Here is a 57,671-nt window from a genome sequence, read left to right on the forward strand (position 1 = left end):
GAACCTCCGGGGGCGGGGAGGTTCGACTCGAGCGAAGCGAGAGAACGTTGCGCCAGCAACGGCCCGCAGGGCGAGCCACGAAGTGGCGAGTAATCCTCTATCACCGACCAAATTTGAAAAGCCTGCTCAGCGAGCAGGCTTTTTTGCATTTGTAGCTCATGAGGATGAGAACCTCCGGGGGCGGGGAGGTTCGACTCGAGCGAAGCGAGAGAACGTTGCGCCAGCAACGGCCCGCAGGGCGAGCCACGAAGTGGCGAGTAATCCTCTATCACCGACCAATTTAGAAAAACCAGCCTACGGGCTGGTTTTTTGCTTTCTGCGGCCTGAAGAGGATGAGAACTTCCGGGGGCAGGGAGGTTCGACTCGACCTAGGCCTGATAAGACGCGCTAGCGTCGCATCAGACAATGGCACCGCACTTATTGTCGGATGCGGCGTTAACGCCTTATTCGACCTACACACCACACATTTCCCTGCCAAATTTGCGCCCCATATCTCACTATCCATTAACGGATTTGTGACAGAAACCATTGTCTTTTTTTATATTTGCTTAAATCTTTTTTTGCGTTACTTATGACTGGCGCTGGCATTTTCCGCTGTGCGTTTTAGCGTTCATGGTATTAATCGCTCAGATATCCACCTTTTCCTCAGATTTTTTTCACAAAATGCATAAAACTTAATCACCAATTGTTGCTAAATATTAAGCTGATTGTTCTGGTCATGTTGGAGTAGCACAAATTTCTCTGCTGCAAATAGCTGTTTGAAGTTTTTTTAATCTTTGTTTGTGGATTCTCACCGTTGGTGTAAATCCCGGTTGGCTGTATTGACGTTTTCACATTCTGTTGACAGATTGTAGGTCACGAGGGGCATTTTATGGAGGATCCGCACTGTTACACTGATGTTAATTAGTACGGCATCCCCACCTCATAACGTTGACCCGACCGGGCAAAAAACAAAAAAGGTCAGGCAGCGACAACCCACTGCAAAGGGTTAAAACAACAAACATCACAATTGGAGCAGAATAATGCGTATTTCCTTGAAAAAGTCAGGGATGCTGAAGCTTGGTCTCAGCCTGGTGGCTATGACCGTCGCAGCAAGTGTTCAGGCTAAAACTCTGGTTTATTGCTCAGAAGGATCTCCGGAAGGGTTTAACCCGCAGTTGTTTACCTCCGGTACTACCTATGACGCCTCTTCCGTGCCGCTTTATAACCGCCTGGTTGAATTTAAAATCGGCACCACCGAAGTAATCCCGGGCCTCGCTGAAAAGTGGGAAGTCAGCGAAGACGGTAAAACCTATACCTTCCATCTGCGTAAAGGTGTGAAGTGGCACGACAACAAAGAATTCAAACCGACGCGCGAACTGAACGCCGACGACGTGGTGTTCTCGTTCGATCGTCAGAAAAACGCGCAAAACCCGTACCATAAAGTTTCTGGCGGCAGCTACGAATACTTTGAAGGCATGGGCTTGCCGGAGCTGATCAGCGAAGTGAAAAAGGTGGACGACAACACTGTTCAGTTTGTGCTGACTCGACCGGAAGCGCCGTTCCTCGCTGACCTGGCAATGGACTTCGCCTCTATTCTGTCAAAAGAATATGCTGACGCGATGATGAAAGCCGGTACACCGGAAAAACTGGACCTCAACCCAATCGGCACCGGTCCGTTCCAGTTACAGCAGTACCAAAAAGATTCCCGTATCCGCTACAAAGCGTTTGATGGCTACTGGGGCACCAAACCGCAGATCGATACGCTGGTTTTCTCTATTACCCCTGATGCTTCCGTGCGTTACGCGAAATTGCAGAAGAATGAATGCCAGGTGATGCCGTACCCGAACCCGGCAGATATCGCTCGCATGAAGCAGGATAAATCCATCAATCTGATGGAAATGCCGGGGCTTAACGTCGGCTATCTTTCATATAACGTGCAGAAAAAACCACTCGATGATGTGAAAGTTCGCCAGGCTCTGACCTACGCGGTGAACAAAGACGCGATCATCAAAGCGGTTTATCAGGGCGCGGGCGTGGCAGCGAAAAACCTGATCCCGCCAACCATGTGGGGCTATAACGACGACGTTCAGGACTACACCTACGATCCCGAAAAAGCGAAAGCCTTGCTGAAAGAAGCGGGTCTGGAAAAAGGTTTCTCCATCGACCTGTGGGCGATGCCGGTACAACGTCCGTATAACCCGAACGCTCGCCGCATGGCGGAGATGATTCAGGCAGACTGGGCGAAAGTGGGCGTACAGGCCAAAATCGTCACCTACGAATGGGGTGAGTACCTCAAGCGCGCGAAAGATGGCGAGCATCAGACGGTAATGATGGGCTGGACTGGCGACAACGGGGATCCGGATAACTTCTTCGCCACCCTGTTCAGCTGCGCTGCTTCTGAACAAGGTTCCAACTACTCAAAATGGTGCTACAAGCCGTTTGAAGATCTGATTCAACCGGCACGTGCTACTGACGACCACAACAAGCGTATTGAGCTGTATAAGCAAGCACAGGTGGTGATGCACGATCAGGCTCCGGCACTGATCATCGCTCACTCCACCGTGTTTGAACCGGTACGCAAAGAAGTTAAAGGCTATGTGGTTGATCCATTAGGCAAACATCACTTCGAAAACGTCTCTATCGAATAATTAAAGCCATACAAGACTGATGGCAAAGGCAAAACTGCCTGATGCGCTCCGCTTATCAGGCCTACGAAAATTCTGCAATGTATTGAGTTTGCACGATTTTGTAGGTCGGATAAGGCGTTCACGCCGCATCCGGCATGAACAAAGCGCACTTTGTCAACAATCTGCATACCCGGTGGCGCTGCATCTCTGCGTGCAGCGCCATCCGGCAGCAATACTTCATTCCCTGCCCGACCTGGGCGGGAATTGATTTGTGAGCAATACAGACACGCAGTTCCAGGCTGCGGGTCACTACAGAGAATCCGGGTTATGTTGCAGTTTATTCTCCGACGTTTGGGACTCGTCATCCCCACGTTTATCGGTATTACCCTTCTCACATTTGCCTTTGTCCACATGATCCCGGGCGATCCGGTGATGATCATGGCGGGCGAGCGTGGGATCTCCCCAGAGCGTCACGCGCAGCTGCTGGCTGAACTCGGCTTAGATAAACCGATGTGGCAGCAGTATCTCCATTACATTTGGGGCGTTATGCATGGCGATCTAGGCATTTCAATGAAAAGCCGCATCCCGGTTTGGGAAGAGTTCGTGCCGCGCTTTCAGGCCACGCTGGAGCTTGGTGTCTGCGCGATGATTTTTGCGACGGCGGTCGGCATTCCGGTTGGTGTGCTGGCTGCGGTTAAACGCGGTTCCATTTTCGATCACACGGCGGTTGGCCTGGCGCTGACAGGTTATTCAATGCCTATCTTCTGGTGGGGCATGATGCTGATCATGCTGGTTTCGGTGCACTGGAACCTGACGCCCGTCTCCGGTCGCGTGAGCGACATGGTGTTCCTCGATGATTCCAATCCGTTAACCGGTTTTATGCTGATCGACACCGCCATCTGGGGTGAAGACGGTAACTTTATCGATGCCGTCGCCCATATGATCTTGCCCGCCATTGTGCTGGGTACTATCCCGCTGGCGGTCATTGTGCGTATGACACGCTCCTCGATGCTGGAAGTGCTGGGTGAAGATTATATCCGCACCGCGCGCGCCAAAGGGTTGACCCGCCTTAGGGTGATTATCGTCCATGCGCTGCGTAACGCGATGCTGCCGGTAGTGACCGTTATCGGCCTCCAGGTGGGAACATTGCTGGCGGGGGCGATTCTGACCGAAACCATCTTCTCGTGGCCCGGTCTGGGGCGCTGGTTGATTGACGCACTGCAACGCCGCGACTATCCGGTAGTGCAGGGCGGCGTATTGCTGGTGGCGACGATGATTATCCTCGTCAACTTGCTAGTCGATCTGCTGTACGGCGTGGTGAACCCGCGTATTCGTCATAAGAAGTAAGGGGACATCATGTCACAGGTTACTGAAAATAAAGTGATTAGCGCACCGGTGCCGATGACCCCGTTACAGGAGTTCTGGCACTATTTTAAACGCAACAAAGGCGCGGTCGTCGGGCTGGTTTACGTCGCCATCGTGCTGTTTATCGCGATCTTTGCCAACTGGATTGCACCCTATAACCCGGCGGAACAGTTCCGCGATGCACTGCTCGCCCCGCCAGCCTGGCAGGAAGGCGGCAGCATGGCGCACTTGCTGGGCACCGATGACGTAGGCCGTGATGTGCTGTCGCGGCTGATGTACGGCGCGCGCTTGTCGCTGCTGGTTGGCTGTCTGGTAGTTGTGTTATCGCTGATTATGGGCGTTATTCTCGGCCTGATCGCCGGTTACTTCGGCGGCCTGGTCGATAACATCATCATGCGCGTGGTCGATATCATGCTGGCGCTGCCAAGTCTGCTGTTGGCACTGGTGCTGGTGGCGATTTTCGGCCCGTCGATTGGTAACGCCGCGCTGGCGCTGACCTTCGTTGCCTTGCCGCACTATGTGCGCTTAACACGCGCCGCCGTGCTGGTGGAGGTGAATCGCGATTACGTTACCGCGTCTCGCGTGGCAGGTGCCGGGGCGATGCGTCAGATGTTTATTAACATCTTCCCGAACTGCCTTGCGCCTCTGATTGTTCAGGCGTCGCTCGGTTTCTCTAACGCCATTCTCGATATGGCTGCACTTGGTTTCCTCGGCATGGGGGCGCAGCCGCCAACGCCGGAGTGGGGCACCATGCTCTCCGACGTGTTGCAGTTCGCGCAAAGCGCCTGGTGGGTCGTGACCTTCCCGGGTCTGGCGATCCTGCTGACGGTGCTGGCATTTAACCTGATGGGTGACGGTCTGCGTGACGCGCTCGATCCCAAACTGAAGCAGTAAGAGGTTCGAGATGGCGTTATTAAATGTAGATAAATTATCGGTGCATTTCGGCGACGAAAGCGCACCGTTCCGCGCCGTAGACCGCATCAGCTACAGCGTAAAACAGGGCGAAGTGGTCGGGATTGTGGGTGAGTCCGGCTCTGGTAAATCGGTCAGTTCGCTGGCGATTATGGGGCTGATTGATTATCCGGGCCGCGTAATGGCGGAAAAGCTGGAGTTTAACGGTCAGGATTTACAGCGTATCTCAGAAAAAGAGCGCCGCAACCTGGTGGGTGCCGAAGTGGCGATGATCTTCCAGGACCCGATGACCAGCCTTAACCCGTGCTACACCGTGGGTTTCCAGATTATGGAAGCGATTAAGGTGCATCAGGGCGGCAACAAAAGTACCCGCCGTCAGCGGGCGATTGACCTGCTGAATCAGGTCGGTATTCCCGATCCGGCATCGCGTCTGGATGTTTACCCGCATCAGCTTTCCGGCGGCATGAGCCAGCGCGTGATGATCGCCATGGCGATTGCCTGTCGGCCAAAGCTGCTGATTGCCGATGAACCAACCACTGCGCTGGACGTGACCATTCAGGCGCAAATTATCGAACTGCTGCTGGAGCTACAGCAGAAAGAGAACATGGCGCTGGTGTTGATCACTCATGACCTGGCACTGGTGGCGGAAGCGGCACATAAAATCATCGTGATGTATGCAGGCCAGGTGGTGGAAACGGGCGATGCCCACGCCATCTTCCATGCGCCGCGTCATCCATATACTCAGGCATTGCTGCGTGCGCTGCCGGAATTTGCTCAGGACAAAGAACGTCTGGCGTCGTTGCCAGGTGTTGTTCCCGGCAAGTATGACCGCCCGAACGGCTGCCTGCTTAACCCGCGCTGCCCCTATGCCACTGACAGATGTCGCGCTGAAGAACCGGCGCTGAATATGCTCTCTGACGGGCGTCAGTCCAAATGCCACTACCCACTTGATGATGCCGGGAGGCCGACACTATGAGTACGCAAGAGGCCACCTCGCAACAACCGCTGTTGCAGGCTATCGACCTGAAAAAACATTATCCGGTGAAGAAAGGTATGTTCGCGCCGGAACGTCTGGTGAAGGCGCTGGACGGCGTTTCGTTTAACCTTGAACGTGGCAAAACGCTGGCAGTAGTAGGTGAATCTGGCTGCGGTAAATCGACCCTCGGTCGGTTGCTGACGATGATCGAAATGCCCACCGGTGGTGAGCTGTATTACCAGGGGCAGGATCTGCTCAAGCACGATCCGCAGGCGCAGAAGTTGCGTCGGCAGAAAATCCAGATCGTCTTTCAGAATCCCTATGGTTCGCTAAATCCGCGTAAAAAAGTTGGGCAAATTCTTGAAGAGCCGCTGCTTATTAATACCAGCTTAAGCAAAGAACAGCGTCGGGAAAAAGCCCTGTCGATGATGGCGAAAGTCGGCCTGAAAACCGAGCATTACGACCGCTATCCGCATATGTTCTCCGGCGGTCAGCGTCAGCGTATCGCCATTGCCCGTGGTCTGATGCTCGACCCGGATGTGGTGATTGCCGATGAACCGGTTTCCGCGCTGGACGTTTCAGTGCGTGCGCAGGTGCTGAATCTGATGATGGATTTGCAGCAGGAGTTGGGGCTGTCTTATGTCTTTATCTCGCACGACCTGTCAGTGGTTGAGCACATTGCCGATGAAGTGATGGTGATGTACCTGGGCCGCTGCGTGGAGAAGGGAACGAAGGACCAAATCTTCAATAACCCGCGTCATCCGTACACTCAGGCGCTACTCTCCGCGACGCCGCGCCTGAACCCGGACGATCGCCGCGAGCGCATCAAGCTCACCGGTGAACTGCCAAGCCCGCTCAATCCACCGCCGGGCTGCGCGTTTAACGCCCGCTGTCGTCGGCGCTTCGGCCCCTGCACCCAGTTGCAGCCGCAGCTAAAAGACTACGGCGGGCAACTGGTAGCTTGTTTTGCTGTTGATCAGGATGAAAATCCGCAGCGTTAACTCACAAAACCGGGGCCGTGCGCTCCGGTTTACTCAATCAGCTTCAACAGTGGCGACAAGCATAGCAAAATGCCGTAAAGCAGAATCAGCCAGGCTTTAAATCCGCGAAGTTTTTCCAGTTGTGCGACTTTATAGATCAGGAAAAACGGAATGAGGCACGACACAATGCCATATAACGGGCTTCCCAACTGAAAGAACACCAGCACCGATACACGAAACGAAACCCAAATCGTCAACGTAATGACGATAAAAGCGCAGATCGCCAGAGTCAGCACGCGTGAATTAATTTTCTTGGTATCAATAATTCGGCTTAACAGATTGAGAATAATGCCTTTAATAGCCTCGTGGAAACCGAGATAAATGCCAAAGAATGCGGTCAGTACGGCAAAGATATTCAGCACCGTAGAGGTGATATGAATGATATGCCCAGGGATCACCTGCGCGGCCAGTGCCAGTGCCGAGATATTTTGTTCAAAGGCAGAAACGGCTTCTTCGTGGCTAATTGAGAAGGTAAACGAAAAGGCAAAAAACAGGATCACCGCAATGAGCGTGATATAACTAATTCGGTGGGTACGCAGCGCGAGCCGGGTTGCCAGTACTTTATCCGCTTCCCGTTTACGATAGGCGATATTCATTGGGTTAAGTACCTGAATAAATACTGCAGAAAAGAAGCAAAATGGAATGGTAAGCAGGACATCGCGGAAAAAGACGGAGGCTTGCGGGAAGGCGGTTATATTGGCGAAATTCCAGTGCGGGATCATCGCAAAACCGAACACGACAATAATCCCTACTTTGACCACCACCATTGGCCCAGAAATCTTAAACAGTAATCGTTCACCACCAGACGCAATCGCCACCAGTACGGCGAAAATAGCGACTTTATAAAGTAGAGATTGTGAAAGATCGGCATCGGTTAAACCGAAGGTTTTCAGGTACGAGGCGCTGTCGAAAACCACGGAGAGAGAGTAGATAAAAATCCCGTGGATAATCATCAAAAAGTAGATAACCCCGAGGAAAATTCCCCAGTTCTTCCCCAGGTAATGACTGATAATATCGGTGTAGTCATTACAGGAATCGCTTTCAGAAAGGGTTTTTAAATAAATGTCCTGCACTACCCAGGTGGCAGGATAAGCAATGATCGCTGCGGTAATAAATACCCAAATTCCCTTCAAGCCAATTTGTACTGGCATCAGCACGGTTCCGGCACCAATCGCCATGCCTATGCATAATAAAACCCAGCCGAAGTCGTAGCGTGTAAACGGCAATTTCTGATCGTGTTTCGGTAGTGTGTTGTGCTGCATAAAGTCCTGTCCAGAAAGAAGTCGGCCTCGCAAAAATGAATAAACCCAGTTTCTCTTGCGCAACAGGTGGAGAAGTCGAATACGCAGTATGTAAAAAATGAGGCAACAGATTCACTGGGGAGGTCGCGAGGAGGCGCAATTCTACAAAATTGCGCATTTCACTACCAGTCTGGAGTCAGCCCGGATATGAACTGCAACTATTGCAAATAAAGAAATTAAGCTGGAAGGCATCGCGCAATGAGGAAGATTGCCGGGTGCTGACGGTAAAAAGCAATCGTAGAATCAGCGGCAAGCCGGAAAGGTTCCGGTGAGGCGCAATGTTGCGGGGGCTTTATCCCTGGTGGCATTGGTTGCTGGAGAGAGAAAACCCCCGCACGTTGCAGGTATGCACCTGACAACATCACGGGGGCCATTCTTGAACCTACACAACTCAAGAATAGCCGCGAAACGTTGTCATTACAACAGAGGCGGCTATATGACGCTCGCAGAGCTGGGCATGGCCTTCTGGCACGATTTAGCGGCTCCGGTCATTGCTGGCATTCTTGCCAGCATGATCGTGAACTGGCTGAACAAGCAGAAGTAACGTGTCAGACGGGCGTCAGGCTGCCGTAATGGCAATTTGCGCCCGGATCAGGCCGCAGGGATAAAACTCTGCGGCCTTTTTCGTAAGAAAAATGCAACGGCTGCAAGCGGATAATATTCTGCGGAATGCGCAGCACAGAGTGAAGAAGTGATGGATTTCGACGAACAAAAATGGCCGTAGAATCAGCGGCAAGCCGGAAGGGTTCCGGTGAGGCGCAATGTTGCGGGGGCTTAATCCCTGGTGGCATTGGTTGCTGGAGAGAGAAAACCCCCGCACGTTGCAGGTATGCACCTGACAACACCACGGGGGCCATTCTTGCATCTAGACCATTCAAGAATAGCCGCGAAACGTTGTCATTACAACTCAGGCGGCTATATGACGCTCGCAGAACTGGGCATGGCCTTCTGGCATGATTTAGCGGCTCCGGTCATTGCTGGCATTCTTGCCAGCATGATCGTGAACTGGCTGAATAAGCGGAAGTAACGTGTCAGACGGGCGTCAGGCTGCCGTAATGGCAATTTGCGCCCGGACCAGGCCGCAGAGGTGAAACTCTGCGGCCTTTTTCGTAAGAAAAATGCAACGGCTGCAAGCGGATAATATTCTGCGGAATGCGCAGCACAGAGTGAAGAAGTGATGGATTTCGACGAACAAAAATGGCCGTAGAATCAGCGGCAAGCCGGAAGGGTTCCGGTGAGGCGCAATGTTGCGGGGGCTTAATCCCTGGTGGCATTGGTTGCTGGAGAGAGAAAACCCCCGCACGTTGCAGGTATGCACCTGACAACATCACGGGGGCTAATCTTGAACCCAAACAACTCAAGAATAGCCGCGAAACGTTGTCATTACAACAGAGGCGGCTATATGACGCTCGCAGAACTGGGCATGGCCTTCTGGCATGATTTAGCGGCTCCGGTCATTGCTGGCATTCTTGCCAGTCTGATCGTGAACTCGCTGAATAAGCGGAAGTAACGTGTCATGCGGGCGTCAGGCTGCCGTAATGGCAATTTGCGCCCGGATCAGGCCGCAGGGGTGAAACTCTGCGGCCTTTTTCGTTCTTATTGCGGGTAAGGCACCCAGTCGCCGCCGTTCAGGTGAACGTACGGTTTATCCTGGTATTGAATAACTACTGCATTTGAGTTCTCGGAGACCGGTGCTGTTTGTGGCAACCCACTGGTGAGTTTTTTCCAGTCAACATTGTCTTCGGAGAAAATCTTGCCATCAAGAACGCGAACCACCAGATCGGAGATAGCCAGGAAGCTGCTCGGTTGGTCGATGACAATCGGTGCCCCCTGATGTGGTGCCTTCATGCCGAAGAATTTCACCCCAACGGGGACGTCTGTGATAGACGGGCTAGGGATATCACGTAGGCCAGATACCTGCATTCTGTCGCCCTTCAGCGCGCCGCCGTGTTCCGGCACCACGACCACCATCACTTTACGACCCGATTTCTCCAGTTCAGTAAAGAAGGCGTCCAGTTCATCAAAGAATTTCTGCGCCCGCGCTTTGTAATCCGCTGTTTTGCTGACGCCCGGATAATGGTTGCCGTCATGCAGTGGAAGCGTGTTGTAGAACGTGGCACTACGGCTGTTTTTATCTTTTTCGGTAACGTCCAGCCAGCGGTTAAGCACGGCGGTATCGTCATAAACCGGCGAACCATCAAAGCCCAGCAAAATAATCGGCAGATTTGTTTGATCCATCAATTCGGTCTGCATGCCGCCATTTTCGCGAACTTCTTTCAAAAAACCGCCGAACTGGCCGTTATGTCCCATCATCAGGTGCTGGGTAAAGCCCAGTTTCGACAGGTTATCAAACAGATAGCAGTCATTATTTGCCGGTTGATACAGATTAGTGTGCGAAGTCTGCCCGCAGCTGGCGCGCAGTAAACGGATCGCCGCCGGGCCACTGTAGGAGGTGGCGGAGTTAAAGTTCTTGAACTCAATATCGAAATGCGACCACAGCGGATGCGACATCAACCCGGCGGCTTCAATATCCGACCAGGAAAGCGAACAGATATTAATCACCAGTAGTTCAAATGGTTGAGCATCAGCGGGCAGCGAAGACGGGAAGGTCGATTTACGTTTCGCCTCCGCGTTATAGAAATTATTCAGCCAGGCGTTAAGGTTCGCCGTTGTTGGCGGTGCAGTTTGTGCGGGCATATCACCCACTACCGGTGCGCCACCCGTCGCCGCAACGGTTGCCGCTGCGTTGCCACCCGTCGTTGTTACAGTGGTCGTCGGTTGACCGGCTGGCCACAAGGAGAAACTTGGTCCCGCCAGGGTAAGTACGTTCAGCCATAGCAGAATGGCAACCACAAAAACGGTAATGCGAATCCATTGTGACAGGAATAACCAGGCCACTAATAAAACAAAAATGGCCCCAATCATCTGCCAGTTAATAAAGCGTGTGACAAGGTCGATTAAATAATCGGTACTGAACCCCGCCACCTGCGAACCCTGGCTCATTATGCTTTCCGGGCCAGGCAACCAGGTGTCATGCCAGAACAAAGCAAAGCCGATCGGCAGGGCAATCCAGTGGCGTAAGCGATGCAGGCTGTAGCGCGGAATGGGCATCAGCAGAAACGCGGCAAACACCAGATTGAGGAGCGGATGGAAGTTAAGATATCCCGCCCACAACAGGCCGAACTTAACCAGAAAATAGAAGTTCCAGCCGGAAAGGCCGCGCCAGTATTGCCAGAGGGAAGAAGGCATGGCGGTATTTTGCGTAAATTGAGTCATTTTTTGGTTGCCCTGGCTTTTTCCGTGCGGCGTAACGTCCCGGCCGGTTTAACATAACGAGGTTTAGCAAAGAACAAACGTAAGGTGTCGCGAATGCGTCGCAAAGAGTGCCGCGCCAGATAGCCCAGCGGGAAAAATATCAGTGCGCAAACGACAATAATTTCAATGATATCGCTGATGGTCATCATGATGAGCGCTCCACAGCATCATCTAACAGTCGCATTGGTTCTGGTATTCGTCGCCAGTGGCGACCATCGTGCTCGGCATTAATGACCGGTTTAGAATTTTGCGTTAAAGGCAGCGGCATGCCCCATTGTTCTGGGGCAAGCAGGCGCATCTGCACCAGCTCGGCACTGATTTGATCATCTTCAAACCAGACCATTCGGTTTGAGAAAATGTCGCCAGTCGGCAATGGGAAAATATGATTCAACGCGGTATCCAGATCGTTAATCCGACAGAATGAGAGAAACAGCACCAGCCGATTACCGCCAATAGTCATGATATCGCCGGTGCGGTTAGGGCGACACAGCGTCAGGGCTTGTTCAACGCGGATACCCGGTACCGGACGTAGGGCAACCAGAACGCCTTTACCGTGGGCAGGTAATAGAGGGTTATTCATCATGTTGTTGACGGCATTACAGAACACATCCCACTTCTGGAAACCACGCAGTTTGAGCGGCTGGGTCATTGACAGCAAGGTAGTGATATCTTCCGGCACATAGCGACTAAACTTCTGCCCTTGCACGCTTTCGATCATCGTCAGACAGCGGGAGAGTGGGGCATTCCATGGGATAACCATATTTGCACCGCAGGCCAATAACAAACGTTCATCGGTGGCGCGCAGGCTTGCGGTATTTTCCCGTACGAGGATTTTCATCGCACTACCGCGCTGGCGACGCAGGGTATGAATGCTGCGGGCCAGTGGCTCGATTTGCGCATTTTGCTGTAAAGAAAAGACCACCGTCGCCGCCTGAGCGGTACGGGCTTCATTGAACAGGACTTCGTTATTGTTGAACAGTTGCCAGTGTTCCGATAGCGGTGGCGCACCTTCCAGTACAGCAACATTACTCAGAATGCGTTTTTCGTCGCTGCGTGGTTGGATCTCCGCCTCTTCGCTTTGAACTAATGTCCAGATCCCCTTTTGTTGCTGAACGCTAAGCTGCTGACGGGCGCTGACCCCTTTTTCGTTGCACCAGAAGGCAATATCCAGCAAATGTTGGTCGCCCTGAAAACGCAAACTGGCAAGACCAAAAAGTGAACGGTATTCCTCAAGCAACAATGAAAATTGTTTATCGTTATTATTTCCGGGATTAATTACCAAAAGCGAACAATGGTTTAACCTGCTCCATTTATTCATTTTATCCAACCATAAGCGAAGCCGCTCGGCAGGAATGTTTTGCCATGCGTTATTTGCGCAAACAAGAATAAAAAGGTAATTATGGGGATCAATAGAACACTGCAAATCACGGGCCAAATAGTATAGACCTTTTTCATGATTTAGCATTGAAAATAATTTTATTTTTTCCGGTCCTTGAGAATCATCTAATTGAAAGATTTTCGCCGGATCGCTGTCCATGCTAATGACCGCGACGTGTGCGGTTTCAGCCTGGGATGCAATTGTTTGATTCGCCAGACTGATAGCATCTTCATGGCGATCGACGTTAAACCACCAGACGCCGCCTGCTGGCATATGTCGCAGCTCATCCCATAATGATGAGATACCGATAGAGAATACAGGGTCCACAATGTCCCTCATGTCATCATTTTGTCTGATTATCAGTTTACTAGCGAAAGCTAAGAAATAAACCTACCATTGAAATTAAAACTTATCAGATTTAGCATGTGAATCAATTTAGCAGGTCACAAGACGTGTGATTTTAGTCTTTTCGTTTTTAACTTTTTTTGTTGCGTAACGGAAAGTCAAAAAGTGAGCAAATTCCCGTCTCGCCGTAAACAATAAACCGGCGAAATGCTCACGGTTAGAATTGTCTCATGAACGGTACGGTTATTTCATAGGGATCAAGCAAATGAATAACAATGAACCAGATACTCTGCCTGATCCCGCGATAGGCTATATCTTCCAGAATGATATTTTGGCGTTAAAGCAGGCATTTTCACTGCCTGATATTGATTATGCCGATATTTCCCAACGCGAACAGTTGGCCGCGGCATTAAAACGCTGGCCGTTGCTGGCAGAGTTTGCGCAACAAAAGTAGGGGATTGGTGAATGGCCGTACTGGGATTGCAGGGGGTGCGGGGAGGCGTGGGGACAACAACCATCACCGCCGCATTAGCCTGGTCATTACAAATGTTGGGAGAAAATGTCCTGGTGGTCGATGCCTGCCCGGACAACTTGTTGCGCCTGTCATTTAACGTTGATTTTACCCACCGTCAGGGCTGGGCCAGAGCTATGCTGGATGACCAGGACTGGCGTGACGCCGGGTTGCGCTATACCTCGCAGCTCGATTTGCTGCCTTTTGGTCAGTTATCCATTGAAGAACAAGAAAATCCACAGCACTGGCAAACCCGGCTGAGCGATATTTGCTCCGGCTTACAGCAACTAAAAGCCAGCGGGCGTTACCAGTGGATTTTAATCGACTTACCGCGTGATTCCTCGCAGATAACCCACCAGCTGCTGAGTTTGTGCGATCACTCGCTGGCAATCGTCAATGTGGATGCCAACTGCCATATCCGGCTGCATCAGCAGGCGCTGCCGGATGGCGCGCATATTTTGATTAATGACTTCCGTATCGGCAGTCAAGTTCAGGACGATATTTACCAGCTTTGGTTGCAAAGCCAGCGCCGATTACTGCCAATGCTCATTCATCGTGATGAAGCGATGGCTGAATGCCTGGCGGCTAAGCAACCAGTCGGTGAATATCGCAGTGATGCGCTGGCCGCTGAAGAGATACTGACGCTGGCTAACTGGTGCCTGTTGAACTATTCCGGGCTGAAAACGCCAGTCGGGAGTAAATCATGAGTATCCTGACCCGGTGGTTGCTTATCCCGCCGGTCAACGCGCGGCTTATCGGGCGTTATCGCGATTATCGTCGTCATGGCGCGTCGGCTTTCAGCGCGACGCTCGGCTGTTTTTGGTTGATCCTGGCCTGGATTTTTATTCCGCTGGAGCACCCGCGCTGGCAGCGTATTCGCGCAGAACATAAAAACCTGTATCCGCATATCAACGCCTCGCGTCCGCGTCCGCTGGATCCGGTCCGTTATCTCATTCAAACATGCTGGTTACTGATCGGTGCATCGCGCAAAGAAACGCCGAAACCGCGCAGGCGGGCATTTTCAGGTCTGCAAAATATTCGTGGACGTTACCATCAATGGATGAACGAGCTGCCTGAGCGCGTTAGCCATAAAACACAGCATCTTGATGAGAAAAAAGAGCTCGGCCATTTGAGTGCCGGGGCGCGGCGGTTGATCCTCGGTATCATCGTCACCTTCTCGCTGATTCTGGCGTTAATCTGCGTTACTCAGCCGTTTAACCCGCTGGCGCAGTTTATCTTCCTGATGCTGCTGTGGGGGGTAGCGCTGATCGTACGGCGGATGCCGGGGCGCTTCTCGGCGCTAATGTTGATTGTGCTGTCGCTGACCGTTTCTTGCCGTTATATCTGGTGGCGCTACACCTCTACGCTGAACTGGGACGATCCGGTCAGCCTGGTGTGCGGGCTTATTCTGCTGTTCGCCGAAACGTACGCGTGGATTGTGCTGGTGCTCGGCTACTTCCAGGTAGTATGGCCGCTGAATCGTCAGCCGGTGCCATTGCCGAAAGATATGTCGTTGTGGCCGTCGGTGGATATCTTTGTCCCGACTTACAACGAAGATCTCAACGTGGTGAAAAATACCATTTACGCCTCGCTGGGTATCGACTGGCCGAAAGACAAGCTGAACATCTGGATCCTTGATGACGGCGGCAGGGAAGAGTTTCGCCAGTTTGCGCAAAACGTGGGGGTGAAATATATCGCCCGTACCACTCATGAACATGCGAAAGCGGGCAACATCAACAATGCGCTGAAATATGCCAAAGGCGAGTTCGTGTCGATTTTCGACTGCGACCACGTACCAACGCGATCGTTCCTGCAAATGACCATGGGCTGGTTCCTGAAAGAAAAACAACTGGCGATGATGCAGACGCCGCACCACTTCTTCTCACCGGACCCGTTTGAACGCAACCTGGGACGTTTCCGTAAAACACCGAACGAAGGCACGCTGTTCTATGGTCTGGTGCAGGATGGCAACGATATGTGGGACGCCACTTTCTTCTGCGGTTCCTGTGCGGTGATTCGCCGTAAGCCGCTGGATGAAATTGGCGGCATTGCTGTCGAAACCGTGACTGAAGATGCGCATACTTCTCTGCGTTTGCACCGTCGTGGCTATACCTCCGCGTATATGCGTATTCCGCAGGCGGCGGGGCTGGCGACCGAAAGTCTGTCGGCGCATATCGGTCAGCGTATTCGCTGGGCGCGCGGGATGGTGCAAATCTTCCGTCTCGATAACCCGCTCACCGGTAAAGGGCTGAAGTTTGCTCAGCGGCTATGTTACGTCAACGCCATGTTCCACTTCTTGTCGGGCATTCCACGGCTGATCTTCCTGACTGCGCCGCTGGCGTTCCTGCTGCTTCATGCCTACATCATCTATGCGCCAGCGTTGATGATCGCCCTGTTCGTGCTGCCGCATATGATTCATGCCAGCCTGACCAACTCGAAGATCCAGGGCAAATATCGCCACTCTTTCTGGAGTGAAATCTACGAAACGGTGCTGGCGTGGTATATCGCACCACCGACGCTGGTGGCGCTGATTAACCCGCACAAAGGCAAATTTAACGTTACCGCCAAAGGTGGACTGGTGGAAGAAGAGTACGTCGACTGGGTGATCTCGCGGCCCTACATCTTCCTTGTTCTGCTCAACCTGGTGGGCGTTGCGGTAGGCATCTGGCGCTACTTCTATGGCCCGCCAACCGAGATGCTCACCGTGGTCGTCAGTATGGTGTGGGTATTCTACAACCTGATTGTTCTTGGCGGCGCAGTTGCGGTATCGGTAGAAAGCAAACAGGTACGCCGATCGCACCGCGTGGAGATGACGATGCCCGCGGCAATTGCCCGCGAAGATGGTCACCTCTTCTCGTGTACCGTTCAGGATTTCTCCGACGGTGGTTTGGGGATCAAGATCAACGGTCAGGCGCAGATTCTGGAAGGGCAGAAAGTGAATCTGTTGCTTAAACGCGGTCAGCAGGAATACGTCTTCCCCACCCAGGTGGCGCGCGTGATGGGTAATGAAGTTGGGCTGAAATTAATGCCGCTCACCACCCAGCAACATATCGATTTTGTGCAGTGTACGTTTGCCCGTGCGGATACATGGGCGCTCTGGCAGGACAGCTACCCGGAAGATAAGCCGCTGGAAAGTCTGCTGGATATTCTGAAGCTCGGCTTCCGTGGCTACCGCCATCTGGCGGAGTTTGCGCCTTCTTCGGTGAAGGGCATATTCCGTGTGCTGACTTCTCTGGTTTCCTGGGTTGTATCGTTTATTCCGCGCCGCCCGGAGCGGAGCGAAACGGCACAACCATCGGATCAGGCTTTGGCTCAACAATGATGATAACGCGATGAAAAGAAAACTATTCTGGATTTGTGCAGTGGCTATGGGGATGAGTGCGTTCCCCTCTTTCATGACGCAGGCGACGCCAGCAACGCAACCACTGATCAATGCTGAGCCAGCTGTAGCCGCCCAGACGGAACAAAATCCGCAGGTGGGACAAGTGATGCCAGGCGTGCAGGGCGCTGATGCGCCAGTCGTGGCGCAGAACGGTCCTTCGCGTGATGTGAAGCTGACCTTTGCGCAAATTGCGCCGCCGCCGGGCAGCATGGTGCTACGTGGCATTAACCCGAACGGCAGCATTGAGTTTGGTATGCGCAGCGATGAAGTGGTGACGAAGGCGATGCTCAATCTCGAATACACGCCATCGCCATCGTTACTGCCTGTCCAGTCGCAGTTAAAGGTTTATCTCAATGATGAACTGATGGGCGTGCTGCCAGTGACCAAAGAACAGTTGGGTAAAAAAACGCTGGCACAAATGCCCATTAACCCGCTGTTTATTACTGATTTCAACCGTGTGCGGCTGGAGTTTGTCGGCCATTATCAGGACGTGTGCGAAAACCCGGCCAGCACCACGCTTTGGCTGGATGTTGGGCGGAGCAGTGGACTGGATTTGACCTATCAGACCCTGAATGTGAAGAATGACCTGTCACACTTCCCGGTACCATTCTTTGACCCGCGTGATAACCGTACTAACACCTTGCCGATGGTCTTTGCGGGTGCGCCGGATGTTGGGCTGCAACAAGCATCTGCCATTGTTGCCTCGTGGTTTGGTTCGCGTTCTGGCTGGCGTGGGCAGAACTTCCCGGTGCTCTATAACCAACTGCCGGATCGCAATGCCATTGTCTTTGCAACCAACGACAAACGGCCGGACTTCCTGCGCGATCATCCGGCGGTAAAAGCCCCGGTGATTGAGATGATCAACCATCCGCAGAATCCTTACGTCAAACTGCTGGTGGTGTTTGGTCGTGACGACAAAGACCTGTTGCAGGCAGCGAAAGGTATCGCTCAGGGTAACATTCTGTTCCGTGGTGAAAGCGTGGTAGTGAATGAAGTGAAACCGCTGCTACCGCGTAAGCCGTACGATGCGCCGAACTGGGTGCGTACCGATCGTCCGGTCACCTTTGGTGAACTGAAAACCTATGAAGAACAGTTGCAATCCAGCGGTCTTGAGCCAGCAGCGATTAATGTTTCGCTAAACCTGCCGCCAGATCTCTACTTGATGCGTAGTACCGGCATTGATATGGATATCAACTATCGCTACACCATGCCGCCGGTGAAAGACAGTTCGCGGATGGATATCAGCCTGAATAACCAGTTCCTGCAATCATTCAATCTGAGCAGCAAACAGGAGGCGAACCGCCTGCTGCTGCGGATTCCGGTATTACAAGGTTTGCTGGATGGCAAAACGGATGTCTCTATTCCGGCGCTGAAACTGGGCGCGACCAACCAGCTGCGCTTTGACTTTGAGTATATGAACCCGATGCCTGGCGGTTCGGTGGATAACTGTATTACCTTCCAGCCGGTGCAGAATCATGTGGTGATTGGTGACGACTCCACCATCGACTTCTCGAAGTATTACCACTTCATCCCGATGCCGGATCTACGCGCCTTTGCTAACGCGGGCTTCCCGTTCAGCCGGATGGCGGATCTGTCGCAAACCATCACCGTGATGCCGAAAACGCCTAACGAAGCACAGATGGAAACCTTGCTGAATACTGTTGGTTTTATCGGCGCACAGACGGGCTTCCCGGCGATTAATCTGACGGTGACCGATGATGGCAGCACCATTCAGGGCAAAGATGCCGACATCATGATCATCGGTGGTATCCCGGACAAACTGAAAGACGACAAGCAGATCGACCTGTTGGTGCAGGCGACCGAAAGCTGGGTGAAAACGCCGATGCGCCAGACCCCGTTCCCCGGCATTGTTCCGGACGAGAGCGATCGCGCGGCAGAAACCCAGTCAACGCTGACCTCTTCCGGTGCGATGGCGGCGGTGATTGGCTTCCAGTCGCCGTATAACGACCAGCGCAGCGTGATTGCGCTGCTGGCAGATAGCCCACGCGGTTATGAAATGCTTAACGATGCGGTGAACGATAGCGGCAAACGCGCCACCATGTTCGGTTCGGTCGCGGTGATCCGCGAGTCCGGTATCAATAGCCTACGCGTTGGCGACGTCTATTACGTTGGCCATCTGCCGTGGTTCGAACGCTTATGGTATGCGCTGGCAAACCATCCGATTCTGCTGGCGGTGCTGGCGGCAATCAGCGTCGTGCTGCTGGCATGGGTACTGTGGCGTCTGCTGCGTATTATCAGCCGTCGTCGTCTTAACCCGGATAACGAGTAATTGAAGATGAATGTGTTGCGTAGTGGACTCGTGACGATGCTGCTGCTGGCTGCCTTTAGTGTTCAGGCAGCCTGTACCTGGCCTGCCTGGGAGCAGTTTAAAAAGGATTACATCAGTCAGGAAGGGCGCGTCATCGACCCCAGCGACGCGCGCAAAATCACCACCTCCGAAGGGCAAAGTTACGGCATGTTCTTTGCCCTGGCGGCTAACGACCGTGCAGCTTTCGATAATATTCTCGACTGGACGCAGAACAATCTCGCTCAGGGTTCTTTAAAAGAACGTTTGCCTGCCTGGCTGTGGGGCAAGAAAGAGAACAGTAAGTGGGAAGTGCTGGACAGCAATTCGGCCTCCGATGGTGATGTCTGGATGGCCTGGTCGTTGCTGGAGGCGGGGCGTTTGTGGAAAGAGCAGCGTTATACCGACATCGGCAGCGCGTTGTTAAAACGTATCGCGCGGGAGGAAGTGGTGACGGTGCCTGGGCTGGGTTCCATGTTGTTACCGGGCAAAGTGGGTTTTGCTGAGGATAACAGCTGGCGTTTTAACCCCAGCTACCTGCCGCCGACGCTGGCGCAGTATTTCACCCGCTTTGGCGCGCCGTGGACTACGCTGCGCGAAACCAATCAACGTTTATTGCTGGAAACCGCCCCGAAAGGCTTTTCGCCAGACTGGGTGCGCTATGAGAAAGACAAAGGCTGGCAGCTAAAAGCCGAAAAAACATTGATCAGCAGCTACGACGCGATCCGCGTTTACATGTGGGTAGGCATGATGCCTGACAGCGATCCGCAAAAAGCGCGGATGCTCAACCGGTTTAAACCGATGGCGACATTCACCGAGAAAAACGGCTATCCGCCAGAAAAAGTGGATGTGGCTACGGGGAAAGCGCAGGGTAAAGGACCGGTCGGTTTTTCTGCCGCCATGCTGCCCTTTTTACAAAACCGCGATGCGCAGGCCGTTCAGCGCCAGCGCGTGGCCGATAACTTTCCCGGCAGCGATGCCTATTACAACTATGTGCTGACCCTGTTTGGACAAGGCTGGGATCAACACCGTTTCCGCTTCTCGACAAAAGGTGAGTTATTACCTGACTGGGGCCAGGAATGCGCAAATTCACACTAAACATATTCACGCTTTCTCTCGGTCTGGCCGTCATGCCGATGGTCGAGGCAGCACCAACCGCTCAGCAACAGTTGCTGGAGCAAGTTCGGTTAGGCGAAGCGACCCATCGTGAAGACCTGGTGCAACAGTCGTTGTATCGTCTGGAACTTATTGATCCGAATAACCCGGACGTCGTTGCCGCCCGTTTCCGTTCTCTGTTACGTCAGGGCGATATTGATGGCGCGCAAAAACAGCTCGATCGGCTGTCGCAGTTAGCGCCGAGTTCAAATGCGTATAAATCGTCGCGGACCACAATGTTGCTTTCCACGCCGGATGGTCGTCAGGCACTGCAACAGGCAAGATTGCAGGCGACGACCGGTCATGCAGAAGAAGCTGTGGCGAGTTACAACAAACTGTTCAACGGTGCGCCGCCGGAAGGTGACATTGCCGTCGAGTACTGGAGTACGGTGGCGAAAATTCCGGCTCGCCGTGGCGAAGCGATTAATCAGCTAAAACGCATTAATGCGGATACGCCGGGCAATACGGGCCTACAAAACAATCTGGCGCTATTGCTGTTTAGTAGCGATCGCCGTGACGAAGGTTTTGCCGTCCTGGAACAGATGGCGAAATCAAACGCCGGGCGCGAAGGGGCCTCTAAAATCTGGTACGGGCAGATTAAAGACATGCCCGTCAGCGATGCCAGTGTGTCGGCGCTGAAAAAATATCTCTCGATCTTTAGTGATGGCGATAGCGTAGCTGCGGCGCAATCGCAACTGGCAGAACAGCAAAAACAGCTGGCCGACCCTGCTTTCCGCGCTCGTGCGCAAGGTTTAGCGGCGGTGGACTCTGGTATGGCGGGTAAAGCCATTCCCGAACTACAACAGGCAGTGCGGGCGAACCCGAAAGACAGTGAGGCTCTGGGGGCGCTGGGCCAGGCGTATTCTCAGAAAGGCGATCGCGCCAATGCGGTGGCGAATCTGGAAAAAGCCCTCGCCCTGGATCCGCACAGCAGCAACAACGACAAATGGAACAGTCTCCTGAAAGTAAACCGCTACTGGCTGGCGATCCAGCAGGGCGATGCTGCGCTGAAAGCCAATAATCCTGACCGGGCAGAACGCCTGTTCCAGCAGGCGCGTAATGTCGATAACACCGACAGCTATGCAGTGCTGGGGCTGGGCGATGTGGCGATGGCGCGAAAAGATTATCCCGCCGCCGAACGTTATTATCAGCAGACCTTGCGTATGGACAGCGGCAACACTAACGCCGTGCGCGGGCTGGCGAATATATACCGCCAGCAATCGCCAGAAAAAGCTGAAGCGTTTATCGCCTCGCTCTCTGCCAGTCAGCGGCGAAGCATTGATGATATCGAACGCAGCCTGCAAAACGACCGTCTGGCACAGCAGGCAGAGGCACTGGAAAACCAGGGCAAATGGGCGCAGGCGGCAGCACTTCAGCGGCAACGACTGGCGCTGGACCCCGGCAGCGTATGGATTACTTACCGACTTTCGCAGGATCTCTGGCAGGCCGGACAACGCAGCCAGGCCGATACGTTAATGCGTAATCTGGCGCAGCAGAAGCCGAACGACCCGGAGCAGGTTTACGCTTACGGGCTGTATCTCTCTGGTCATGACCAGGACAGAGCGGCGCTGGCGCATATCAACAGCCTGCCGCGCGCGCAGTGGAGCAGCAATATTCAGGAGCTGGTTAATCGACTGCAAAGCAATCAGGTACTGGAAACCGCTAATCGCCTGCGAGAAAGCGGCAAAGAAGCTGAAGCGGAAGCGATGCTGCGCCAGCAACCACCTTCCACGCGCATAGACCTCACGCTGGCTGACTGGGCGCAACAACGACGTGATTACACCGCCGCTCGCGCTGCATATCAGAATGTCCTGACGCGGGAGCCAACTAACGCCGATGCCATTCTTGGTCTGACGGAAGTGGATATTGCTGCCGGTGACAAAGCGGCGGCACGTAGCCAGCTGGCGAAACTGCCCGCTACCGATAACGCCTCGCTGAACACACAGCGGCGCGTGGCGCTGGCACAGGCGCAGCTTGGCGATACCGCAGCGGCGCAGCAGACGTTTAATAAGTTGATCCCGCAGGCAAAATCTCAGCCGCCGTCGATGGAAAGCGCGATGGTACTGCGCGACGGTGCGAAGTTTGAAGCGCAGGCGGGCGATCCAACGCAGGCGCTGGAAACCTACAAAGACGCCATGGTTGCATCCGGTGTGACCACGATGCGTCCACAGGATAACGACACCTTTACCCGACTGACCCGCAATGACGAGAAAGATGACTGGCTGAAACGCGGCGTGCGCAGCGATGCGGCGGACCTCTATCGTCAGCAGGATCTTAATGTCACCCTCGAGCACGATTACTGGGGTTCGAGCGGCACCGGTGGTTACTCCGATCTGAAAGCGCACACCACTATGTTGCAGGTGGATGCGCCGTATTCTGACGGGCGGATGTTCTTTCGTAGTGATTTCGTCAATATGAACGTCGGCAGTTTTTCCACTAATGCCGATGGCAAATGGGATGACAACTGGGGCACCTGTACATTACAAGACTGTAGCGGCAACCGCAGCCAGTCGGATTCCGGTGCCAGCGTGGCGGTCGGCTGGCGAAATGACGTCTGGAGCTGGGATATCGGCACTACGCCGATGGGCTTCAATGTGGTGGATGTGGTCGGCGGCATCAGTTACAGCGATGATATCGGGCCGCTGGGTTACACCGTTAACGCCCATCGTCGGCCCATCTCCAGTTCTTTGCTGGCCTTTGGCGGGCAAAAAGACTCCCCGAGCAATACCGGGAAAAAATGGGGCGGCGTGCGTGCCGACGGCGTGGGGCTAAGCCTGAGCTACGATAAAGGTGAAGCAAACGGCGTCTGGGCATCGCTTAGCGGTGATCAGTTAACCGGTAAAAATGTCGAAGATAACTGGCGCGTGCGCTGGATGACGGGCTATTACTATAAGGTCATTAACCAGAACAATCGCCGCGTCACCATCGGCCTGAACAACATGATCTGGCATTACGACAAAGACCTGAGTGGCTACTCACTTGGTCAGGGCGGTTACTACAGCCCGCAGGAATACCTGTCGTTTGCCATACCGGTGATGTGGCGGGAGCGGACGGAAAACTGGTCGTGGGAGCTGGGGGCGTCTGGCTCGTGGTCGCATTCACGCACCAAAACCATGCCGCGTTATCCGCTGATGAATCTGATCCCGACCGACTGGCAGGAAGAAGCTGCGCGGCAATCGAACGATGGCGGCAGCAGTCAGGGCTTTGGCTACACGGCGCGGGCATTACTTGAACGACGTGTTACTTCCAACTGGTTTGTCGGCACGGCAATTGATATCCAGCAGGCGAAAGATTACGCACCCAGCCATTTCCTGCTCTACGTACGTTATTCCGCCGCCGGATGGCAGGGTGACATGGATTTACCGCCGCAGCCGCTGATACCTTACGCCGACTGGTAAGTTTTCAGATAGCGCCTCTCTTAATGCCGCTGCGATCGGGTATACTCGGGCGGCAATCTGGGATTTCCGGGGGGAGACAATTTGCGCGTAAGTCGCTCGTTAACAATCAAGCAGATGGCAATGGTGGCAGCCGTTGTCCTGGTGTTCGTTTTTATTTTTTGCACCGTTTTGCTGTTCCATCTGGTCCAGCAGAATCGCTATAACACGGCTACGCAACTGGAAAGCATTGCTCGCTCTGTCCGCGAACCCTTATCTTCAGCTATTTTGAAAGGCGATATTCCCGAAGCGGAAGCTATTCTTGCCAGCATTAAACCGGCAGGCGTGGTCAGCCGTGCCGATGTGGTGCTGCCCAACCAGTTCCAGGCACTGCGTAAAAGTTTTATTCCAGAGCGTCCGGTGCCGGTAATGGTTACTCGCCTGTTTGAGCTACCGGTGCAAATCTCGCTGGGCGTTTACTCGCTGGAACGTCCGGCAAACCCGCAGCCAATTGCCTATCTGGTGCTACAGGCGGATTCCTTCCGCATGTATAAGTTCGTGATGAGCACCCTCTCAACGTTAGTGACCATTTACTTACTTTTGTCGCTTATCCTGACCGTCGCCATCAGCTGGTGTATTAATCGACTGATTTTACATCCTTTACGCAATATTGCTCGCGAACTTAACGCCATCCCAGCCCAGGAGCTTGTTGGTCACCAACTGGCATTACCGCGTCTGCATCAGGATGATGAAATCGGTATGTTGGTGCGCAGTTACAACCTCAACCAGCAATTGCTGCAGCGCCATTATGAAGAACAGAACGAAAACGCGATGCGCTTCCCGGTGTCGGATTTGCCGAACAAAGCCTTGCTGATGGAGATGCTGGAGCAGGTTGTCGCGCGTAAACAAACCACCGCGCTGATGATCATCACCTGTGAAACCCTGCGTGATACTGCGGGCGTGCTGAAAGAGGCGCAACGAGAAATTCTGCTGCTGACGCTGGTGGAAAAACTCAAATCGGTACTGTCGCCACGTATGATCCTCGCGCAGATTAGTGGTTATGACTTTGCTGTCATTGCCAATGGTGTACAGGAACCGTGGCACGCAATCACTTTAGGTCAGCAAGTGCTCACTATCATGAGCGAGCGCCTGCCGATTGAACGTATTCAACTCCGTCCGCACTGTAGCATTGGCGTGGCGATGTTCTACGGCGATCTCACCGCCGAACAGCTTTACAGTCGCGCTATTTCTGCGGCATTTACCGCTCGCCATAAAGGCAAGAATCAGATTCAGTTCTTTGATCCGCAGCAGATGGAAGCCGCCCAGCAGCGGTTGACGGAAGAGAGCGATATCCTTAATGCGCTGGAAAATCATCAGTTTGCGATTTGGTTACAGCCACAGGTCGAGATGAACAGCGGTAAACTGGTCAGTGCGGAAGTGTTACTGCGTATCCAGCAACCGGATGGCAGTTGGGATCTGCCGGATGGCTTAATCGATCGCATTGAGTGCTGTGGGCTGATGGTTACCGTCGGTCACTGGGTGCTGGAAGAGTCCTGTCGATTGCTTGCAGCCTGGCAAGAGCGCGGCATTATGCTGCCCTTGTCGGTAAACCTCTCTGCGCTGCAACTGATGCACCCGAATATGGTGGCGGATATGCTGGAACTGTTAACCCGCTATCGCATTCAGCCGGGAACACTGATTCTGGAAGTGACAGAAAGCCGACGTATTGACGACCCTCATGCTGCGGTGGCAATCCTCCGTCCGCTGCGCAATGCCGGAGTTCAGGTGGCGCTGGATGATTTCGGCATGGGCTACGCAGGGCTGCGTCAGCTGCAGCATATGAAATCGTTGCCAATCGACGTGTTAAAAATCGACAAAATGTTTGTTGAAGGCTTGCCGGAAGATAGCAGCATGATTGCTGCAATTATCATGTTGGCGCAAAGCCTGAACTTACAAATGATTGCCGAAGGCGTGGAGACTGAAGCACAACGCGACTGGCTGGCAAAAGCGGGCGTTGGTATTGCCCAGGGCTTCCTTTTTGCTCGCCCACTCCCTATTGAAATCTTCGAAGAGAGTTACCTGGAAGAAAAGTAGCTACCCCAAACTGATTACAAAACTTTAAAAAGTGCTGGTTTGTGCGAGCCAGCTCAAACTTTTTAACCTTTTTGTTTCAATTATGATCCAGGTACATTTCTGTGATGTTGTCTGGGTGTTATTTTAAGGCCGCAGGTACCCCATAACCTTACAAGACCTGTGGTTTTACTAAAGGACACCCTATGAAAACCTCTCTGTTTAAAAGCCTTTACTTTCAGGTCCTGACAGCGATAGCCATTGGTATTCTCCTTGGCCATTTCTATCCTGAAATAGGCGAGCAAATGAAACCGCTTGGCGACGGGTTCGTTAAGCTCATTAAGATGATCATCGCTCCTGTCATCTTTTGTACCGTCGTAACGGGCATTGCGGGCATGGAAAGCATGAAGGCGGTCGGTCGTACCGGCGCAGTCGCACTGCTTTACTTTGAAATTGTCAGTACCATCGCGCTGATTATTGGTCTTATCATCGTTAACGTCGTGCAGCCTGGTGCCGGAATGAACGTCGATCCGGCAACGCTTGATGCGAAAGCGGTAGCGGTTTACGCCGATCAGGCGAAAGACCAGGGCATTGTCGCCTTCATTATGGATGTCATCCCGGCGAGCGTCATTGGCGCATTTGCCAGCGGTAACATTCTGCAGGTGCTGCTGTTTGCCGTACTGTTTGGTTTTGCGCTCCACCGTCTGGGCAGCAAAGGCCAACTGATTTTTAACGTGATCGAAAGTTTCTCGCAGGTCATCTTCGGCATCATCAATATGATCATGCGTCTGGCACCTATTGGTGCGTTCGGGGCAATGGCGTTTACTATCGGTAAATACGGCGTCGGCACACTGGTGCAGCTGGGGCAGCTGATTATCTGTTTCTACATTACCTGTATCCTGTTTGTGGTGCTGGTATTGGGTTCAATCGCTAAAGCGACTGGTTTCAGTATCTTCAAATTTATCCGTTACATCCGTGAAGAACTGCTGATTGTACTGGGGACTTCATCTTCCGAGTCGGCGCTGCCGCGTATGCTCGACAAGATGGAGAAACTCGGCTGCCGCAAATCGGTGGTGGGGCTGGTCATCCCGACAGGCTACTCGTTTAACCTTGATGGCACATCGATATACCTGACAATGGCGGCGGTGTTTATCGCCCAGGCCACTAACAGTCAGATGGATATCGTCCACCAAATCACGCTGTTAATTGTGTTGCTGCTTTCTTCTAAAGGGGCGGCAGGGGTAACGGGTAGTGGCTTTATCGTGCTGGCGGCGACGCTCTCTGCGGTGGGCCATTTGCCGGTAGCGGGTCTGGCGCTGATCCTCGGTATCGACCGCTTTATGTCAGAAGCTCGTGCGCTGACTAACCTGGTCGGTAACGGCGTAGCGACCATTGTCGTTGCTAAGTGGGTGAAAGAACTGGACCACAAAAAACTGGACGATGTGCTGAATAATCGTGCGCCGGATGGCAAAACGCACGAATTATCCTCTTAATCTCATCACTTATGCCCGCACTCCCTTCCCCGAGTGCGGGTGTTTGCGCATAATTGACCCCTGTGCCTGAACTTACCACCTGGGTGAGTTCAGGTTTATTTCACTTCTTCCGTGACATTTTCATGTTCTTGCGGTCTAACACGAAGTGTTTTTAACGTCATTTAGACTGACCGACAACGGGCAGTTTTTTATTACCAGGATAGTTGATCAGGGGTTCACATGCAGGGCACAAAAATTCGACTTTTAGCGGGCGGTTTGCTGATGATGGCCACTGCTGGCTATGTGCAGGCAGATGCGCTCCAGCCTGATCCAGCATGGCAACAGGGGACGCTTTCCAACGGTTTACAGTGGCAAGTGCTGACCACACCCCAGCGTCCCAGCGATCGTGTTGAAATTCGCCTGCTGGTTAATACCGGTTCGCTCGCCGAAAGTACACAACAGAGCGGTTACAGCCACGCCATCCCTCGTATTGCGTTAACGCAAAGCGGTGGCCTTGAAGCAGCACAGGCGCGTTCATTGTGGCAGCAGGGGATCGACCCTAAACGCCCGATGCCGCCGGTAATTGTCTCTTATGACACCACGCTGTTTAATCTGAGTTTGCCCAATAACCGTAACGACTTGCTGAAAGAAGCGCTCTCTTATCTGGCAAATGCCACTGGCAAACTGACTATCACGCCAGAAACCATCAACCACGCGCTGCAAAGTCAGGACATGGTGGCAACCTGGCCTGCCGATACTAAAGAGGGCTGGTGGCGCTATCGTCTGAAAGGATCAACCTTGTTAGGTCACGATCCTGCCGATCCGCTGAAACAACCCGTTGAAGCGGAAAAGATTAAAGATTTCTATCAGAAATGGTATACCCCGGATGCAATGACGCTGCTGGTGGTGGGAAACGTGGATGCGCGCTCGGTCGTCGACCAAATCAATAAAACGTTTGGCGAACTGAAAGGCAAACGTGAAACACCGGCTCCGGTGCCGACGCTTTCTCCGCTGCGTGCGGAAGCGGTGAGTATTATGACTGACGCGGTGCGTCAGGACCGGTTATCAATCATGTGGGATACGCCGTGGCAGCCGATTCGTGAATCAGCCGCACTGCTGCGCTACTGGCGTGCGGACCTGGCCCGTGAGGCGCTGTTCTGGCATGTTCAGCAAGCGTTAAGCGCCAGTAACAGCAAAGATATCGGTCTTGGATTTGACTGTCGTGTGCTGTATCTGCGTGCGCAGTGTGCCATTAACATCGAATCACCAAACGACAAGCTGAGCAGCAACCTTAATCTGGTGGCGCGTGAACTGGCGAAGGTTCGCGATAAAGGTCTGCCGGAAGAAGAGTTCAATGCGTTAGTGGCGCAAAAGAAACTGGAGCTGCAGAAACTGTTTGCCGCCTATGCGCGAGCTGATACCGATATTCTGATGGGTCAGCGGATGCGTTCGTTGCAAAATCAGGTCGTTGATATCGCGCCGGAGCAATATCAGAAACTGCGCCAGGACTTCCTTAACAGCCTGACGGTGGAGATGTTAAATCAGGATCTGCGTCAGCAGTTGTCGAATGATATGGCGTTAATACTTCTGCAGCCGAAAGGCGAGCCGGAATTTAACATGAAAGCGTTGCAGGCGGCCTGGGATCAAATCATGACCCCATCTACCGCCGCTGCGACCACCTCTGTCGCCACGGATGACGTACATCCTGAAGTGACGGATATTCCCCCCGCACAGTAATAAATAACCCGGCAGCGTTTCTTCTGCGCTGCCGGGATTAACGGTAATAAATTAGTTACCGTGATATAACCGCAGATATTTTTCCGGGCACGGCGGTAGCGCGCAGATAACCATTCATTATTAAAATAAATTTACCGTAGAGTGGGTTTAATTATTTATTAGCTGAATAAATTATACCTGTGCCTACTGGAAGGAGTGAGTTTATGCTTGTGTTAAAATCACAATCGATTGGATTCAGGATTTCCACAACTTATTTATCTTTAACATATACAGAGTCTGATGGCGTCAACATTAAAGTAGATGCTCTGGAGTTAATATCAACAGAGAAAGATTATGTTCAAATTGAACTGGTCTTCACTACAGTTGCTGAAGTTAAGTGTGCTACCGTCAATTTTCATGAAGCTAACTATAACAATATTGTTATTAAGAAGGTTGATGGTGAAAATCTGGACTCCGGTATATATCAAGTAATGAATTCTGTACCGCTTGAAGAAAAAGAGAGATTATATGACCCTAAAAAACGGTTAAAGTTAAAACATTATATTATAGCAGGTTATGATAGTTATGTTGAGATTTTAGCTACTGGTTTTAGCTGTATACGATGCCAGGCAATAGATGGTGTTAAATAATGGCCTATCATATAGAAATATTGAAAATTGAAGAAACTGATAAAGTAGTAAAATATGAATTTGGACCTACATCTTCTGACTATTGTAGATCTGATTACGGCGAGTTCGTGATAGATAAAAGAACGGGTGAGATGACATTAGTCAGAATGGTTAAAAACGATTCGGCTAATAAATTTTATTTGCGAGCGAGTTTTAAGATTCTGACCTGTTGGCGAAAGGGCTATTTGCCAAAAAATGAGGAATGGGCTTCTTAATAAGTAACTTTGCATAATAAGTAAATTTTCCCATTTTTGGGGGGGCAGTCGTTGATTCTTACACAGTTTATGTTATGGGTGCCAAATTTAGGATAGGCTATGGATTTTCACTTGGATATTTTACTCCCTACACGATTCGCTCCAGAGGAACTAGATCTACAAGAGGTTATGGTTCACTGGGGTGGGGAAACCTTTCATCGCGACCCTCCGGTATACGCCTGGTGTAATCATCATCTTTTGCAGAGATGCAATCTACCGATTACTTATGGCCCACCTTTAGATGAGCACATAGACTTTAATGAATATCATGTTTACAACTTCAATGGTTCTTTAGTCGATGACCTGGAAATGGCTGTGAATAAAGGAAAGGATATTTCAACCAATCCTATAATTAAATTTATTAACAACCTGGTTAGCAAAAATTACGGGGGGTGGGTAATCTTGTCATTAGATGATGAAAAAATAGAAGTGATTAAAAATATAAGCTTCCAGTATTCTTTTCTATCATTATTAGTTGATGGACTAAAATGGGAAAGATCGCATGGGGTGGCAATATTATATAATTCACACTTAATTTAATTAATTAATGAATGAATGGAAACATATGTATCGTGTAAAGGTTGTTTGGCTTACAGAAAATGAAGGTGGCAGAAGGAGCGCACCTCCTATCGGTAGATATTATCCCGTCTCCAGGTTTCCAGAGGAGAAAACTGACTGGCAAAATAATGCATGGAGCGTTGTTTTTGAATTGGAAAAACCTAATGTAACCGATGGACGTATCGTTTCAATGGGGTGCGTTCAGTTCCTTTTCGATACCGCCCCTGAACAATGGATGACTAAGTACGAGGCATTTGAGATCTACGAAGGACCAAGAAAAGTCGCAGATGTATTATTGATAGGGAATTAATTTTATTTATGTCAGACTATTTAATTATATTTGCGACCTCAACGCATTTTCAGGAGTATAAATGCGTAACAAAAAACGCATACTATTCTTGCTAACAGTCATTCTTTGCTTAACAGGTCTTTATTCCTGCAACAAAAACTTTCTCTTACTCTGGGATGCCAATAATATGTATGTCAGCACAAGAAATAATATCGATAAAGACAAGGTAAAAATAGAATTCGGTATCAGCGTCAACACGATCAACCGAGAAACTGATGCCGAATTATTTGCTGACAAAGATAAGTATGCAGTGCTCTTCGATGGTAGCCTGAAAAATAAGATGATAAACGAATACGGAGAAAATGATTTTTTAATTACCTACGATAACCGCTGCTATTTATCATTTCGTCAATTTAAAACCAATCGTCGTCATCAACATGACTATTATTTTGGCTTCTTTAACAACAATGGGAATGTCTTCGTCACGGTCGAAATTAAAGGTGAGAACCCGCTTAAATTTACGCGTAGTTTGAATGATATGCGTCAGCAGTTTACTTCAAATTATCAGCATAGTTCGGTTCACCCCTGCAAGGCGATTAACGGAGAACGAATATCTACCCGTTCTCCGTCAAAAACCATTATTCCGGCATTGCCTCACGCGGGATAATCGCGCCGCGATACTGAATAACGGTACTTGCGGTCAGGTGCCCGCGTTTCGCCGCGTTTTCCGCACTGCCGCCCGTCAAACGTACCGCCAGATAACCGGCACTGAAAGAGTCGCCAGCTGCGGTGGTATCGATCACTTTTTCTTTCGGCAGTTTCACCGCCGGAACATCCACTAACCCTTCGCCAGCAATGGACACCAGGCAAGAATCCGCCCCGCGTTTCACCACCACTTCTTTCACGCCCGCGTTATGGGTGCGCGCAATGACGTCTTCCACCGGCTGTTGACCCCATAGCGCGTCTTCGTCGTCCAGCGTCAGGAAGGCGATATCCGTGCATTCCAGCATTTGCTGGTACACCTGCTGTGTCTCTTCTTTGCTGGCCCACAGGCGCGGACGATAGTTATTGTCGAAAATTACTTTTCCGCCGTTGGTGCGGCATTCGCGCAACAAAGAAAGCAGTTTCTCGCGGCTGGTCGGGCTTAAGATCGCCAGGCTAATCCCGCTCAGGTAGAGATAATCGAAATTCGCCAGCTCTTCGCAAATCGCCGCAGACTGCTCGCTCTCCAGCCAGAATTTGGCGGCGGCTTCGTTACGCCAGTAGTAGAACGTACGTTCGCCGGTGCTGTCGGTTTCAATGTAGTAAAGGCCCGGAAGACGGTTTTCCATCCGTTGGGTCAGGGAAGTATCAACGTTCTCGCCGTGCCAGGCGTCCAGCATTTGCTGGCTAAAACTGTCCGTTCCCAGCGCCGTTACGTAATGAACGGTTAATGCCGCAGGATCGACCTGACGGGCGATATAGACGGAGGTGTTCAGGGTATCGCCGCCGAAACCGCGCTTAACGTCCGCGCCTTTCTCGGAAAGCTCAATCATGCATTCGCCAATCACGGCAATCTTTTTGGACATAGTCGTGAACCTGATCTGTAAAAAATTAGCGTTAGTTTGCGCTGTGGTGGTTTGCTGGTCAACCATATTAAAACAGTGTTCCATTATTTTTTTGAGCCAGAACGTATTCCTGAAAGATTCCGTTGTGGAGTGGGGAAATTTAACCCGGCCAGGCGGTAAAGTTCTGCCCTTGCGCGCCGATAATCTTTGTCGAGTCCGGGCAGCATCACTTTTAAACACAGGACATCTTTGATGATAAGGCAGGTTATCCAGCGGATAAGCAACCCTGAAGCAAGCATCGAGAGCTTGCAGGAACGGCGTTTTTGGTTGCAGTGTGAGCGTGCTTACACCTGGCAGCCGATCTATCAAACATGCGGGCGGTTAATGGCCGTGGAGCTATTAACGGTGGTCACGCATCCCTTGAACCCTTCGCAACGCCTGCCGCCGGATCGCTATTTTACTGAAATCACCGTCAGCTATCGGATGGAGGTTGTGAAAGAGCAGATTGATTTGCTGGCGCAAAAAGCCGACTTCTTTGTAGAGCACGACCTGCTGGCATCGGTCAATATTGATGGCCCTACGCTCATCGCCCTGCGTCAGCAACCAAAAATCCTGCGCCAGATTGAGCGTCTTCCCTGGCTGCGTTTCGAACTGGTGGAACACATCCGTCTGCCGAAAGATTCAACCTTTGCCTCGATGTGTGAATTTGGCCCGCTGTGGCTGGATGATTTTGGCACCGGGATGGCAAATTTCTCTGCGCTAAGTGAAGTGCGTTATGACTACATCAAAATCGCGCGAGAGCTGTTTGTGATGCTGCGTCAGTCGCCGGAAGGACGCACACTCTTTTCTCAGCTTTTACATCTCATGAATCGCTATTGTCGCGGGGTGATCGTCGAGGGCGTAGAAACGCCGGAAGAGTGGCGTGATGTTCAGAACTCGCCCGCATTCGCCGCACAAGGCTGGTTTCTTTCACGCCCGGCACCGATAGAAACGCTGAATACGGCGGTTCTGGCGCTATAAGCTGCCTCATTTTCCGCCTGGCTGGACTATCTTTAGGACTGGCACAGGAAGAATATGAGGAAGCGAACGATGAGCAAGGCAGGCAAAATAACCGCTGCGATTTCAGGGGCTTTCTTGTTGTTGATTGTCGTGGCGATCATTTTGATTGCAACTTTTGACTGGAATCGCCTTAAACCGACCATCAACCAGAAAGTCTCTACTGAACTGAATCGTCCGTTCGCTATCCGTGGCGATCTGGGCGTGGAGTGGGAGCGACAAAAACAAGAAACTGGCTGGCGCAGCTGGGTGCCGTGGCCCCATGTACACGCGGAAGACATCATTCTTGGCAATCCACCGGATATTCCCGAAGTCACGATGGTGCATTTGCCACGCGTAGAGGCAACGCTGGCACCGTTGGCGCTGCTGACCAAAACGGTCTGGCTACCGTGGATCAAACTGGAAAAGCCCGACGCACGCCTGATTCGCCTCTCTGAAAAGAACAATAACTGGACCTTTAATCTCGCCAACGATGACAACAAAGACACGAATGCAAAGCTGTCGGCATGGTCGTTTCGGCTGGATAATATTCTGTTCGATCAAGGGCGGATCGCCATTGATGACAAAGTAAGCAAAGCGGATCTGGAAATTTTTGTCGATCCGTTAGGCAAGCCGCTGCCGTTCAGCGAAGTTACTGGATCGAAAGGTAAAGCGGATAAAGAAAAGGTGGGCGATTACGTTTTTGGCCTGAAGGCGCAGGGACGTTATAACGGAGAGCCGCTCGCGGGTAAGGGGAAAATTGGCGGTATGCTGGCGCTGCGTGGCGAAGGGACGCCGTTTCCGGTACAGGCTGATTTCCGCTCTGGTAACACCCGTGTTGCTTTTGATGGCGTTGTGAATGACCCAATGAAGATGGGTGGTGTCGATTTACGGCTTAAATTTTCTGGCGATTCGCTGGGTGATCTCTATGAACTGACGGGCGTTCTGCTGCCCGATACCCCGCCGTTTGAAACGGATGGTCGGCTGGTAGCGAAAATCGACACTGAAAAATCGTCGGTCTTTGATTATCGCGGTTTTAATGGGCGCATTGGCGATAGCGATATCCACGGTTCTCTGGTCTACACCACCGGCAAGCCACGACCAAAACTAGAAGGTGATGTCGAGTCGCGGCAATTGCGGCTGGCGGACCTGGGACCGTTGATTGGCGTTGATTCCGGGAAAGGAGCTGAAAAGTCGAAACGGTCTGAACAGAAGAAGGGTGAAAAAAGCATTCAGCCTGCGGGCAAAGTGCTGCCTTATGACCGCTTCGAAACCGATAAATGGGACGTTATGGATGCCGATGTTCGCTTCAAAGGGCGGCGCATTGAGCATGGCAGTAGCCTGCCGATTAGCGATCTTTCTACTCATATCATCCTCAAAAATGCTGACCTGCGCCTGCAACCGCTGAAATTTGGCATGGCGGGCGGCAGCATTGCGGCGAATATTCATCTGGAGGGCGATAAAAAACCGATGCAGGGGCGGGCGGATATTCAGGCTCGTCGGCTGAAACTGAAAGAACTGATGCCCGATGTAGAACTGATGCAGAAGACGCTGGGGGAAATGAACGGTGACGCGGAACTACGCGGTAGCGGTAACTCGGTGGCGGCGCTTTTAGGCAACAGTAACGGCAACCTGAAACTGCTGATGAATGACGGGCTGGTGAGCCGCAACCTGATGGAGATTGTCGGGCTGAATGTCGGTAACTACATTGTCGGTGCGATATTTGGTGACGATGAGGTGCGGGTGAACTGTGCGGCGGCGAATCTGGATATTGCCAACGGCGTGGCGCGTCCGCAGATTTTTGCTTTCGATACTGAGAACGCGTTGATTAACATTACCGGCACGGCAAGTTTTGCTTCGGAACAGCTGGATTTGACTATTGATCCGGAGAGTAAAGGAATTCGGATTATCACACTGCGTTCGCCGCTGTATGTGCGTGGGACGTTTAAAAATCCGCAGGCTGGGGTGAAAGCCGGGCCGTTGATTGCTCGCGGAGCCGTTGCGGCGGCACTGGCAACGCTGGTTACGCCAGCGGCGGCGTTACTGGCGCTGATCTCACCTTCCGAAGGGGAGGCTAATCAGTGTCGGACGATATTGTCGCAGATGAAGAAGTGATGATAATTGCCGGATGTCTGACATCCGGCAATTAAACAGATTTAGAGTGTTGGCAAAGTGTGCTTTGTTCATGCCGGATGCGGCGTGAACGCCTTATCCGTCCTACAAATCTTTGCGAATTCAATATATTGTATGGAAATTCAGGCCTGATAAGCGTAGCGCATCAGGCTTTTCACTCTTATTACAACGATTGATGTCGCGTCTCATGGGTCAGCAGTAGGGCGATTAAGGTCAAGCCAGCCATCGTCGCCAGATATAACCCCACCGCACCTAACCCGTAGTTAGTCTGCAACCAGGCTGCGATATACGGCGCAACGGAAGCCCCGAGAATCGACGCTACGTTGTAAGAGAACGATGCTCCGGTGTAACGCACTTCTGTCGGGAACAGCTCTGGTAACAGCGCGCCCATCGGCCCGAAGGTCAGTCCCATCAGACTTAACCCCAGCAGCAGGAAGGCAAAAACCAGAATCGGGTTGCCAGAACCGAGCAGCGGGTTAAAGGCGAACAGCGCGAACAGGATGATCAGCGTGGTGATGATTACCATGCTTTTACGGCGACCAAAGGCATCAGCCAGTAATCCGGCGACTGGCACCATCACGCCAAAACCAATAACTGCCATCATCAGCATCCACAACACTTCGTTACGCGGCAGGCCAAGCCCAACTGGCGCGGCGGCGGTACTAAAGGTCATAGAGTAGACCGTCATGATGTAAAACAGCGTATAGGTTGCCAGCATGATGAAGGTACCGAGCACCGTGACGCGTACGTGTTTGGTCAGCAGCGTACCCAGCGGGATCTTCACCTGCTTTTTCGCTTTAGCGACTTTCTCAAACACCGGCGACTCATGCAGCGACACGCGAACATACAGGCCGATAATGACCAGCACCGCTGAGAAGATAAATGGCACACGCCAGCCCCAGCTCATAAACTGCTCGTCGGTCAGTAGCCAGGAAAGCAGCAAGAAAGTGCCGTTGGCAAAGAAGAAGCCAATCGGTGCGCCCAGCTGCGGGAAGGAGCCATACAGTGCACGTTTGCGCGGTGGGGCGTTTTCAGTCGCCAGCAGCGCCGCGCCGCCCCATTCACCGCCTAAGCCCAGACCCTGACCAAATCGAGCCAGCGCCAGCAGCAGCGGGGCGAAAATACCAATCGTGGCATAGCCCGGCAGCAGACCAATCACCACGGTCGAAATCCCCATCGTTAGCAACGAGGCGACCAGCGTCGCTTTACGCCCAACGCGATCGCCAAAATGACCAAAAACGGCAGAGCCAATGGGGCGCGCGACGAAGGCGATGGCGAAGGTGGCGAGCGACTGGAGCGTTGCTGCCGTAGGATCGCCCTGTGGGAAGAAGATATGCGGAAACACAATAACGGCCGCAGTGGCGTAAATGTAAAAGTCGAAAAACTCAATGGCCGTGCCAATGAGAGAGGCGACAAGGACTTTATTACGCGAGTTGATCGGCGTGTATTCTTGCTCGTGGTCGAGTGTTGTGGCTGTTGCTTGCATAATCTTTTCTTATTTTTTGGCTAACGAATAGCCATATTACGCACAGCAAAAGTGATATTTCAATGTGTAACAAATCGCGGAAATGGTCAAAAACCAGGCAAAAAGGGGATAATGTTTAGGCCAGTGATTTTTCTTCTATGAAATGCTTCACATAATTTTATAAATAGTGGATAAAACTGGTTTCAGGTTAAATAAAAGTTACCAACTGGATTTATATGCTGGGGTTATGAGTTGGTATGAAATTGTTTGCTCCTGAAGAAATGTAGTTTCAGGTGGTTATGTGCATGTCATTGCCTGGTCTCTGGCTGGCTTGTACCCCCTCACCCTAATCCTCTCCCCGAAGGGGCGAGGGGATCGACCGTGCGTTTATCAGGCATTATAAACCATTGAATTACCGCTGCGTTTTCCCCGGCATTCGCGGGTCATCTTTATATTCGGCGGTGGCAATCCACGCCGCGCAAAACAGCGTCAAACGGGCGAAGAAGTAGAAAAACGCCATCAGTCCCAGCACGGAACCAAATGCTGCGCCAGAGGGGGATTTCATCAGCGATGGCAGGGTGTAGGTCATCACGATTTTAATCACTTCAAAACCAATCGCAGCCAGAAATGTTCCGCGAATCAGGGCTTTTTTGCGCGGACGGTGGCGCGGCAAGCGCCAGAAGATCCAGAAGAAAAGCAGATAGTTGGCGAAGATGGAAATCGCCAGGCCAATCAACCGCCACGTCGGTTTCAGCCACTCAATGCTGTTCAGGTGCAGGGCGCTAATAATCATTTGCTGCGCCGAACCGGCAACCGAGGTGATCGAAAGCGTCACAATCAGTGCAATCAACAAACCAATCAGCGAAATAAAATCACGCAGATATTTTACCCAGAACTTCTCCTGATCTTGCGGCGAGCGTTCCCAGACATCGCGCGACTGGGCGCGAATCGCTTCACGCAGGTTACCCATCCAGTTGATGCCGGAATAAAGCGCCACCGCCAGGCCGACAAGCCCTACGGTAGTACGCTGCTGAACGGCGGTGTTGATGGTGTTTTTCAACGTGGCGGCTAGCGTCGGATCGCTGATGTTTTGCAGAATTTTGTCGAAGATATCCTGTAGCAACATCGGATGGGAGGCCAGCACAAAGCCCCCTGCGGCAAACGACACCATCAAAATCGGGATCATCGATAAAAATGAGAAATAGGTGATAGCCGCACCAAACTGGTTACCCAGCCGATCGTTAAAGCGTTCTGTTGCGCGAATCAGGTGCGCAATAACCGGTTGGCGTTGGACTTTTTCGGCAGTGGTGGTGACGGTTTCCAGCGCCTGGCTAACTTTGCCGCCTTTCTCGCTATTATCCAACTGCTTAATCGGCTCGTGCTCCAGATCCTGGGTGGGACGTTTGATCTCGTTTTCCTGCGTCATCCGCTCTTTTGTCCTTCTGTCGTGGTCATTCTTAAAAAGTATAGTCGGTCAGTCCATGTACTCTTTCATTACGCCAGCCAGCCACTGCATAAACAGGTTTACACGCCGGGAAAGCTCCCGACGCTGCGGATAAATCAGCGAAAGGGAGAGCGGCTCGGCACGGTAGCCAGGCAACACTTCAATAAGCCGCCCGGCACGCAGGGCTTCGCGCACGGCAATGCGCGGGATCTGAATAATCCCCAGACCGGCAAGACCGGCGGCGAGATAGTTTTCGCGACTGTTTACCGTCAACATGCCGCCAGACTTAAACCACTGGACGCCATTAACGCTGGCAACCTCAAAACCTAACGGATGTACACCCAGGTGCGGTGTGTAACGCACTATTGCGTGCGAAGTCAGATCGTCGGGGCTTTGAGGATAACCAAAGCGCGTCAGATAGTGTGGACTGGCACAATTGACCACGGTCAGTTTGCCGAGGGGACGGGCGATAACGCCATCTTCCGGTGACGCGCCAGTGCGTATCACGCAATCAAAACCATCGTGAAGAATATCTACCGGACGGTCATGGCTACTCAGCTCCAGCTCAATTCCCGGATGCAGATAGAGAAATTCCGACAGACGCGGCAGTAACAGGCTTTTCGCGATTCCTGGCGGGATGTCGATGCGTAATTTACCGCTGATACTGGTGGCATCCTGTTGAAACAGACCGTCCAGTTCGTTGAGATTACTCAACACATCTTTTGCCCGTTGATAATAGGTCATGCCTTCTGGCGTGAGTTTGACCCGCCGCGTGGTGCGCTGGAGAAGCTGGGTGCCAAGTTGATGTTCCAGTGCCTGTATCTGGCGCGAAACACTTCCCTTTGGCAAAGCAAAGAAATCCGCTGCGCGGGAAAAACTTTCCAGCTCAGCGACTTTGATGAACAACTGCATTGCGTGAATTTTATCCATTTCTTTGACCGATTGTTGTTCACAGCGAAACAGTAGCGCGCATATCGCATTGTTTATTGTTTTTTCTAACATCTTATGCCGGGTTTCACAATGTTGTCATGACGAATGTGGCGATTTCTCAGCAGGAAAAGGGCGGAATAGCTTTATGAGAAAGGTGAATTTCCCTAAACAGAGCGTTTTTTTCAGCGATTCCCTTTAAAGTGAACAGAGGACGTGTTGGCTATTTGTGCTTATTTTTGTCTCATTGCCGTTTGTTATTTTTGCTTGTGGTCGCGGAGTTTCATTTTTAATTGCATGCGTACTAACCATCAATATAAGGAAATCCTCAAAATTGTTTTAAATAGTGCCCTCGACATGTAATTTCAGGCGTTTAGCTGTAACTATTTATATCGGTAACTATTTTCTACGCGTCATCTCTGTAGAATGGCCACCGCCAAATGGCGAATTCTTATTTTTTCTCGCGGGTAATACCCTTCCACTACTTAAGTCTTTTTAACGTATTCAGGTGGAGATTCAGTTATGCAAATAGTCATGTTTGACAGGCAGTCAATATTTATTCATGGAATGAAAATCAGTTTACAGCAGCGTATTCCAGGAGTGAGTATTCAGGGGGCCGGTCAGGCAGACGAGTTATGGCAAAAGCTGGAAAGTTACCCTGAAGCCTTAGTGATGCTCGATGGCGATCAGGATGGTGAGTTTTGCTACTGGTTGCTGCAAAAAACCGTGGTGCAATTTCCTGAGGTTAAGGTGTTAATTACGGCGACGGATTGTAATAAACGGTGGTTACAGGAAGTTATCCATTTTAATGTGCTGGCCATTGTGCCTCGTGATTCAACCGTCGAGACATTTGCGTTGGCGGTAAATAGTGCGGCGATGGGGATGATGTTTCTGCCTGGAGACTGGCGGACGACGCCGGAAAAGGACATTAAAGATCTCAAATCGTTAAGCGCCCGCCAGCGGGAGATTTTAACCATGTTAGCGGCGGGCGAATCAAATAAAGAGATCGGCAGGGCGCTGAATATCAGTACCGGAACGGTAAAAGCGCATCTGGAATCCCTGTATCGCCGTCTGGAAGTGAAAAATCGCACCCAGGCGGCAATGATGTTAAATATCTCCTCCTGAAGAGGATAATTTTACAGCCAGCAGGAAGTTAGCGGCTGGCTGTAAAAATATTATGGTTCGCCGTACAAACCAATTAAACGGCGTACCACACCGTTAGTCCAGCCAAACCCATCCTGCAACGGATACTCGCCACCGCCGCCTTCGCGGGGAACACCATCGGCAATATGGTATTTCTCGATCAGTTTGTGCTGTTCCAGATAGAACTGATTCACCGTCTTCAGCCAGCTGCGCGCGATTTCATCACCCAGAAGGTCATCGCCATACATTTTAAATCCCTGAATCGCCATCCATTGTAACGGTGCCCAGCCGTTGGGTTTATCCCACTGTTCACCGGTTTCGTACTCGCTTGCCAGAATCCCGCCAGTTGTCAGTAACCGACTGCGCACGGCGTTTGCCAGACGATCGGCCTGTTCATGGTTCGCCATACCGACATAGAGCGGCACAATGGCGGCAGCGGAAAACAGCGCCAGTTGTTCGCGTCGCCAGTCGTAATCGCGGTAGATACCGTTTTCATCATCCCAGAGGTAACGGTTTACCGCATCGCGACGGGCACTGGCTTTCTGGCGGAACAGCGCTTCTGTCTCTTTCTCGCCTTTCAGCGCCGAGATGTTGGCGATGGCGCTCTCCAGTTTAAACAGGAAGGCATTCAGATCGATGGGGATGAACTGGGTGGTACGAATGCTCGCCAGACGACCAGTATCACGCAGCCAGCGGGAAGAGTAATCCCAACCGGAGGCCGCCCCCGCGCGTAAATCGCGGTACACCTCGTTGGGCGGGCGACCAGAATGTTTCGCGGTTTCAACGTCCTCAAGCCAGGATTCGTCACGCGGTGTGTCGCGATCGTCCCAGTAACGGTTGAGCAGCGATCCGTCCGGCATCCGCACAACATGGCGATAGGCCTGATTAGGGATCAACGATTCTGCACCGTCCATCCAGAAGGCATATTCCATTTTCAGGTGGTCGAGATAGCGGCGCGCACCGCGTACACCATCTTCTTCAAACAACTCCACCATCAGCGCAAAAACCGGTGGTTGCGAGCGGCTCAAATAATAGGTGCGGTTGCCGTTGGGGATGTGACCGTAGTTTTCGATCATCCAGGCGAAGTTATCGGCCATGCATTTCAGCAAATCTTCCCGACCACTTTCCGCCAGCCCCAGCATGGTGAAATAGGAATCCCAATAGTAGGTTTCGCTAAAACGGCCGCCCGGGACAATATATGACTGCGGCAGCGCCAGCAGAGAAGACCACGGAATGTGATCCTGTGGTTCGCGGGTTAGCACCGGCCACAGCTGGTCGATATGCTCTTTCAGGGAATTTTGCGGGTCCGATACATACTCGCTGGAGTAGACCTCCGGTAGCCAGAAGTGGTTTTCAACAAACTTGCGCAAGTCAAAATCACGATGACGGCGCACTTTACGGTAGCGGATTAAAATATCCAGCGGGTCCATTTTAGGTGCGCAGTCGGGAAAGGTTTTACTGTCGGGGAAAATTTTCGCCGACTGAACATGCTCGAACAGTTCGAGATAGCGATCGGCAGGCGTCAGCGCATCAGAGGCGGGCAGCCCTTCAATCATCTCGGGTTCCGGTTCTGCCTCGATCATCTCATCCAGTTTTAATTCATACGGGTCCAGCTCATAGCAGAGATCGACCTCGATCATCAGTTCGTCTGGATTAGGGTTTTGAATTTTCTGATTGAGCATAAGGATCCAACCTCCGAAATTCGTCGCTAATTATCGGGCTTTTCTTTAAGGGTAGTCATTCGCTCCGCCTGGTGGGCGACAAACCGTGCGGTGGATCACGTTTATTAACCTGTCAAAAAATATAACGCACTAATATCCATGGAATTTATAAAAATACAGATTTCGTGTTGTTTTTCATTTTCAGAACATTCAATCCTGCTCTCGCCGCAATCATGTTATGCCATTCCTGATCTGGATAATAGGCACAGGCTATCTTATTGATAGTTTATATTCATGTAATTGATTGATTCCTATCAAAAAGCGTATCTCCCTGTTTTTTATGATGGCTTTGTCTCGCAGAGACGTTTGCAGCATTCTGGAAAATTTTCTGGGTCACAATAACTCACCACCGTGAGGGAAGAATAATGAAAATGGTCTCACGTCTTACCGCGATCGGCCTGGCTGGCGTCGCGATTTGCTATTTAGGGTTATCTGGTTATGTGTGGTACCACGATAATAAACGCAGTAAACAGGCTGATGTTCAGGCATCTGCTGTCAGTGAAAATAATAAGGTTTTAGGCTTTCTCCGCGAAAAAGGATGCGACTATTGCCACACGCCTTCGGCAGAATTACCCGCCTATTATTATATTCCTGGCGCGAAACAGTTGATGGATTACGACATTAAGCTTGGATATAAATCTTTTAACCTCGAGGCCGTGCGTGCGGCTCTGCTGGCTGATAAACCCGTTTCGCAAAGCGATCTGAATAAGATTGAATGGGTGATGCAGTATGAAACCATGCCACCAACGCGTTATACCGCGCTACACTGGGCGGGTAAGGTAAGTGATGAAGAGCGGGCGGAAATACTCGCCTGGATTGCAAAACAACGCGCAGAATATTACGCCAGTAATGATACTGCTCCGGAGCATCGCAATGAACCGGTGCAGCCCATCCCGCAAAAACTGCCTACCGATGCGCAAAAAGTGGCGTTGGGCTTTGCGCTGTATCACGATCCCCGTTTATCGGCTGATAGCACCATTTCATGCGCTCATTGCCATGCGTTGAATGCGGGGGGCGTCGATGGCAGAAAAACATCGATTGGTGTTGGTGGCGCAGTGGGGCCGATTAACGCGCCGACGGTATTTAACTCAGTATTTAACGTTGAGCAGTTCTGGGATGGTCGTGCGGCAACATTGCAGGATCAGGCTGGTGGACCGCCGTTGAATCCGATTGAAATGGCGTCGAAATCCTGGGACGAAATTATTGCTAAGCTGGAAAAAGATCCGCAGCTTAAAGCGCAGTTCCTCGAAGTCTATCCGCAAGGTTTCAGTGGCGAAAATATTACTGATGCCATTGCTGAATTTGAGAAAACATTAATTACGCCGGATTCCCCATTTGATAAATGGTTGCGTGGAGATGAGAATGCGCTGACGGCACAACAGAAAAAAGGCTATCAATTATTTAAAGATAATAAATGTGCAACTTGTCATGGTGGTATTATTCTCGGCGGACGTTCCTTCGAACCGTTGGGGCTGAAAAAAGACTTTAACTTTGGTGAAATTACGGCGGCGGATATTGGTCGTATGAATGTTACTAAAGAAGAGCGCGATAAATTGCGTCAGAAAGTACCCGGTTTACGTAACGTTGCACTAACGGCACCGTACTTCCATCGCGGTGATGTGCCGACGCTGGACGGGGCGGTGAAACTGATGTTGCGCTATCAGGTAGGCAAAGAGCTGCCGCAGGAGGATGTGGATGATATCGTAGCTTTCCTGCACAGTCTGAACGGGGTTTACACGCCGTATATGCAGGATAAACAATAATTAATTTAATCGCCCGAACAGGAATGTTTGGGCGATTTTCATTACGATAATAAAGTCTGTTTTTAATATTATCATGTTAAATGTTTATATTATAAAAAGTCGTTTTTCTGCTTAGGATTTTGTTATTTAAATTAAGCCTGTAATGCCTTGCTTCCATTGCGGATAAATCCTACTTTTTTATTGCCTTCAAATAAATTTAAGGAGTTCGAAATGGACCAGAAGCTGTTAACGGATTTCCGCTCAGAACTACTCGATTCACGTTTTGGCGCAAAGGCCATTTCTACTATCGCGGAGTCAAAACGATTTCCGCTGCACGAAATGCGCGATGATGTCGCATTCCAGATTATCAATGATGAATTATATCTTGATGGCAACGCTCGTCAGAACCTGGCCACTTTCTGCCAGACCTGGGACGACGAAAACGTCCATAAATTGATGGATTTGTCGATCAATAAAAACTGGATCGACAAAGAAGAATATCCGCAATCTGCAGCCATCGACCTGCGTTGCGTAAACATGGTTGCCGATCTGTGGCATGCGCCTGCGCCGAAAAATGGTCAGGCCGTTGGCACCAACACCATTGGTTCTTCCGAGGCCTGTATGCTCGGCGGGATGGCGATGAAATGGCGTTGGCGCAAGCGTATGGAAGCCGCAGGTAAGCCGACCAACAAACCAAACCTGGTGTGCGGTCCGGTACAAATCTGCTGGCATAAATTTGCCCGCTACTGGGATGTGGAGCTGCGTGAGATCCCTATGCGCCCCGGTCAGTTGTTTATGGACCCGAAACGCATGATTGAAGCCTGCGACGAAAACACCATCGGCGTGGTGCCGACTTTCGGCGTGACCTACACCGGTAACTATGAGTTCCCGCAGCCGCTGCACGATGCGCTGGATAAATTCCAGGCCGACACAGGCATCGACATCGACATGCACATCGACGCCGCCAGCGGTGGCTTCCTGGCACCGTTCGTCGCCCCGGATATCGTCTGGGACTTCCGCCTGCCGCGTGTGAAATCGATCAGTGCTTCAGGCCATAAATTCGGTCTGGCTCCGCTGGGCTGCGGCTGGGTTATCTGGCGTGATGAAGAAGCGCTGCCGCAGGAACTGGTGTTCAACGTTGACTACCTCGGTGGTCAGATAGGGACTTTCGCCATCAACTTCTCCCGTCCGGCGGGTCAGGTAATTGCACAGTACTATGAATTCCTGCGCCTCGGTCGTGAAGGCTATACCAAAGTACAGAACGCCTCTTACCAGGTTGCCGCTTATCTCGCGGATGAAATCGCCAAACTGGGGCCGTATGAGTTCATCTGTACCGGTCGCCCGAACGAAGGCATCCCGGCGGTTTGCTTCAAACTGAAAGATGGTGAAGATCCGGGATACACCCTCTACGACCTCTCTGAACGTCTGCGTCTGCGCGGCTGGCAGGTTCCGGCCTTCACTCTCGGCGGTGAAGCCACCGACATCGTGGTGATGCGCATTATGTGTCGTCGCGGCTTCGAAATGGACTTTGCTGAACTGTTGCTGGAAGACTACAAAGCCTCCCTGAAATATCTCAGCGATCACCCGAAACTGCAGGGTATTGCCCAGCAGAACAGCTTTAAACACACCTGATAACATAACGTTGTAAAAACCGAATGCCCAACCTTTAAAAAACAGTTGGGCATTCGGTTGCTTATTAATCGCAATAATATATTGGCTGTCTATTCATCGTGTTGATAAGATATATGTTATATGAATGTTTGTTCAATGTAACGGATATTTTTAATGTCACTGCAAGGGATTATTTGCTTACTATTAATTTCACTGCGTTCTTAAGTGCGCCTTTTGTATTATAAATCCAGTCATCCTGCCGTAGATTATCATCCTGTTTTCCCGCTTCGTTTAAATTTATTTATCAATCAATTTGACTTAAGAGGGCGGCGTGCTACATTAATAAACAGTAATATGTTTATGTAATATTAAGTCAACTATGCAACCACTACATGGTAATTGTCTAATTGCGTACGCAAGACATAAATATATTCTCACCATGGTTAATGGTGAATATCGCTATTTTAATGGCGGTGATCTGGTTTTTGCGGATGCAAGCCAAATTCAAGTGGATAAGTGTGTTGAGAATTTCGTATTAGTTTCAAGAGACACGCTTTCATTATTTCTCCCGATGCTCAAGGAGGAGGCATTAAAACTTCATGCACATAAAAAAGTTCCTGCATTACTCGTTCATCACTGTACCAGAGATATTCCTGTTTTTCAGGAAGTTGCGCAACTATCGCAGAATAAGAATCTTCGCTATGCAGAAATGCTACGTAAAAGGGCATTAATCTTTGCGTTATTATCTGTTTTTCTTGAGGATATGCAGTTTATACCGTTACTTCTGAACGTGTTGCAACCGAATATGCGAACACGAGTTTGTACGGTCATCAATAATAATATCGCCCATGAGTGGACATTAGCCCGAATCGCTAGCGAATTGTTGATGAGTCCAAGCCTGTTAAAGAAAAAATTGCGCGAAGAAGGTACGTCATATTCACAGTTGCTTACTGAGTGTAGGATGCAGCGTGCTTTACAACTTATTGTTATATATGGGGTTTCAATTAAGCGAGTTGCAGTGTCCTGTGGATATCACAGCGTGTCGTATTTCATTTACGTTTTTCGAAATTATTATGGGATGACGCCCACAGAGTATCAGGAGCGATCGGCGCAGGGATTGCCGAACCGTGACCCGGCGGCAAGTATTGTTGCACAAGGGAATTTTTACAGCACTGACTGTTCTGCGGAAGGAATAAGATTATAGAGTTTTACTCAGACATAAAAAAAACCCGGCATAGGGGACCGGGAAGAGGATAGTCTGCCGTCTCCAGACTAATAAACCGTTATAACACTCCCTGTTGGCACGGGAAACTTTGTGCTCTCAGTAAGTTAAATATAACTTTTACTGGAAATAAGATCAGCCATTTTTTTATAAACATAAGCTATACGCTGTGCGAAAATATATTCGTGCTGCATTTACTTATTATCAATTAACTGTTATGCAAAACTACTTTGTGGATAAATTTTGGTCCTACCAAATCTGGCAGTTTTTGCGCTAAGAAACAGTCTGGCATCATTTCATTAGTATACTGAAATTGAAATAATCGCAGTAATGAAATATAAGGGATAGTCATGACTCATGTCTGCTCGGTGATCCTCGTTCGTCGTTCATTCGATATTTATCATGAACAGCAAAAAATATCGTTGCACAACGAGAGTATCCTGTTACTGGATAAAAATTTGGCAGACGATTTTGCGTTTTGTTCACCGGATACGCGACGACTGGATATCGATGAGCTGACAGTTTGCCATTACTTACAAAATATTCGTCAGATACCACGCAATTTAGGGTTACATAGCAAAGACCGTCTGTTAATTAACCTGTCACCCCCCATGCCGCTGGTGACGGCGATTTTTGATAGTTTCAATGACTCCGGGGTAAATTCGCCGATACTGAGCAAAATGCTCTATCTTTCCTGTTTATCGATGTTTTCTCATAAGAAAGAACTGATCCCCTTACTTTTCAATAGTATCAGTACTGTTTCAGGAAAAGTTGAACGCCTTATTAGCTTTGATATCGCCAAACGTTGGTATCTGCGCGATATTGCGGAAAGAATGTATACCAGCGAGAGTCTAATCAAAAAAAAGTTGCAGGATGAAAATACCTGTTTCAGTAAAATATTACTCGCCTCCAGGATGTCGATGGCCAGACGATTACTCGAGTTACGTCAAATTCCTCTGCATACTATTGCGGAAAAGTGTGGCTATAGCAGTACATCGTACTTTATAAACACATTTCGACAATATTATGGTGTAACGCCACATCAGTTTGCGCAACATTCGCCAGGTACCTTTTCCTGACATATTTTGCATTTGAATATTGGTCAGGATCTCACACCTGCTTCATGTGAAACTCTTCCCTGATGATTTCTGCCGGGCTACCGGCTAGTTCTCTTTCGCAGTTTGCCAGGCGGTATAGGTATTTTCAGGAGGAAAAGACTCGGCATGTTTGGGATTATTAAGCTGACAATTCATACGATTACGGGAATGTGGGTCAGTATTGTGTTGTTTAAATTGATGACGAATGGCTGGAGTGGTTTCTACTTTCAGTGCTGTGTACTAAGCCTGGTATTCCTGACGGTTAGCTGGTTGTTGAGTGGTGAATGGTTAGCAGGAAAGAGTAAGGCTGAACCCTCACGTTCAACCTTACTCTCATTTACACGTTACGCTTTTTTAAAGCGGGCAAAGAGATGTTCCACTACAACGAAAAAGACCGGAACGAAGTAAATTGCCAGCACTGTTGCGGCAAACATCCCGCCCATCACGCCGGTACCTACCGCGTTTTGCGCGCCAGAACCGGCACCATGACTGATAACCAGCGGCAGCACGCCGAGAATAAAGGCCAGAGAGGTCATCAGGATTGGGCGTAAACGCATTCGCGCCGCTTCGATGATCGCCTCTATCGGCGTTTTCCCTTCTTTCTGCATCATCTCAACGGCAAATTCGACAATCAGGATGGCGTTTTTGGCGGAAAGCCCGATGGTGGTCAGCAAACCAACCTGGAAGTAGACGTCATTACTTAAGCCGCGCAGATCGGTGGCCAGTAATGCGCCAACGACGCCTAACGGAACAACCAACATCACCGAGAACGGAATTGACCAGCTCTCATAGAGTGCGGCGAGGGCGAGGAACACCACGACCAGTGAAATGGCATACAGCGCGGGAGCCTGATTTGAGGATAACGCTTCCTGATACGACAGTCCGGTCCATGAGTAGCCGACGCCTGCCGGAAGTTTAGCGACCAGGTCTGCCATAAATTTCATGGCGTCACCGGTACTTTTCCCGGCTGCCGCTTCACCTAAAATCTCCATTGACGGGATGCCGTTGTAGCGTTCCAGTCGCGGTGAACCATAGGTCCATTCGGTAGACGAATAGGCCGAAAGCGGTGCCATCGTGCCAGAGGCGTTGCGTACATACCATTGGTTGATGTTATCCGGCAACATACGGAACGGCGTGCCTGCCTGGACATACACTTTTTTCACCCGCCCCTGGTTGAGGAAGTCGTTCACGTAGCTGCTGCCGAAGGCGGTGGAAATTGTCTGGTTGATATCAGACAGCGCCACGCCCATCGCTTCAGCTTTCGCAGCGTTGACGTTGACTTTGAACATCGGCGTATCTTCCAGGCCGTTCGGGCGAACCCCGGTGACTTGATTTGGTGATTGCGCTGCCAGTGATAATAGCTCGTTTCGCGCCTGGGTCAGTTTTTCGTGCCCCAGGTTACCGTTGTCCAGCAGTTCCATATCAAAACCTGACGCGGTACCCAGTTCAGCCACCGCGGGTAAGTTGAACGGGAAGACGACGGCTTTATTGATACTGCTTAACGCAATCATTGCCCGCTGAATGATCGCGGTAACCGAGTTTTCCTCACCGACACGTTCAGACCACGGCTTGAGACTGATAAACGCCAGGCCGTTGTTTTGCCCCTGGCCGCTGAAGCCAAAGCCGCCAACGGTAAATACCGACTGGACATTATCTTTCTCTTTAGTCAGATAATAATCCGTCACCTGTTGCAGCACTTTCGTGGTGTTAACCATGGTGGCACCGGAAGGTAACTGCGCGGTGGTCATAAATACCCCCTGATCCTCTTCTGGTAAGAAAGAGGTCGGCGTGCGCAGGAACAGCACTGCCATCCCGGCGCAAATCAGGAGGTAGACCACCATGTAGCGACCGGTACAACGCAACAGCGAGCGGGTGCTATCGGTATAGTGCTGAGTTGATTTTTCAAACAGCGTGTTGAAGCGTGCGAACAGGGCGTTAGGTTTATGACCGCCTTCCGGCGCGGCTTTCAGAATGGTGGCGCACAGGGCAGGGGTCAGGCTCATTGCCACAAATACTGAAAGCAGCATGGAGGAGATCAGCGTGATGGAGAACTGGCGGTAGATCTCCCCGGTTGCACCGCTCATAAAGGCCATCGGCATAAACACTGCGGAAAGAACAACGGCAATCCCGACCAGCGCACGTTGGATCTGCCCCATCGATTTATGCGTTGCTTCCTTCGGCGGTAGCTTATCTTCCGCAATGACACGCTCGACGTTCTCCACCACCACGATGGCGTCATCCACCAGTAACCCTATCGCCAGCACCATCCCGAACATAGTTAACGTGTTGATGGTGAAACCGACCGCCGACAAGATCGCAAACGTCCCGAGAATAACCACCGGTACGGCAATCGTCGGGATGATTGTGGCACGGAAATTCTGCAAAAACAGATACATGACCAGGAAGACGAGGATGATAGCCTCAACCAGTGTTTTAAAAACTTCCTGAATAGAAATTTCGATAAACGGCGTGGTGTCGTAAGGATAAACCGTCTTCAGACTTGCGGGGAAATAGGCTGATAAGCGGTTCAGCTCCTCTTTGACTGCCCGCGAGGTATCCAGGGCGTTTGCTCCGGTAGCCAGTTTGATGGCGATCCCGGCAGCAGGTTTGCCGTTATAGCGCGCCACGGTGGAATAATCTTCCGCTCCAAGTTCGACGCGGGCGACATCACGCAGCAGCACTTGCGAACCATCTTGCTGAACTTTCAACAGGATTTTGCCAAATTCTTCCGGCGTTTGCAGACGCGTCTGCACAATGATCGAGGCGTTTAGTTGCTGGTCTGCCGCCTGTGGCATGCCACCCAGTTGACCACCAGAAATCTGGTTGTTCTGCACCTTAATCTGGGAAATAACATCGGAAGGTACCAGATTGTATTTATTGAGTTTTTGCGGGTCCAGCCAGATACGCATGGCGTACTCGGAACCAAAGAGCTGTACGCTACCAACGCCCGCGGTACGGCTTAGCGGGTCTTTGATATTAGACGCTACATAGTCCGCGATATCGTACTGGTTGAGGCTGCCGTTATCAGAAATAAACGCCGCTACCATCAGGATATTACTGCTCGACTTATCGACGCTAATCCCCTGCTGCTGCACCGCTTCAGGTAATGAAGGCATAGCGAGCTGCAGTTTATTTTGCACCTGAACCTGTGCGATATCAGGAGATGTCCCAGTCTCGAAGGTCAGAGTGATAGAGGCATTGCCCGCCGCATCACTGGTTGAAGACATGTACATCAGGCCATCAAGCCCATTCATATTTTGCTCAATCACCTGAGTGACCGAGTCTTCTACCGTTTGCGCATCGGCACCTGGATAGGTAGCGCTGACGGTAATGGTCGGTGGCGCAATCTGCGGATACTGCGCAACCGGTAAGTTCATGATCGCCAGACCGCCTGCAAGCATCATAATAATGGCAAGTACCCAGGCAAAAACCGGGCGATCAATAAAATAGTTAGCCATGAAAGTCCCCTTAAGCCTGCAACGTTATTGTTTCGATTCGGTGCTGGCGTTTTCCTGGCTGGAGGAAATTGCTCGTGCTTTGATACCCGGACGAATGCGTTGCAAACCGGAAACGATCACCCGATCGCCAGCCTGCAAGCCAGAGGTTACAACCCACTGGTCGCCGATGGCTTTGCTGGCTTCGATTTCGCGTAGCTGCACGACATCGTCTTTATCCAGAATGAGCGCCGTTGCTTTACCCTGGGCGTTGTGGGTGACGCCTTCCTGCGGCACCAGTAATACATTCTGGCGGCTACCTTCATCCACTAATGCCGTGACATACATGCCAGGCAGCAAGTCACCATTTGGGTTGGGGAAAATCGCCCGTAACGTCACGGAGCCCGTGGTTTCATCCACCGTCGGGTCGGAGAATTTCAGCGTGCCGGTCTGGCTGTAACGTTTACCATTTTCCAGATTGAGCTGTACTGGCGTACTGCCCTGAACCTGTTTGATTTGCCCACTGGCGACCTCTTCTTTCATACGCAAGAAATCCTGCACCGACTGCGTGAGATCGACATAAATCGGGTCCAGACGTTGTACGGTAACCAGCGAATCTGCCTGATTAGCGGTAACGAGTGCGCCGACGGTCACCGACGATTTCCCGCTGACGCCCGTAATCGGCGAGGTGACATTTGCGTATTGCAGGTTGATAGTCGCCTGTTCAACAGCCGCTTTGGCGACGGTGACATTGGCTTCTGCTTCATTCAACTGGGTGCGCGCGGTGTCGTAATCCTGACGGCTAACGTAGTTGGTCTTCAGCAACGATGCCTGGCGGTTAAAGGTGATGCGGGCATTGCTGGCGGTAGAGAGCGCTTTCGCCAGCGTGCCTTTGGCGGAGTTCAGCTCGGCCTGTAAAGGTGCAGGATCAATCTGATACAGCGAATCGCCCTGGTTCACTTTATCGCCTTCGATAAAGTTGCGTTTAATGATAATACCGCCCACCTGGGGACGTATCTCGGCAACTTCATAAGGAACGGTTCTACCGGGTAATTCGCTCAACACATTGACCGAACCGGGGGAGAGCGTGACGACACCGACCTCAGGCGTCATGGCGGCGGCGTTTTCCGCCGATTTGTCATCGCAGGCGGTGAGCATCGCGCCGCAGAATAACAACGGTATTAACAGCTTTCTTCTTCTGTTCATTTTAGTCCCTGAAAATTCTTGAGAAATAACGGTTCTTTAAATTGCGCGCGAGGAGAGATATGAGGGATTTACAGACCAGCGGCATAGTGGGGTTGTCAGCCAGTAAGGTGGGATACAGGCATAGTGATCGACATGGTGAGGTCAACGACAAAAAAAATGTTGCCGTTCTGCCAACAGTTCCTGCCAGCATTCGGGCAACGAAGGGTTCTACTGGTGGATACACATACCAGGGGAATAAAGTCGTTTTCGCCTCTCCTTTAGTAATCACCGGGGGTAATGAAATCAGCATCTGCATCCCTCGTCATGCCAGCCATCAATTTCAGTTGCTTATGTCCTGACTAAAAATAAGATGTGATACCCAGGGTGACGATGTCGCTCATACGTCTTAGTTTCAGCTTGTACATAATGTTGAATTTCTGAATCTTTAATGTTTGTTGCGAAATATTGAGCGTCGACGTGATATTGCTTTCATTTTTATTTTTCAGAATCAGTTGCATAATTTTGAACTGATTATGTGAAAAACATAATTGTGAATTCTTATGGGGCAAGTGTTTACCATAAGTAATCTCAAGAAGATTTTTGATACTTTCTTTGCGGCTAACAAAATAAATAGGCGCTTTAGCTTTTAGTTTACTGATGTGATAAGGTGCCAAAACAATAATTCTCTCGGCATCTAATTTCTCCAGAAATTTAATCGCTTCTTCATCAAGGATATGATTGTGATAGGTATCAATGATAACCTTGAAGGGTTTATTGCCTACTTTTTTGATCTCTGACAGGGAATTGATTTTTATCATTTCGTGATTATCTTTCAACTGCCAAAAGCCCTGTAAAAGAAAAGAATCTTTCGTCATGAGAAAAATCATAACTTGCTCCTTAGCCGTTATCGTTTCGAACATGTCATCCTTTTCATTATTTACATCCTTGTCCGAATCGTTGTTCAATATAGTAAACGCCTATAAGAACTTTGCCCTTCGTGAACTAATACGTCTATTAACACTAATCAATACTTCAGATTTATCCATCACGCACTCCATATATTGATCCTAAGTAAGATTCCTGGTTGTTATCAATTTGTAAATGGTAAACAAAAAGTTAACGTTTGCGGATTACTGCCCAAGAATAAGTTATCAATAACCAGTTTGTGATCTCTGAAGAATATTACTAAAGTTAAAATGTAATCCGATTTAAATATCGAGTCTCCTTGTTTCGACTTAAGCTGGCAATTGGATTGCCAGCTTTCTTTTAACGCATTGAAATTACCTGAGTAAATAACGCATTCATGTCTTCAGGTTTTTATATAGCGTCTGGAGACACGGATATTTATGCAATGTAATCAACGCCTGTTGCAAAAAAATGAACCCGGATTACTTATTTAACCGCCCATAGCATCAACGCTTACAGAACTCTTTGTTCACTTTCCCACAGCACTTTTAAAACATTAAACCTGACTACGGAAAATATCAGCCATGATAATGTTTGAAATGGCTAATTTGCCATGGAATGAAAAAAATCAGATGAAATTCAGTAGGTTGAAATAATTCATCAGCAGGTAATTATTTCAATGATAGTGCGCAATTGATCTACAACGCTGTGTAGCGGAGAGAGTATTAATCGGATCATAGTCACATCAAGTGACTATGATCCGGGTGACAACAGGGATAATTATTGCTGCTTAACGAACAAACTGGCGAAGCTGAACAGGCTGGCGGCGCTAAATATCAGTTCAATACCCACCAGTGTGGAAACCAAAGTTACAGACACCATCGGCGTTGCACCAAGGAATATCCAGGCAATGACGATATCCAGCACACCAATAACGAGCTGTAGCCAGCTGCCTTTCATTGAACGCTGACGATACCAACTCATCAGTCGAATAACCCCTGCAACACAGAACAAACCGGCAATAAATGCCGCAATGGCAAAAATGCCCAGCTCCGGTGCGCGGATGAAGAAATAGCCGATCAATAAATAGGCGACTGCGACGAGGAAACCGGATAATACCGGCCAGAAATTATGACTGCGGTTGCTGAATAATCCAACAATAAGCGCAACGCCCGAGCAGATTAATAATGCACCCACTACCGTGCTTAAAATATCGCCAGAGACGAACGGGAAACTGATACACAGCAACCCGACGATAAACAGCAACACGGCAATAAACTGGATTGCTCTGCGATGCTTTTTCAGCATCTCCAGATCAAACTTCAAAATTGTTGCCTTATCTATATATAACATAGAACCACCCTATAAAATTAAGAAGAAAATCCCCTGCTATCAATCTATGCCAAAAACGCGTCTAAGAATGCAGTCGATTTAATAAAAATTTCCTAATTACAGTATCTGATGCATCTGTAACTCATTGTATTGAAATAAAAATATCTGATTTTGATATTTTCCATCAACATGACATATACAGAAAACCAGGTTATAACCTCAGTGTCGAAATTGATTCGTGACGGCTCTTTCACTTTATAGTTGAGGATATTACGATGAAAAAAGTATTAGGCGTTATTCTTGGTGGTCTGCTTCTTCTGCCAGTTGTGAGCAATGCAGCGGATGCGCAAAAAGCAGCTGATAACAAAAAACCGGTCAACTCCTGGACCTGTGAAGATTTCCTGGCTGTGGACGAATCCTTCCAGCCAACTGCAGTTGGTTTTGCTGAAGCGCTGAACAACAAAGATAAACCAGAAGATGCGGTTTTAGATGTTCAGGGTATTGCAACCGTAACCCCAGCTATCGTTCAGGCTTGTACTCAGGATAAACAAGCCAACTTTAAAGATAAAGTTAAAGGCGAATGGGACAAAATTAAGAAAGATATGTAATTCCGGGAATGCGTTACATCGTACTTCCTTGCATATTGAACAGGCCGGAATATCTTCTTTAAAAGCAGCTATTCCGCCTGTTCATATATAATCTCTATATTGAATGGGTTACAAAATGAATATTTCATCTCTCCGTAAAGCGTTTATTTTTATGGGCGCTGTAGCGGCTTTGTCACTGGTGAACGCACAATCTGCGCTGGCAGCCAATGAATCCGCTAAAGATATGACCTGCCAGGAATTTATTGATCTGAATCCAAAAGCAATGACACCGGTTGCATGGTGGATGCTGCATGAAGAAACAGTATATAAAGGTGGCGATACCGTTACTTTAAATGAAACCGATCTCACTCAAATTCCTAAAGTGATCGAATACTGCAAGAAAAACCCGCAGAAAAACTTGTATACCTTCAAAAATCAAGCATCTAATGACTTGCCGAATTAATGAGGTACAAGTAAAAAGGAGTAGCAAGTTGAGCCATCTTGCTGCTCCTTTTTGCATTTTTATATGACAGCAGAATTTATTATACGTCTTATACTCGCAGCAATTGCCTGTGGCGCTATTGGCATGGAAAGGCAAATGCGCGGCAAAGGAGCAGGGTTACGCACACATGTATTAATTGGCATGGGAAGCGCCCTGTTTATGATTGTTTCGAAATATGGTTTTGCTGACGTACTGTCTTTAGATCACGTCGGACTGGACCCCAGCCGTATTGCTGCTCAGGTGGTGACGGGCGTCGGGTTTATCGGCGCAGGTAACATTCTCGTTCGTAACCAAAATATTGTAGGTCTGACGACGGCAGCGGATATCTGGGTGACCGCCGCCATTGGTATGGTTATTGGTAGCGGTATGTACGAACTGGGCATTTATGGTTCAGTGATGACCTTGCTGGTGCTGGAAGTCTTCCATCAATTAACCTTCCGCCTGATGAACAAAAATTACCATTTACAGCTGACATTAGTGAACGGTAATACGGTATCAATGCTCGACTGGTTTAAGCAGCAAAAAATAAAAACGGATTTAGTTTCGTTGCAGGAAAGTGAAGATCATGAAGTGGTCGCCATTGATATCCAGCTTCATGCCACAACGTCGATAGAAGATCTGTTGCGATTATTAAAAGAGATGGCAGGGGTGAAAGGCGTTTCAATTAGCTAATCTGTATAGTTATTTATTCGCAGGAGTACCAGTGCGGTACTCCTGTTGCTTTTAATGATCGAGGACGATCAGTGGTGAATGGTTGGCAGGATCTTTAAGTACGGTAATATCCGCGCCGTAGAGCATTGTCAGCGCCTGCTGTGTCAATACGTCCTGCGGTTTACCATTTGCGATAACCTTTCCTTTTTGCATTAATACAATACGGTCTGCATAACGCGCGGCAAGATTTAGATCGTGCAATACGCAGCAAACATTGAACTGCCGTTCGTGAACTAACTGGCGTAATAAACGGAACAAGTGCTGCTGATGGTGAATATCCAGCGCCGAAGTTGGTTCATCAAGAAATAACCATTTCGGTGAGGGAGTAGGTTCCCAGAGTTGCACCAGCAGGCGCGCTAATTGCACGCGCTGTTGTTCACCACCGGATAATTGCCGATAGTCGCGGTTTGCTAACGCCTGACAGTCACATAACGCCATTATTTGTGCTGTTTCATTATCCTGATTACCAGTACGATGCGGATGCCGCCCCATCTGGATAACTTCTTGTACGCTGAATGGAAACGCCATGTGGCTATTTTGACGCATCACGGCCCGGTGTTTCGCCAGTTCAGTAATCGACCATTCATTTAATGGCTTATTAAACAACCGACATTCGCCGCTATCAGGTTGAAGATAGCCGGTTAACTGGCGAAGCAGCGTAGATTTTCCCGCACCATTAGGGCCGAGAATGGCAACAATTTCCCCACCGGGAAAAGTCAGCGAGACATTATCAGTCAGACGCCGCCCCTGAAGGCTATAAACCAGATTCTGGGCGCTGATCATGTGATCCTCCGGTTGCGCAGAATCAACCACATAAAATAAGGACCACCAAGCAGGCTGGTTAATAATCCCACGGGCATTTCTGCTGGCTGTACCAGCGTGCGGGCAAGCGTGTCTGCCATCAGCAATAA

General features: G+C 50.5%; 48 protein-coding genes and 2 other RNA genes (1 of these 50 running past the window's edge). 35 read left to right on the forward strand and 15 right to left on the reverse strand.

Annotated features, from left to right (window positions below):
- The 7 genes from ACJHYR_RS08795 to dppF all read left to right on the forward strand — a co-directional run.
- Window positions 1–110, forward strand: a non-coding RNA gene (locus ACJHYR_RS08795) — RtT sRNA; the annotation flags it as partial.
- 34 nt (window positions 111–144) lie between these two features.
- Window positions 145–278, forward strand: a non-coding RNA gene (locus tag ACJHYR_RS08800) — RtT sRNA.
- A gap of 744 nt (window positions 279–1,022) precedes the next feature.
- On the forward strand, window positions 1,023–2,630 hold the full coding sequence (gene dppA, locus ACJHYR_RS08805; RefSeq protein WP_001222875.1) for a dipeptide ABC transporter substrate-binding protein DppA: 1,608 nt from the start codon (window positions 1,023–1,025) through the stop codon (window positions 2,628–2,630).
- 306 nt (window positions 2,631–2,936) lie between these two features.
- A complete protein-coding gene (gene dppB / locus ACJHYR_RS08810) occupies window positions 2,937–3,956 on the forward strand; it encodes a dipeptide ABC transporter permease DppB (protein WP_000938853.1) in 1,020 nt (339 codons plus the stop codon).
- A gap of 9 nt (window positions 3,957–3,965) precedes the next feature.
- Window positions 3,966–4,868: a dipeptide ABC transporter permease DppC gene (gene dppC, locus ACJHYR_RS08815; RefSeq protein ID WP_000084667.1), complete on the forward strand. Its 903-nt coding sequence runs from the start codon at window positions 3,966–3,968 to the stop codon at window positions 4,866–4,868.
- 10 nt (window positions 4,869–4,878) lie between these two features.
- Window positions 4,879–5,862 carry a dipeptide ABC transporter ATP-binding protein gene (dppD, locus tag ACJHYR_RS08820; protein ID WP_001196487.1) on the forward strand — a complete coding sequence of 328 codons (984 nt, stop codon included), beginning with the start codon at window positions 4,879–4,881 and terminating at the stop codon, window positions 5,860–5,862.
- On the forward strand, window positions 5,859–6,863 hold the full coding sequence (gene dppF, locus ACJHYR_RS08825; RefSeq protein ID WP_000107026.1) for a dipeptide ABC transporter ATP-binding subunit DppF: 1,005 nt from the start codon (window positions 5,859–5,861) through the stop codon (window positions 6,861–6,863). The genes dppD and dppF overlap by 4 nt, the downstream gene beginning before the upstream one ends.
- A gap of 29 nt (window positions 6,864–6,892) precedes the next feature.
- Here the strand turns inward: dppF and ACJHYR_RS08830 are convergent, their stop codons facing one another.
- Window positions 6,893–8,164 carry an aromatic amino acid transport family protein gene (locus tag ACJHYR_RS08830; RefSeq protein ID WP_001328774.1) on the reverse strand — a complete coding sequence of 424 codons (1,272 nt, stop codon included), beginning with the start codon at window positions 8,162–8,164 and terminating at the stop codon, window positions 6,893–6,895.
- 475 nt (window positions 8,165–8,639) lie between these two features.
- Between ACJHYR_RS08830 and ACJHYR_RS08835 the strand changes: the two genes are divergently transcribed.
- From ACJHYR_RS08835 to ACJHYR_RS08845, 3 genes are all read left to right on the forward strand, one after another.
- Complete coding sequence (locus ACJHYR_RS08835) at window positions 8,640–8,747, forward strand: type I toxin-antitoxin system toxin Ldr family protein (protein ID WP_000170743.1); 108 nt, start codon at window positions 8,640–8,642, stop codon at window positions 8,745–8,747.
- 375 nt (window positions 8,748–9,122) lie between these two features.
- Window positions 9,123–9,230, forward strand: coding sequence for a type I toxin-antitoxin system toxin Ldr family protein (locus ACJHYR_RS08840; protein WP_001295224.1), 108 nt, complete (start codon window positions 9,123–9,125; stop codon window positions 9,228–9,230).
- A 375-nt stretch (window positions 9,231–9,605) separates the two neighbouring features.
- The gene (locus ACJHYR_RS08845) at window positions 9,606–9,713 is read left to right on the forward strand and encodes a type I toxin-antitoxin system toxin Ldr family protein (RefSeq protein ID WP_000170736.1); all 108 of its coding nucleotides are present in this window, start codon (window positions 9,606–9,608) and stop codon (window positions 9,711–9,713) included.
- An 86-nt stretch (window positions 9,714–9,799) separates the two neighbouring features.
- Here ACJHYR_RS08845 and bcsG read toward each other — a convergent pair whose 3' ends face one another.
- The 3 genes from bcsG to bcsE are packed head-to-tail and all read right to left on the reverse strand — an operon-like array spanning window position 9,800 to window position 13,235.
- The gene (gene bcsG, locus ACJHYR_RS08850) at window positions 9,800–11,479 is read right to left on the reverse strand and encodes a cellulose biosynthesis protein BcsG (protein ID WP_072837514.1); all 1,680 of its coding nucleotides are present in this window, start codon (window positions 11,477–11,479) and stop codon (window positions 9,800–9,802) included.
- Window positions 11,476–11,667: a cellulose biosynthesis protein BcsF gene (bcsF, locus tag ACJHYR_RS08855; protein WP_000988308.1), complete on the reverse strand. Its 192-nt coding sequence runs from the start codon at window positions 11,665–11,667 to the stop codon at window positions 11,476–11,478. Before bcsF ends, bcsG begins: the two co-directional genes overlap by 4 nt.
- Window positions 11,664–13,235: a cellulose biosynthesis c-di-GMP-binding protein BcsE gene (bcsE, locus tag ACJHYR_RS08860; RefSeq protein WP_001204910.1), complete on the reverse strand. Its 1,572-nt coding sequence runs from the start codon at window positions 13,233–13,235 to the stop codon at window positions 11,664–11,666. Before bcsE ends, bcsF begins: the two co-directional genes overlap by 4 nt.
- A 271-nt stretch (window positions 13,236–13,506) precedes the next feature.
- Between bcsE and bcsR the strand changes: the two genes are divergently transcribed.
- The 14 genes from bcsR to ACJHYR_RS08930 all read left to right on the forward strand — a co-directional run bounded on the left by bcsR (window position 13,507) and on the right by ACJHYR_RS08930 (window position 31,683).
- A complete protein-coding gene (gene bcsR / locus ACJHYR_RS08865; RefSeq protein WP_001063314.1) occupies window positions 13,507–13,695 on the forward strand; it encodes a cellulose biosynthesis protein BcsR in 189 nt (62 codons plus the stop codon).
- Between the two features lie 11 nt (window positions 13,696–13,706).
- Window positions 13,707–14,459, forward strand: coding sequence for a cellulose biosynthesis protein BcsQ (gene bcsQ, locus ACJHYR_RS08870; protein WP_000279507.1), 753 nt, complete (start codon window positions 13,707–13,709; stop codon window positions 14,457–14,459).
- Window positions 14,456–17,074, forward strand: a complete 2,619-nt coding sequence (gene bcsA, locus ACJHYR_RS08875) for a UDP-forming cellulose synthase catalytic subunit (RefSeq protein WP_000025849.1) — start codon at window positions 14,456–14,458, stop codon at window positions 17,072–17,074. The genes bcsQ and bcsA overlap by 4 nt, the downstream gene beginning before the upstream one ends.
- 10 nt (window positions 17,075–17,084) lie before the next feature.
- Window positions 17,085–19,424 carry a cellulose biosynthesis cyclic di-GMP-binding regulatory protein BcsB gene (gene bcsB, locus ACJHYR_RS08880; RefSeq protein ID WP_001309834.1) on the forward strand — a complete coding sequence of 780 codons (2,340 nt, stop codon included), beginning with the start codon at window positions 17,085–17,087 and terminating at the stop codon, window positions 19,422–19,424.
- A 6-nt stretch (window positions 19,425–19,430) separates the two neighbouring features.
- Entirely contained in the window at window positions 19,431–20,537 is a 1,107-nt protein-coding gene (gene bcsZ / locus ACJHYR_RS08885) for a cellulose synthase complex periplasmic endoglucanase BcsZ (protein ID WP_001302749.1), read from the forward strand.
- Entirely contained in the window at window positions 20,519–23,992 is a 3,474-nt protein-coding gene (bcsC, locus tag ACJHYR_RS08890) for a cellulose synthase complex outer membrane protein BcsC (RefSeq protein ID WP_001225149.1), read from the forward strand. Before bcsZ ends, bcsC begins: the two co-directional genes overlap by 19 nt.
- Window positions 23,993–24,073: 81 nt before the next feature.
- The gene (hmsP, locus tag ACJHYR_RS08895; RefSeq protein WP_072262433.1) at window positions 24,074–26,062 is read left to right on the forward strand and encodes a biofilm formation regulator HmsP; all 1,989 of its coding nucleotides are present in this window, start codon (window positions 24,074–24,076) and stop codon (window positions 26,060–26,062) included.
- A gap of 182 nt (window positions 26,063–26,244) precedes the next feature.
- Entirely contained in the window at window positions 26,245–27,531 is a 1,287-nt protein-coding gene (dctA, locus tag ACJHYR_RS08900) for a C4-dicarboxylate transporter DctC (protein WP_000858214.1), read from the forward strand.
- 219 nt (window positions 27,532–27,750) lie between these two features.
- A complete protein-coding gene (locus ACJHYR_RS08905) occupies window positions 27,751–29,247 on the forward strand; it encodes a M16 family metallopeptidase (RefSeq protein ID WP_001163160.1) in 1,497 nt (498 codons plus the stop codon).
- Window positions 29,248–29,450: 203 nt separating this feature from the next.
- Entirely contained in the window at window positions 29,451–29,876 is a 426-nt protein-coding gene (locus tag ACJHYR_RS08910; RefSeq protein ID WP_000960686.1) for a hypothetical protein, read from the forward strand.
- Window positions 29,876–30,130 (forward strand): hypothetical protein, encoded by a 255-nt coding sequence (locus ACJHYR_RS08915; protein WP_000323301.1) that lies wholly within the window; start codon window positions 29,876–29,878, stop codon window positions 30,128–30,130. Before ACJHYR_RS08910 ends, ACJHYR_RS08915 begins: the two co-directional genes overlap by 1 nt.
- Before the next feature lie 111 nt (window positions 30,131–30,241).
- Window positions 30,242–30,709, forward strand: coding sequence for a hypothetical protein (locus tag ACJHYR_RS08920; protein ID WP_224110744.1), 468 nt, complete (start codon window positions 30,242–30,244; stop codon window positions 30,707–30,709).
- A 25-nt stretch (window positions 30,710–30,734) separates the two neighbouring features.
- On the forward strand, window positions 30,735–31,037 hold the full coding sequence (locus tag ACJHYR_RS08925) for a hypothetical protein (protein WP_000286426.1): 303 nt from the start codon (window positions 30,735–30,737) through the stop codon (window positions 31,035–31,037).
- 61 nt (window positions 31,038–31,098) lie between these two features.
- A complete protein-coding gene (locus tag ACJHYR_RS08930; RefSeq protein ID WP_001244699.1) occupies window positions 31,099–31,683 on the forward strand; it encodes a hypothetical protein in 585 nt (194 codons plus the stop codon).
- Here ACJHYR_RS08930 and kdgK read toward each other — a convergent pair.
- Window positions 31,655–32,584 (reverse strand): 2-dehydro-3-deoxygluconokinase, encoded by a 930-nt coding sequence (kdgK, locus tag ACJHYR_RS08935; RefSeq protein ID WP_072837513.1) that lies wholly within the window; start codon window positions 32,582–32,584, stop codon window positions 31,655–31,657. The genes ACJHYR_RS08930 and kdgK overlap by 29 nt on opposite strands.
- 231 nt (window positions 32,585–32,815) lie before the next feature.
- Between kdgK and pdeH the strand changes: the two genes are divergently transcribed.
- Window positions 32,816–33,583 (forward strand): cyclic-guanylate-specific phosphodiesterase, encoded by a 768-nt coding sequence (pdeH, locus tag ACJHYR_RS08940; RefSeq protein WP_001306594.1) that lies wholly within the window; start codon window positions 32,816–32,818, stop codon window positions 33,581–33,583.
- 69 nt (window positions 33,584–33,652) lie between these two features.
- On the forward strand, window positions 33,653–35,713 hold the full coding sequence (locus ACJHYR_RS08945) for an AsmA family protein (protein WP_077248683.1): 2,061 nt from the start codon (window positions 33,653–33,655) through the stop codon (window positions 35,711–35,713).
- Between the two features lie 181 nt (window positions 35,714–35,894).
- On the opposite strand, the gene ACJHYR_RS08950 is transcribed toward ACJHYR_RS08945, so the two are convergent.
- The 3 genes from ACJHYR_RS08950 to ACJHYR_RS08960 form a co-directional block, all read right to left on the reverse strand.
- Window positions 35,895–37,217 carry an MFS transporter gene (locus ACJHYR_RS08950; protein WP_059328109.1) on the reverse strand — a complete coding sequence of 441 codons (1,323 nt, stop codon included), beginning with the start codon at window positions 37,215–37,217 and terminating at the stop codon, window positions 35,895–35,897.
- Between the two features lie 391 nt (window positions 37,218–37,608).
- Entirely contained in the window at window positions 37,609–38,622 is a 1,014-nt protein-coding gene (gene yhjD, locus ACJHYR_RS08955) for an inner membrane protein YhjD (protein ID WP_000191259.1), read from the reverse strand.
- 48 nt (window positions 38,623–38,670) lie between these two features.
- Window positions 38,671–39,570 carry a LysR family transcriptional regulator gene (locus ACJHYR_RS08960; protein ID WP_059328110.1) on the reverse strand — a complete coding sequence of 300 codons (900 nt, stop codon included), beginning with the start codon at window positions 39,568–39,570 and terminating at the stop codon, window positions 38,671–38,673.
- Between the two features lie 519 nt (window positions 39,571–40,089).
- Here ACJHYR_RS08960 and ACJHYR_RS08965 point away from each other — a divergent pair.
- Window positions 40,090–40,692, forward strand: a complete 603-nt coding sequence (locus ACJHYR_RS08965) for a helix-turn-helix transcriptional regulator (protein WP_001167666.1) — start codon at window positions 40,090–40,092, stop codon at window positions 40,690–40,692.
- Between the two features lie 50 nt (window positions 40,693–40,742).
- On the opposite strand, the gene ACJHYR_RS08970 is transcribed toward ACJHYR_RS08965, so the two are convergent.
- Entirely contained in the window at window positions 40,743–42,392 is a 1,650-nt protein-coding gene (locus tag ACJHYR_RS08970) for an alpha,alpha-trehalase (protein ID WP_072837511.1), read from the reverse strand.
- A 404-nt stretch (window positions 42,393–42,796) separates the two neighbouring features.
- Here ACJHYR_RS08970 and ccp point away from each other — a divergent pair, with 404 nt between their 5' ends.
- The 4 genes from ccp (at window position 42,797) to gadW (ending at window position 48,085) form a co-directional block, all read left to right on the forward strand.
- Entirely contained in the window at window positions 42,797–44,194 is a 1,398-nt protein-coding gene (ccp, locus tag ACJHYR_RS08975; protein WP_072837510.1) for a cytochrome c peroxidase, read from the forward strand.
- A gap of 210 nt (window positions 44,195–44,404) precedes the next feature.
- Window positions 44,405–45,805, forward strand: coding sequence for a glutamate decarboxylase (locus ACJHYR_RS08980; protein WP_167775944.1), 1,401 nt, complete (start codon window positions 44,405–44,407; stop codon window positions 45,803–45,805).
- A gap of 358 nt (window positions 45,806–46,163) precedes the next feature.
- Window positions 46,164–46,988 (forward strand): acid resistance transcriptional activator GadX, encoded by an 825-nt coding sequence (gene gadX, locus ACJHYR_RS08985; RefSeq protein ID WP_059327895.1) that lies wholly within the window; start codon window positions 46,164–46,166, stop codon window positions 46,986–46,988.
- 368 nt (window positions 46,989–47,356) lie between these two features.
- The gene (gene gadW / locus ACJHYR_RS08990) at window positions 47,357–48,085 is read left to right on the forward strand and encodes an acid resistance transcriptional activator GadW (protein WP_059327894.1); all 729 of its coding nucleotides are present in this window, start codon (window positions 47,357–47,359) and stop codon (window positions 48,083–48,085) included.
- 362 nt (window positions 48,086–48,447) lie between these two features.
- Here gadW and mdtF read toward each other — a convergent pair whose 3' ends face one another.
- Both mdtF and mdtE read right to left on the reverse strand, forming a co-directional pair.
- Window positions 48,448–51,561, reverse strand: coding sequence for a multidrug efflux pump RND permease MdtF (gene mdtF / locus ACJHYR_RS08995; protein ID WP_000024897.1), 3,114 nt, complete (start codon window positions 51,559–51,561; stop codon window positions 48,448–48,450).
- 24 nt (window positions 51,562–51,585) lie between these two features.
- Entirely contained in the window at window positions 51,586–52,695 is a 1,110-nt protein-coding gene (gene mdtE, locus ACJHYR_RS09000; RefSeq protein WP_306174501.1) for a multidrug transporter subunit MdtE, read from the reverse strand.
- Window positions 52,696–52,802: 107 nt separating this feature from the next.
- Between mdtE and ACJHYR_RS09005 the strand changes: the two genes are divergently transcribed.
- Entirely contained in the window at window positions 52,803–53,081 is a 279-nt protein-coding gene (locus tag ACJHYR_RS09005) for a hypothetical protein (protein ID WP_001205327.1), read from the forward strand.
- On the opposite strand, the gene gadE is transcribed toward ACJHYR_RS09005, so the two are convergent.
- Both gadE and hdeD read right to left on the reverse strand, forming a co-directional pair.
- Window positions 53,082–53,609: an acid resistance transcriptional activator GadE gene (gadE, locus tag ACJHYR_RS09010; RefSeq protein WP_000576690.1), complete on the reverse strand. Its 528-nt coding sequence runs from the start codon at window positions 53,607–53,609 to the stop codon at window positions 53,082–53,084. It lies immediately after the preceding gene.
- A gap of 799 nt (window positions 53,610–54,408) precedes the next feature.
- Window positions 54,409–54,981, reverse strand: coding sequence for an acid-resistance protein HdeD (hdeD, locus tag ACJHYR_RS09015; RefSeq protein ID WP_000965681.1), 573 nt, complete (start codon window positions 54,979–54,981; stop codon window positions 54,409–54,411).
- 254 nt (window positions 54,982–55,235) lie between these two features.
- On the opposite strand from hdeD, the gene hdeA reads away from it, so the two are divergent.
- The 3 genes from hdeA (at window position 55,236) to ACJHYR_RS09030 (ending at window position 56,721) form a co-directional block, all read left to right on the forward strand.
- Window positions 55,236–55,568 carry an acid-activated periplasmic chaperone HdeA gene (gene hdeA, locus ACJHYR_RS09020; protein ID WP_000756550.1) on the forward strand — a complete coding sequence of 111 codons (333 nt, stop codon included), beginning with the start codon at window positions 55,236–55,238 and terminating at the stop codon, window positions 55,566–55,568.
- A 115-nt stretch (window positions 55,569–55,683) separates the two neighbouring features.
- Window positions 55,684–56,010 (forward strand): acid-activated periplasmic chaperone HdeB, encoded by a 327-nt coding sequence (gene hdeB / locus ACJHYR_RS09025; RefSeq protein WP_001298717.1) that lies wholly within the window; start codon window positions 55,684–55,686, stop codon window positions 56,008–56,010.
- Between the two features lie 63 nt (window positions 56,011–56,073).
- On the forward strand, window positions 56,074–56,721 hold the full coding sequence (locus tag ACJHYR_RS09030) for an MgtC/SapB family protein (RefSeq protein WP_059327896.1): 648 nt from the start codon (window positions 56,074–56,076) through the stop codon (window positions 56,719–56,721).
- A 51-nt stretch (window positions 56,722–56,772) separates the two neighbouring features.
- Here the strand turns inward: ACJHYR_RS09030 and ACJHYR_RS09035 are convergent, their stop codons facing one another.
- Both ACJHYR_RS09035 and shuU read right to left on the reverse strand, forming a co-directional pair.
- A complete protein-coding gene (locus ACJHYR_RS09035; RefSeq protein ID WP_000622315.1) occupies window positions 56,773–57,543 on the reverse strand; it encodes a heme ABC transporter ATP-binding protein in 771 nt (256 codons plus the stop codon).
- Window positions 57,540–57,671, reverse strand: partial view of a heme ABC transporter permease ShuU/ChuU gene (gene shuU / locus ACJHYR_RS09040; protein ID WP_000910398.1) — the 3' portion only. It continues 861 nt past the right edge of the window; only the last 132 of its 993 coding nucleotides appear in the window; its start codon lies beyond the right edge, outside the window — the gene reads right to left on this strand; it ends in the stop codon at window positions 57,540–57,542. The genes ACJHYR_RS09035 and shuU overlap by 4 nt, the downstream gene beginning before the upstream one ends.

The sequence above is a fragment of the Escherichia sp. WS1450 genome (genome assembly GCF_046487395.1).
Classification (GTDB): Bacteria; Pseudomonadota; Gammaproteobacteria; order Enterobacterales; family Enterobacteriaceae; genus Escherichia; species Escherichia coli.

What these genes read in the sequence shown, in the direction of transcription:
- mdtE (WP_306174501.1), bottom strand. Translation starts at nt 52,695, where the DNA reads ATGCTCACCGCCTGCGATGACAAATCGGCGGAAAACGCCGCCGCCATG.
- ACJHYR_RS09030 (WP_059327896.1), top strand. Translation starts at nt 56,074, where the DNA reads ATGACAGCAGAATTTATTATACGTCTTATACTCGCAGCAATTGCCTGT.
- mdtF (WP_000024897.1), bottom strand. Translation starts at nt 51,561, where the DNA reads ATGGCTAACTATTTTATTGATCGCCCGGTTTTTGCCTGGGTACTTGCC.
- ccp (WP_072837510.1), top strand. Translation starts at nt 42,797, where the DNA reads ATGAAAATGGTCTCACGTCTTACCGCGATCGGCCTGGCTGGCGTCGCG.
- yhjD (WP_000191259.1), bottom strand. Translation starts at nt 38,622, where the DNA reads ATGACGCAGGAAAACGAGATCAAACGTCCCACCCAGGATCTGGAGCAC.
- gadE (WP_000576690.1), bottom strand. Translation starts at nt 53,609, where the DNA reads ATGATTTTTCTCATGACGAAAGATTCTTTTCTTTTACAGGGCTTTTGG.
- ACJHYR_RS08960 (WP_059328110.1), bottom strand. Translation starts at nt 39,570, where the DNA reads ATGGATAAAATTCACGCAATGCAGTTGTTCATCAAAGTCGCTGAGCTG.
- ACJHYR_RS08925 (WP_000286426.1), top strand. Translation starts at nt 30,735, where the DNA reads ATGTATCGTGTAAAGGTTGTTTGGCTTACAGAAAATGAAGGTGGCAGA.
- ACJHYR_RS08970 (WP_072837511.1), bottom strand. Translation starts at nt 42,392, where the DNA reads ATGCTCAATCAGAAAATTCAAAACCCTAATCCAGACGAACTGATGATC.
- ACJHYR_RS08980 (WP_167775944.1), top strand. Translation starts at nt 44,405, where the DNA reads ATGGACCAGAAGCTGTTAACGGATTTCCGCTCAGAACTACTCGATTCA.
- kdgK (WP_072837513.1), bottom strand. Translation starts at nt 32,584, where the DNA reads ATGTCCAAAAAGATTGCCGTGATTGGCGAATGCATGATTGAGCTTTCC.
- ACJHYR_RS08830 (WP_001328774.1), bottom strand. Translation starts at nt 8,164, where the DNA reads ATGCAGCACAACACACTACCGAAACACGATCAGAAATTGCCGTTTACA.
- dctA (WP_000858214.1), top strand. Translation starts at nt 26,245, where the DNA reads ATGAAAACCTCTCTGTTTAAAAGCCTTTACTTTCAGGTCCTGACAGCG.
- dppF (WP_000107026.1), top strand. Translation starts at nt 5,859, where the DNA reads ATGAGTACGCAAGAGGCCACCTCGCAACAACCGCTGTTGCAGGCTATC.
- dppC (WP_000084667.1), top strand. Translation starts at nt 3,966, where the DNA reads ATGTCACAGGTTACTGAAAATAAAGTGATTAGCGCACCGGTGCCGATG.
- bcsZ (WP_001302749.1), top strand. Translation starts at nt 19,431, where the DNA reads ATGAATGTGTTGCGTAGTGGACTCGTGACGATGCTGCTGCTGGCTGCC.
- ACJHYR_RS08930 (WP_001244699.1), top strand. Translation starts at nt 31,099, where the DNA reads ATGCGTAACAAAAAACGCATACTATTCTTGCTAACAGTCATTCTTTGC.
- bcsF (WP_000988308.1), bottom strand. Translation starts at nt 11,667, where the DNA reads ATGATGACCATCAGCGATATCATTGAAATTATTGTCGTTTGCGCACTG.
- dppD (WP_001196487.1), top strand. Translation starts at nt 4,879, where the DNA reads ATGGCGTTATTAAATGTAGATAAATTATCGGTGCATTTCGGCGACGAA.
- dppB (WP_000938853.1), top strand. Translation starts at nt 2,937, where the DNA reads ATGTTGCAGTTTATTCTCCGACGTTTGGGACTCGTCATCCCCACGTTT.
- gadW (WP_059327894.1), top strand. Translation starts at nt 47,357, where the DNA reads ATGACTCATGTCTGCTCGGTGATCCTCGTTCGTCGTTCATTCGATATT.
- ACJHYR_RS08910 (WP_000960686.1), top strand. Translation starts at nt 29,451, where the DNA reads ATGCTTGTGTTAAAATCACAATCGATTGGATTCAGGATTTCCACAACT.
- ACJHYR_RS08945 (WP_077248683.1), top strand. Translation starts at nt 33,653, where the DNA reads ATGAGCAAGGCAGGCAAAATAACCGCTGCGATTTCAGGGGCTTTCTTG.
- bcsA (WP_000025849.1), top strand. Translation starts at nt 14,456, where the DNA reads ATGAGTATCCTGACCCGGTGGTTGCTTATCCCGCCGGTCAACGCGCGG.
- ACJHYR_RS08950 (WP_059328109.1), bottom strand. Translation starts at nt 37,217, where the DNA reads ATGCAAGCAACAGCCACAACACTCGACCACGAGCAAGAATACACGCCG.
- bcsR (WP_001063314.1), top strand. Translation starts at nt 13,507, where the DNA reads ATGAATAACAATGAACCAGATACTCTGCCTGATCCCGCGATAGGCTAT.
- bcsG (WP_072837514.1), bottom strand. Translation starts at nt 11,479, where the DNA reads ATGACTCAATTTACGCAAAATACCGCCATGCCTTCTTCCCTCTGGCAA.
- ACJHYR_RS09005 (WP_001205327.1), top strand. Translation starts at nt 52,803, where the DNA reads ATGAGGGATTTACAGACCAGCGGCATAGTGGGGTTGTCAGCCAGTAAG.
- ACJHYR_RS09035 (WP_000622315.1), bottom strand. Translation starts at nt 57,543, where the DNA reads ATGATCAGCGCCCAGAATCTGGTTTATAGCCTTCAGGGGCGGCGTCTG.
- bcsE (WP_001204910.1), bottom strand. Translation starts at nt 13,235, where the DNA reads ATGAGGGACATTGTGGACCCTGTATTCTCTATCGGTATCTCATCATTA.
- gadX (WP_059327895.1), top strand. Translation starts at nt 46,164, where the DNA reads ATGCAACCACTACATGGTAATTGTCTAATTGCGTACGCAAGACATAAA.
- ACJHYR_RS08840 (WP_001295224.1), top strand. Translation starts at nt 9,123, where the DNA reads ATGACGCTCGCAGAACTGGGCATGGCCTTCTGGCATGATTTAGCGGCT.
- ACJHYR_RS08835 (WP_000170743.1), top strand. Translation starts at nt 8,640, where the DNA reads ATGACGCTCGCAGAGCTGGGCATGGCCTTCTGGCACGATTTAGCGGCT.
- ACJHYR_RS08965 (WP_001167666.1), top strand. Translation starts at nt 40,090, where the DNA reads ATGCAAATAGTCATGTTTGACAGGCAGTCAATATTTATTCATGGAATG.
- pdeH (WP_001306594.1), top strand. Translation starts at nt 32,816, where the DNA reads ATGATAAGGCAGGTTATCCAGCGGATAAGCAACCCTGAAGCAAGCATC.
- ACJHYR_RS08905 (WP_001163160.1), top strand. Translation starts at nt 27,751, where the DNA reads ATGCAGGGCACAAAAATTCGACTTTTAGCGGGCGGTTTGCTGATGATG.
- hdeD (WP_000965681.1), bottom strand. Translation starts at nt 54,981, where the DNA reads ATGTTATATATAGATAAGGCAACAATTTTGAAGTTTGATCTGGAGATG.
- dppA (WP_001222875.1), top strand. Translation starts at nt 1,023, where the DNA reads ATGCGTATTTCCTTGAAAAAGTCAGGGATGCTGAAGCTTGGTCTCAGC.
- ACJHYR_RS08845 (WP_000170736.1), top strand. Translation starts at nt 9,606, where the DNA reads ATGACGCTCGCAGAACTGGGCATGGCCTTCTGGCATGATTTAGCGGCT.
- bcsQ (WP_000279507.1), top strand. Translation starts at nt 13,707, where the DNA reads ATGGCCGTACTGGGATTGCAGGGGGTGCGGGGAGGCGTGGGGACAACA.
- hdeA (WP_000756550.1), top strand. Translation starts at nt 55,236, where the DNA reads ATGAAAAAAGTATTAGGCGTTATTCTTGGTGGTCTGCTTCTTCTGCCA.
- bcsB (WP_001309834.1), top strand. Translation starts at nt 17,085, where the DNA reads ATGAAAAGAAAACTATTCTGGATTTGTGCAGTGGCTATGGGGATGAGT.
- ACJHYR_RS08915 (WP_000323301.1), top strand. Translation starts at nt 29,876, where the DNA reads ATGGCCTATCATATAGAAATATTGAAAATTGAAGAAACTGATAAAGTA.
- bcsC (WP_001225149.1), top strand. Translation starts at nt 20,519, where the DNA reads ATGCGCAAATTCACACTAAACATATTCACGCTTTCTCTCGGTCTGGCC.
- hdeB (WP_001298717.1), top strand. Translation starts at nt 55,684, where the DNA reads ATGAATATTTCATCTCTCCGTAAAGCGTTTATTTTTATGGGCGCTGTA.